The sequence below is a fragment of the Candidatus Neomarinimicrobiota bacterium genome (assembly GCA_021734025.1).
Lineage (GTDB): Bacteria > Fidelibacterota > JAANXI01 > JAANXI01 > JAANXI01 > JAANXI01.
The window spans coordinates 519,045-567,072 of the sequence record JAIPJS010000001.1 but is presented as its reverse complement, the minus strand read 5'-3'; the positions used below and the strand labels follow the sequence as shown (position 1 = coordinate 567,072).

Below are 48,028 nucleotides of genomic sequence, written 5' to 3'. Positions count from 1 at the left end.
TGAAGTGCCGGCGTGTGCTTGATATCTTCATTGGACAACCTCCTCACAAGAAATATCGCTCTTTTTGGGGTGTCCACCAAAACATAGCAACTCCACCCCTTTCCCTTGCAAAGGGAAAGGGGACAGGGGATAGAGTTGTGTCTCTTCTCCGTCATCCCCTCGTTCCAACACCGCCCGACGTTTCCGTCCTTTCATACCCCTGAGACCACACCGGCTGGCAAATTCCTGGAGAATCAATTCAATTTCCTGAGTAAAGTTAATAGCCATATTCCAGATTAATAGCGAGGATATTTCAAACGTTATAAAGTTCCAATAAATGTAACAACCGACCTGGGGGGAATTCCAACGATTTCTCCGGAGGAAATAGCGGCTCCCCGTTCTAAATCCGATTCGGCTGAGGTAACATATGGCGTTAGATGTATACTTGCGTTGTAGCCTGCAAAGTTCAATTGCACTTCTCTCGGTTCTTCACTGTTATTCACAATGACGACAATTGCTTCTCCTCCCCCTTCATTTAGATACGCAGACGCCAAAATTCCGCTGCGCATATATTCTTCAGGCTGTGCGTTGTCTGATCGCTCGACTCCGATACGAACGGCGCCGGGACGTATAAACCGGCTGTAGTTTCCGAGCGTCCACAGGAGTTTGGATTCGTACACTTTTCCATCACTGGTATCCTTATCAATGTATACAAGTCCATCTTTGTACTCGTATGGACTCACCGCGAGCCACCACTGCCAGGATGCGGCGTTGGCGATTGTCAGATCTGCGTGAATTACTCTGGCAATGTACAGCGCCGGGTCCATCCCTAAATCCCGGCCGTTCCCCCGGATTTCCTCGTTGTCTGCCAGGATACAGTACTCGGACATCCAGTATTCCAGGTCAGGATCAATCGCGGCTAAACTTTTCCTTACTTCTCTCCGGTGATGGATCAGCGAATCCGTCGGCCAGGTGGTAAAATAGCTGTGGGCGGCAACTTTTTTTGCCAGCGAAGGCAAATTCTTTACCCTGGAATTTTTTCCAAAGAAGTATTGAGCCTGGCTGTTTCGGCCATCCAGGTCACCGTTGTAGATAAAATCCAGTCTGGCGGTCTCAGGGATTTCTATTTTGACGTCCTGTCCGGATTCCACAATGGCGCTGTCCAGCACCTGCTGCATCTTTGCGAATTCAGGGTTCTGCCAGGGACATCCCTCCTGACCGTTCTCCAGCGACCAATTCCACTGCGGCTCGTTCACCGGGCTGAGATAGTCAAACGGAATTCCACTCTGAGCAAAGTGTTCGTTGAGTGTCACCAGATATTCGGCGAAGTCATCATACTTCTCTTTTGGGAGGTTTGATCCGCCGGAGCCATCGCCATAGGCCATGCCGTTTTTGGTCAGAGCAATCGGCGGACTATTCACAAAGCCGATAAATTGCTCTGCGCCGCGCTCTTTCGCGGCATGCATGAACCACTGTTGTCCGGCCTGCTTTGTCCAATCGTAAGTCCCATTATCGAGGAGAAAACTCTCTGCTCTCCGCCACGGATCACGAATGCCGCTATCCTCTCCCTGCCGGGCGCTGCCGGCTCCGATATTGAACCGCCAGACGGAGAGACCGATGCCCTGCGGATTCCCGTCGTCATCAAATTTTGTACTGAACAAAAGATCAGCGATACGTTCTCTTTTTTCCAGCGGCCAGTGTTTACCGACGAACTGGATACTCCAGGCATCGGAGGCGCCAAATCCATGGATGGTTTGGTAGGTAATTTCCGGCTGGATTGTCAGTATCAGCGGGAATTATCATTTTCAGAAAGTATTGGAGTAGTAATAAAGAATATTGATAAAAGTAAAAGTCCAGATTTCAGGTTTTTCATGAGCTAAATCCCGTAAACCTCTCTGGCTGTTTTGCAAAGTATTCGTCTTTGCTTGGTTTCGGATAGCGTTGAAATAAAATTATGTACGATCTGCAACCACTCCTCATATTCTGCGGCTACAAGACAGACCGGCCAGTCCGATCCAAACAGTAATCTATCAGCACCAAAGGATTTAAGTATTACATTAAAATACTGCTGTAACTGTTCTTTTTTCCAGGAAGTAAAGTCTGACTCTGTAACCATACCCGAAAGTTTGCAGCAAACATTTTCTCTCTCCGCCAATTCGGTAATATGAGTTCGCCAGGGTTCCAGTACATTATCTTTAATCCTCGGTTTTCCAACGTGGTCGAGAACGAAAATTTGTTCCGGATGCCTGTCTACAAATGCGATAGTCTGCGGTAAGTGCTTTTCGAAGACCAGGATATCGTACACTAAATCATAATTTTTGAGAAGACCTACCCCCTGGTTAAAATCGCCCCGGAGAATATACTGATCGTCCGGCTCGTCGTGAATCACGTGGCGCACGCCCTTGACACAATCGACCGCACCGTATTTCTCCAGATATTGCTCTACATTTTCCTCAGCGAGCGGCACCCAGCCGACGACGCCTTTGATAAATTTGTGCTGATCTGCAAGATCGATAAGCCAGTCGGTCTCCTCCGTTGTCTGCCTGGCCTGCACGGCGATAGTACCATCGATACGGTTTTTTTGGAGGATCGGCGTCAGATCACCGGGCAGGAAATCCTGACGGATACGAGTCATCTCGTTGGAAATCCAGTCGAATTCCTCAGGTGAATAGTGCCAGAAATGTTGGTGGGAGTCTAATATCATAATTGATATCCCGCATAATTTATGGTACTCCTGATGGTTAATAACAGGTCTGCATGGCGACGGCCGCATTTTGAAAATTGGTTCCCTACCGGCCTCAAGGCGTGATGAGGTGTCCTGGAGTCGTCTTAGGTAGAGACACTCCATGGCATGTTTCTACACCAATCTTTCACATAAATGCAACTATATGACTGACGAGCGTGTCTGTCTGTAGAGACGTTTCCCCGACATTTCGGGGCAGGCATGAAACGTCTCTGCAATTCATTAATAATACCAGTTAAGCCTCAAACATACTGATAATCCCGATCAATCAGCCCTTCATCCTTCATTGCCTCCCAAAATTCCGCTGGCAGTTCAATTTGAATCGCCCTGATATTTGCCCGTATTCGTTCCGGCTTCGACGTGTTGAGTGATATGCTGCTCACCTGTGAGGGTGACATACCAAATTGAATACATGCCACCGCCGGGCTCACGTTGAATTTACTACAAATAGCAAAGAATTTTTCTCGCCAATGAAATTTAGACCGATGTTCGATATGATCGGTGTAAATTTTTTTATAATCGAAAAAATTGCTTCCGACCAAAAATCCCGAATGGAAAACGGCAGAATTTATAATGTAAACGTCATCAGCAGCCAGCTCCTCCATGAATGCCAACAACTCTTTTGGGTGGCTCCAGACGGTAAAACTGTTGGCGAACATTACCCAGTCTAAATCGACATTAGTATGCAGTTCCCGGATAACCTTCCAATCCTTTGAACCCACTCCGACCGCAGAGGTCTCTCCGGCATCCTTCAATTCCTCCAATGCCTGATAGGCGCCGAGGATGTCATCTAATAATTTCGCCCGTTCGGATTTATTGGTGGCCTGCGCCAAATATACATCCGGGTCGTGTACCGAAACCAGCTCAGGTGAGTATTCCTCGCCGAGCAGTTCGGCACCCTGCTCCCAGGCCCGCAGGATTCCGTCATAGCTGATATCCTGCCTGGCGTCGTGCTTCAAGTCTTTCCACACTCCGGGCTCAAAGGTCGGCTCGTCACCCTGAAGCGGCGTTCTGAGCCACCCCAGCTTGTTGCTTATGAGGACATCATCACTGGTAACTTCCAGTTCCCGGAGTAATTTCCCGATGGTCTCCAGCGCCAGCCCTGCCCCATATTTCCCTGCGGTATCGAGTACAACCGGTGGTTCAACGGATTCTACCGTCTCCGAAACTATCGCCCGTTTTATTTCCCATGAAAGGGCTTCGTACAGGTTTCCGAGACTGCTGGTGCCGAAAATAATGGGTGGTATTTCCAGGCCAGCCTTTTTCAGGTAGAATTTTTGTGATAACGCAGGCATCCGTCATTCCAGTCAAAGGATATTCAAAATGTCGATGTTATGGATTTTTGTTGAATTTTTTTAAAAATGTAGGGATTACAGCCGGCAAAGAGAAAACCTAATTTTGGGAAACCTCTGCAATTTATGGTGAGAAACGGTTTGGACCATTACCCAAGCCCATATTTTGTGACTATGTTTTGCTCTTGTTTTTCGAAATATCCTTATCCGCAAACTCCTCAGTGTACTCCGGATAATGCTTTTCAATACACTCCGGGCAGATACCGTGGCTGAACATGGCTTCGCTGTGATCGGTGACGTACGATTCCACCTGTTGCCAATAGCCGTCGTCATCCCGTATTTTTTTACAGGAACTGCAAATTGGGAGAATTCCACGTAATGTTTTCAGCTCATTATACGCTTTTTCCAGTTTATCAGCGCGTTCCTGAGCGAGATCATACAATCTGGCATTTTCAATAACCAATGGATCAAGATCATTACTGAGAGTGGACTCCTTATCCACAATCTCGTATTGCGATTCGGCGGATTTGTTTTCCATATCAAACGATTTTCTATGCAACTTCATGGTTTTGTTATGTTTGTCTGCAATATGGTACAGGCATAAATTCAACGGACACGCCAGAAACGGATTATCCGTCACTTCATGGAGTTCGGCGTACGCTTCGATTCCGTACAGATTTTCCCAGATGAAATTCTGACCTTTCTCCGCCGGTTCGGTGGTTAGCTCGCCGGCGAAGCCGTTTTCAACGAACTTTTCCGTGAGATCGGCCAGGTCGCTGATCTCGCCCTTTTCCTCAAAATCGAAGCCGTGCTGGTTTAAATAGGCCAATATTTCTTTGCCAACATCTTCCAGAATTTTGCCTTGCGCAAAGATGTTGTACTTTGCCATGACTTTCCCGAAAGCCACCAATAATGCCTCGTACAGGACCATTTTGAAATTTTCCATGATTTTCTCCCCGGTTACTCAAAAAATTTACAGAGACCATGATATTAATATCGGCAATACCGCAGAAAAATTGAGTCGCTAAACCTGGAACACGATCAACTCATTATCAACTGCCATGGTAGAAAAGCGGGACGAAATTTTCGTCCCGCCTGTTTATTAGAAATCAATAAGAGAGTAACCAGTAGTCCAATTGCTACTTTATGAATACCACTTTCCGGCTTTGGGTAAATTTATTGGCATGCATATGGATGATGTACACACCGGTGGCGATCTGGGAACCGTAATTATCGGTACCATCCCAGGTAATATCGTAATAGCCTGGTATCTGCGGAGTGTCCACCAGTGTTTGGATTCGTCGACCGGACAAATCGTACACAGAGATGGTTACTCTGCTGTTTTCAGGGATCTGGTACGGAATGATCGTGGTTGGATTAAACGGGTTCGGATAATTGGAGTCGAGTGCGAAAGTCTTCGGTATACCTCCCCGGGAATCTATCCCAGTGGTCTGGAGGTCCAATACCTGGGAAACCGGTGACATATTTCCGTTATAATCCACAGCCGCCAGACGATAGTAATAGTGAATTCCCGGCTGCACCTCGGTATCGATGTAGACCGTATCGATTAATTCTGCCAGGTAATCGGTGGTCTGTGGGTCAAATTCCGGGTCCTGGGACTTCCAGAGAATGTAATACCCGAGATCAGGTGTATTGCTGGGATCCCAGGAGATCTTCAGTTCATCGGATGCCAGCCATTCCCCGGCAAGGCCATCCGGAATCCCAGGAGCCAGGTTATCTATGGAATAGCCCTGCACCACCGGACTGATAAATCGTCCACCGGGCAATGCCGAGATTATCCGGAAATCGTGGAGTCCGTCACCATGCACGGAAGAGTCTGAATAGGTATGGACCAGGATCTGGTAACTGTCCTGCCCGTATGCTGCAGTGGAATTTGCTGCAGTCCAGCGTTCTCCGTCCAGGATTTCAACGGTGTAAATACCCACCGAATCCTCTTCAGTTACTGCAGGCGGCCGGAGCGTGTCATAAAAGCTCCTGCTGAAGGTCACCGTAACCCAGCCACCCTGGTCTTCAGGCACATCGAGAACAGTGGAAACAATGGCGGATGCATTCAGACCGGTACTGATATAGTTTTCCTTCGTAATCGAATAATCGCCGGTGCTGTCAGTGGCCGTGAGCGTAACGGTAAAATCCCCAGGTATCGTATACACATGCACCGGATGTTGTTCATCCGAAACGCCTCCATCTCCGAAATCCCAATGGATCCCGGTAACGGGAGCCATGCCGGGAACGGTGAGATCCGTAAAATGGACTTCAAGCGGGATGGGCCCTTCTGTCATATCGGCGATAAATTCCGGAGTCATTGTAGTCCGGGATCGCCACAGATTCTGATAGTGACCAAAAGCCCAGGCAGTGCCGTCAAGGGCAATATCAACACCGTAGAAAACCAAATCATTGGAGATATTATCAGGCGCGTATTGCTCCCAGGATGCACCGTAATCCCGGGTTCTGTACAGAGCCTTATCGCCATACCATCCTGTGGCAAATCCCACACCGCTTTTTGCGTCAAGCCGAATATTGACAAGCTGATACGGCGTCTTATCGAATGTGGCATTATACCAGGTAATACCTCCGTTATCCGTCCTGCGAATGCGTGTGACGGTGGAATCACCCTGTGGTTCCCCATGTGCGATAATGATACTGTTTTCGCCCAGCATTTGGATTGTCCGGTCACTGAAACTCACAGTAGTGTTGTTTAGTACAGGCAGATTTCCCTGGACGGAAGTCCAGGTCTGACCGCCGTTTCTTGTGATAAAAGGCTCCATAGTCCAGGGTGCCACATTCAGGCGTGCCATCACTACACCGGTATTCTGGTTCAGCCAGTGACCGCTGTACACGTGCGGTCGGCTTGTCGATGTGGGTGTAATATTACTTAGGGAGTATGTCCCCGTGTTTGGGTCCCGGATTATCTTTTTGAACCAACGGGTGCTGGTTACGCCCAATCTTGCCGCACCGCTCACATACAGGGTAGTTTCGTTAACCTGTTGAAGATGTGCGACCATATCATCATTGACGTCAAAACGCTGGGACCAGGTCTGTCCTCCGTCCGTCGTGCACCAAACATACCCGAATACGATGTCGTAATTGTAATTATTGGAACCGTCATCCAGAGAAAATGCCACAGCGCCGATGCTTTCATTGATAAAACTCACCCGGGGCGATGCACCCAAACCGGAAAAGTCCGTCCCCTGCTCCGGGGAGATGTCATTCCAGGTTGTACCGCCGTCTGTGGTTTTATAGAGTTGGTTTTTATCCGTGACGATATAGACTATATCTTTGGAGATAAATGCCCCGTCCCGGTAGTGGTCACCCTCGGTTCCGGGGAGTGAAGTCAACTGCTCAAACGGTGAATCGACAGGATTCTGTTTAATCGGTTCAAGAACTGTGATATACGCATTGTTTTCCACTGTACGGATTTCCGTCCCATTAGACACTTCCAGAGAAACGGAGTAGGTTCCGGGCTCTGGGTAGGTGTGCGACGGGTGTTGGCTGGTCGACATGGATTCGTCACCGAAATTCCAGTTCCAGCTGATAGGATTCCCCGTACTCTGGTCCGTGAAATTTACAACCAGAGGCGCTCGCCCGACAGTCACGTCGGCATGGATTGTAGCGTACCAGTCTGCCGGTTCCTGATGAAAATAAAAAGCCCCCATATCCGGTCGGGTACCGTCCGGATCCGGCGGATAATCCGGATGACCGGAATCAATAGCTGGTGATCCTGAGGTGAGATGGTACGTGCTCCCGTCAAGGAGAGGGTCGCTTTCAATTTCACCAACATCCGGATTAACACCCGTGTATTGGGTTGTATTGTCCCACAGCAGGTTATAGCCGTGCTCCACTATCCCTTCATCCGGGATCGCATCCGATAATCCGGTCAGGTTGTACGCAATTATGTTGTTATATACGTGTGCATTGGTGAATCCGGTTTGGATTCCGAAGTCCCCGTTATGGACGATGGTATTATTAATGATCCATGGACTTCCCTCTTCAAACGACTGGATGCCGTCGAGTTCAGAATTTTTTATCAGGTTGTAACGGATAAGGGGTGACGTGGGACTTTGTCCTTCTACGGCGGACCAATCCCGGGATGTCATAATACCGTAGGTACTGCTGTCGATAATACAATGTTCGATGACCGGCGACGCATTCATCACGAAAAAGCCGTCATAAAAATTGAGAAGAGTGAAGCCTGAAACCACGGCATTTTGTCCGACCTGGTTTATGAGAAAGCCTTCGCCCGAATGCTTGCTGGCAGCCCTGATAATGCAATTTTCGGGGCCGTTTTCCGAAAGGATGACCAACGCTTTGCCGATCAATTCCTGTCCCTGAACGGGACTCACATACACCCCATCCTTCACTAAAATGGTATCCCCTTCCATTGCCATATCGATACCCTTCTGAATGCCTGCCCAGGGATTTGCTTCCGTGCCTTCTCCGGTCTCATCAGATCCCGTTGTAGCCACATGCCAGGTGTTGTGGGACGCGGCGGCAGAAACAGTCACCGCACCGGAAACTGTTAGCGTGTCTGAGGTGAAATCATTGGAAACAATCAGCGTGAGCGTATAATTGCCAGGCGTTTCGTAGATGTAAGCAGGATTGGTTTGGGTACTGCTTCCCCCATCGCCAAAATCCCAGAGATGATTACTGATTGTCCCGGTGGAGAGGTCCGTGAATTGCACGAAAAATGGAACGACGCCGGAATCGGGGGTAAAACTGAAATTCGCCTGAATCTCTGGCGGAAAAACTGTGACCATTTCATCAACGGTTCGTGTATCGGCAAGCTCTCCGTCGGAAACCGTGAGCGAAACCGAAAAACTACCCGGTGATTCATACGTGTGAGCCGGGGCTTGCAGCGTACTTCCTCCTCCGTCACCGAAATCCCAGTGCCACGACGTAATGGTTGTATTCTCGGCAATGGACATATCCGAGAACCGGACAGAAAGCGGTGCCGGTCCGTGAGGCGCCGTGAGGACTGTAAAATCGGCGACAATTGCAGGGACAGCACCAATAAATTCATGGATGCCCAAATCCGGCGCTGCACCATTCCAGCTGCCTGCAGGCATATCCACCATAAGGTCCTCCCCCATGGAATAAAGGGCTGCGCCCTGGTCAATACCAGGCGAACCGGCCGACAAAAGATAGTTTTCATCCAGGGAGGGATTATCGCCGGTGATATCTGCACCCAAAATATTATCATACCAGGTAAAGACACCATTATACATGGCTTTTTGAGCAGATGGTCCTCCCCGGATATTGGAATAGCCAACATGGACATTTGCCAGAGACCAGCTGCCTATTTCCGGAAGGCCGTTTGCATTATTACCCCACAAAATGCTATTGATGATTTTTACCACAGATGATGAGAAGGCAAATATGCCACCGGCATAAACGTTTGCTTCATTATTGACAATTGTACAATTAATAATTTTGGTAGAGTTGGACGCAAAAAAATACAGACCTCCCCCTGCGGATGTCGACCCGGTTTGTGTCTTGTTCTCCGCAATCAAAGTTCGCTCAATGATGGCACTGGTATAATTCGTATTAATTCCCGCCCCTGAATATGAGGTATTTCCAACGATGTTCACCTCGCGAATAGATAGTTCGGAACTGCTCGCCAGAATTCCACCATATCCATTATGCCTGATGTCAGAGTCTGACACTTCCAGGCTGGCATCTTTGATGCTAATCCCGGTTTTCCCGTTGTTTGAAAATTGTGAATTTGTGATAATTACGGTGCTTGCTTCCGCATATAGTCCGGTCCCATCGTTTCCGTATATCCGTACATGGTCAAGCAGCGCGGCAGAAGCCCTAACCCGCACGGCTACCCGATTGAGATCTGTAGCCCCATTCCCGGTAATCCGAAGGTTTTCCAGTGAAATATCAGCTCCGGTGGCTGCAAAGATAATCTCCGAAAGATCCAATCCGTTTGCATCCACGGTGAACCCGACGAGGCGTGATCGCTGGCTCATTGATCCTAAATATTTAAACACCGCTCCGGTAGCAGGCTTGATAACAGTTGATGCGATATACGACGTATCACCGGTGGTCAGGAACAAGGAACCAATAACCAGATCCTTATCCTGGATTGTCGTGGTTTCGGTATACATCCCCGGAAACACCAGGATTGTGTCCCCGGTAGCCGCTGTAGTTACAGCATCACCGATTGTTGCATGACCGTCCGGAACTTCAAGGACGGCAGCATTCAACAAAGTACCAAATAGTAATATGGATAGTACAAACACCGAAAAAAATGCCTTCATGGCTCTTTCCCTTTCGCCCGCCAGGTTTCATATTTCCATTCACCAGAACCATGAAGATATGAAGCCGAAGTTTTAAGTTATTATCAGTAAAATAGACCCCAAAATTTTTACAATAATACCTTTATAGGAAAACAAATCTGTGATGATAGTCACTTTCCGGTGAAAATGGACTACTTTTAATTACCCATAGGTGATTCCACGAAAAAATAATAATGGATGAATACTTAATACCTTAACTAAAGCTAACTGTATACAGTGTAACTCGGGATATAAAGTAAAGATTCCGATTTTGTACGATGATCATTGGAGGGTGTTGTATCATCCGCCTGGCGATCAATTGCTCAGCGGGAAGTAATTTTTCCTGCATACTGAATCCCGGCCAGGAGATGCAGCATGAACTTTTCTTCCTGATAGTTTTCCACGGTGTGTCCACCGGCGGTATACCACATTCTGCCCTGCTTCACGTCCCGGCACCAAGTAAATGGATGCGCATTTTCATGGGTACCTCCCTCATAGGTACTCTCATCCAAAACGCACAGAATCTCAAACTTATCCGGCAGTTCCGGGGCAAAATTGTACCATTCGTCGGTGCGCTCCCATCGGGACGGCAACATTGCGGTTGTGGGATGATCAGGCGCCACGACATCTATGGTAGCCTGCTGTATCTCAGGATGGTCTTTGAAATAGGTTCCGATGAATTCGCCGTACCATTCCCACTCGTATTCGGTGTCCGTAGCGGCATGGATGCCGACAAAGCCACCGCCTGACTCGACGAATTCCCGCATGACTTCCTGCTGAAATTCGTTCAAAATGTCACCTGTCGTATTCAGGAACACCAGTATATCGAACTTTTCCTGGAATTCCCGGTTAAACAGGCTGTCGTTATCGGATACAACGACATGAAATCCGTTAGTTTCCAGCAGAGTTTTCATTGCCTTAGAGCCCTTGGGAATCGACTCGTGTTCGAAACCTGCGGTTTTCGTGAAAATCAGGACGGAATCCATATCAGATGCCTGGCTCATTGATGTAAATCCTATACAGATGATACATGATAATGCCACCAAATATTTCATGCTTGACCTTAATTTAATCTCATCATTCTTTGAGAGATACCATCGATAGAATGCTATCCTCATTTTGATTTTATCTTATGGTAAAGTCGAAGTATAGTCATATAAAATAAGCGTACAATTCCGAACAAAACATACATAATACATGCGATGACGAATGTGACATCCAATGCGGTAATCAACTCGATCCAGTTGGTCTGATAATACGCGATTGATCCCGCATTCAACACGACAGCGATCAGGAAACACCCGATCAATATTAGGAATTCTCTCCGGATAACTGCGCCTGGAATACGTATATCTTTCATTGGATATCGCCAAATGTCCACGTGTGCGTCGAACGTTTTCCTATGGAATTATTAGCCAGGATAGAAGTTAGACTTGCCGAGAGAGCCTGATTCAGCAGCTCCTGATTATGTTCACCCATTCGTATGGACTGGATAAATGCTTCGAGCTCCAGTTGTGTCGCGGACGGTATGCTCACGTCCGGCACAATATATTCGGGGTCCGATTTATCCTGACCGCCGGCGACCCAACTGGCTCCGCCTATTGGAACGGTACGGAAAATTGTTTCTTCAATGTCTTCCAGCAACTGAACTATTCCCGGGCTCTTAGGCGGCGTCTCCGAATAATACTTTCCGGCCTCGAGTTCAATAGCGCCTTTCGGTCCGAGGAACTGTTCTATCACACCATTGTGTGAATTACTCAGCAGAGAAGAATACTCAAGAAATACCCCGTCAGGATAGCTGAATATCAGGTGGATATTATCGTAGATGTCTCTGCCGTCGTCCCAGTGATTAATGCTCCCGGTTCCATTCACTTCGGTGGGATACGTGTCCAGCATCCAGTTGACAATCTGGAGCTGATGGGCTCCCAGTTCGGCCATCAGTCCCCCGGAGAATTCGTCGTACAGACGCCAGTTCAGCTGTACCTCCAGTTTCGGGGCTCTCACCGGTCGTCGCCAGTTGTCATTACGGTGCCAGTTGGCTCTGACTGCTGTCACCGGACCGATTTCCCCGGCTGTTATCAATTCTTTTGCTTTGAGGTAGCGAATATCGAATAGCCGCTGGAATCCAATCTGCAGTATCCTGTCGGTTTCTTGTTGCTTCTCAGCCATCCGAAAACAGTCCTGCGGACTGAGCGCCATGACCTTTTCACAAAACACGTGGTTCCCGGCGTCAAGACTATCGATGGTAATTTGTGGATGCAGGTGTGGCGGAGTCGCAATCACGACCCCATCTATATCGTCCCGGTTGAGGAGTTCTTGGTAGGCCTCTGTCGAGTAGACCGAGGATTCCATCAATTGTAGTCCGTCATTCAGGTGCGGCAGATAATTATCGCAGAGAGCGACAATTTCTACTCCGGGAATGGTCTGGAGGTGTAGCAACAGTTTTGTCCCCCGTGAGCCGGTTCCGATAATGCCGATGCGCACCGTATCCGATGAAACGTTGTCTTTCACCTGCTCGTAATTGGCGAAGGTCGCCATCCAGGGTGCGGCAGTGGCCAGGATCGCCAGCGACCTGATAAATTCCCGTCTGGAGATTTCATTACCCACGCAGTTGCTCCCGGGATGTTTCCGCGATACTATTGTTTGAATGGCTGGTAAATATTTTAACGATCGTGCTATAGGGGAATCTATGAATCACCGAATCCCGCTCATCCTTGGAAAGTACAACCATTGCGGTAGAAAGCGCTTCTGCTTCGAGCCCAGTCGACGAAGTCACCGAGACCTGCCGCCTTTCCGACATCGGTTCCCCGCTCCGGGGATCCAGAATGTGCGGCTGGTGCATATCGGTTTGCCTATCCGATCGAATAGAAGCTGAGGTCGATAGAAACATTTCATCCAGAGATATTGCTACACTACTCTCTCCCGGAGTAAATTCAGGCGGAGGTATCTCGATTGTCCAGGGAGATCCGGCAGGGTGCTCTCCCCTGGTATAAATAGTACTTTCACCAAAATTGATGAAGGCGTTTTTTACTCCGGAACGATTTAAAATCGCCCTGATCCTGTCCAGAGCATAGCCCTTTCCGACTGCACCAAAGTCGAGTTTGACCCCTGAGCGGATAAACTTTATTGAATGGTCATTTTTGTACAACCGGATGACTTCGCTCCCGATGTGGTTCAACTTTTCGACCACTTCATCTTTGGAAAGAGAATTCCAATCCCCGGAAGAATTTTGCTTGTTTCTCCGGAGATCTTCCACCGGAGTCGTAGTGATATCGAACGCACCGTTTGTCCTACGTGTTAACTCGAGACACTTTGTCACCAGGGACCAAATTTCCTTATTGACAGGGACAGATTTCTCACTGGCATGGGTGTTCAGATGGCGAATAAAACTTGTGCTGGTAAAGATTGTCAGGCTGTTTTCGATCCTGTTTACTTCCTGTTTTATACTCGAAAACACGGATTGGAACTGCCGCTCGGATATACCCGGGAGCACAATCTCAAGCCGGGTGCCCATGGCGTACAAGGCGTTATAATGAGCGGTCATACTCTATTCCTCTGCGAATCTATTACTCTCAGACTTGTTGATTTCATCGGCTATTCGGGGAAACTATTCGATAAAAATCAAAATACTCCGGTGCTTGGACATCTCCACTCTCGGCCTGGGTGATGGTATACTGCTTTGGAGTGTAAATATTTTTGTCGGCCTTTTGCTTATCTGGGGCATTCGGGCCGTACCGATAGTTCCATACCAATTCGTAGCCGAAATCTACTCTGGTTGGCATGCTAAACATATCGGAAACAACTATCCAGTCAATGTTCTGATAATCGTCGAACATTGTCGGCGGCAACTTACTTTTGTACGGCTGATTATACGGATTATTTGCTTCCAGCAGACCGTACCAGTTTAAATCAGGCCTGTAAAAATAGGCCACCATGCCCTTCTGATTGGGAATGAACATCACACTCTCGTCCTGCCGGACATTCTCGTTCAGAAAGCGAATCATCGGCCCGTTATAGGATTGATCCCGGGCGAATTGCCGCTTCAGAATCGCCTCCGATGAGTTCAGCACCGGGCTCCAGTTATGATAGATCAGCAGGAGTGGCAGAACTATGAGCGCTGCACCTTTTCCGTAATTTTGGTAAATCCAATATACATAGATCCCGGTGAGCAGCAACATCATTGGAATAAGATGTAGTTGATACCTGAGGAAGGTGTTCGATTTATTTATTATAGAGGCGCCCACCACGGAAACTCCAATAAGTATCCAGAGAATCCATGTAAATTTGCTCTGAATCTTTGGTATTTCCGGATGCCGAAACTGGAAATATATCCCTGCTGGCAGCAGTAGATACAACGGAAAGAGGTAATTCGCCCGTCCCAGGGACATGACGAACCAGCCCCAGTAATCCTGCAGATATCCCCAGTTCGTAATCTCCGCCCTGCTGATAAACGGAGCGTGGAGTGTCAGAGCGATCGGTACTACCACCGCTGCAACAACCACACTACTGGCGAGGTATCCCAGGACAAACCGTTTGCCGCCTGTCAGCGGCGCAGCGAATGACAGTCCCACCCACAGCAGAATAAACGTAAAGTAGTTTGACAGGAAGAGCAGGATACCCAGCAGAGCCAGCCAGACAAACGGCCAGATGGATTCCGCGTATTCCTCATCCTGCATATATCTATAAATCTGGAGGAGTATCAGCACCGATATGAGTAAAACCAACGCATAGTAGCGCGCCTGCCGAACATAGTGCAGATACGGCAGGCTTAAGGTACACAGCACCCCGGCAATCAACGCAAGCCGCGTTTCTCCGAATATCCTTCGAAATATGAGGAACAGAATGCCGATCCCCGCCATTCCAAGGAATGCGAATAGAAGTCTCGCAGTGTACGTAGTGGTTCCAAAGATCTTAAAAGCTGTCGCAGCCACGTAAAACTGAAGCCATCCCTGCATACTCGGGAAGAAATCCGCGTTAAAATCGTGTCCGGCACTGCCCTGGACTATCAGCTGGTCACCGTTCCATACCTTTGGCAGGGAAGTCTCGTTTTGGACGACTTCCCTGCCCCAGTTTGCCGTTGTGGCCTCGTCGCGCCAGAGTAAGGCACCATCTAAGCGCCAAAAAAATGCGAGGTAGGCCATGACCGCGATGCCCAAGACCACAGCCGCCTGCTTCAGTGTGAATCTGTCAAATCCCATTTGAATCAGTACCTAACTTGGACGCACAGCCTGCGGCGCAAGATCCGTGAGGTCAGCAATTTTAACCGGCTGACCGCCCTGCTGAATGCTCTTATCAGCAGCAATTCCCACAAGGATTGACATGGCGCCGTCGCGGGTGCCGGCGGACTGTTTAAGCGGATCAGCCATATCGGGATCCTTGAAGATCTTGTCCTTAAGCCGGGTATCTCCGCCGCCGTGGCCACCACCGCCATGCGGAATTTTAATCAATTCCGTTTCGCCAAAATTATCAGTAACCCGGATTTCATCGTAGTTATTCCTGGGCCACGGCTGTCGTTCGTGAATCCACGCTTCAATTCTGCCCTTTGTGCCGTTAAAGGCAATCCGATATCCCTCATAGGGCGCGAAGTTAATCAGGGAATAACTGAGGAGCGTGTTATTGGCATATTTTACCGAGAGTGTCCGCTTGTCGTAGATGTCTATATCTTCCCGAAAAACGCAGCCGTCCCTGAGATATCCGTCATATTCTTCGTTCTCCACGTACATTTCCATATAGCGCTCGTTCTGGGTGATATCCCAGTAAAAGTCGCATTTCTCTTTATGGGGACATGGGCGGCAATTGGTATAGCGAAAATCATTGTTTTTCCCATAGAAGTCCAGATCGCCAAACGCCGTCACCTCCTGCGGATCGGTATCCAGCCACCAGTTCATGAGGTCAAAATGGTGGGTCGACTTATGAACCAACAGCGTGCCTGAATTTTCACGCAGCCGATGCCAGCGTCTGAAATATGCCGCCCCGTGATAGATATCCAGGTACCAGTTGAAATCCGCACTGAGGATCTTTCCCACACGTTCTTCCATTATCATTTCTTTAATTTTCCGTCGGTGCGGGGAATAGCGATAGTTAAAGGTGACAATAACATTCTGACCCGTCTCCCGCTCCGCATCGAGTATCGCCTGACACTTTTTTTCATCGGTAGTCATCGGCTTCTCTGTGATGATGTCACACCCCATCTGCATCCCCTTGATAATAAACTCGTGGTGGGTGGCGTCAATAGTGGTTACGATAAGCACGTCAGGATGAGTCTCATTAATCATTTTTTCAAAATCGGTGTAGGTCGGGCAGTTTACGCCCATATGTTGACGTGCCCACTCCACACGCCCCGAATTAATGTCACATAGTCCGACAAATTCCACATAATCTCCGTACTGATTAGCGACGGATTTTCCCCACATTCCTGTGCCCCGGTGTCCGGTCCCGACCATGGCGAGTTTCATTTTATTCACCGAGCTTGCCTGTGCAAACAAACCGGAAAGTGAAGGAGCCAACATCACACCGGCTGCCGCAGTACCCGATTTAGTAATAAATTCCCGTCGATCCATTTTAAAATCATTTTTCTCCATTGAACACTCCCCGGTTATGCGTTAGGTATGACATCTATTGATATCGCTGCTGTAAAAGCATCTTTCTTTGTCACTCAGCCAGGCACAATAACAATCCAATTATGAATCAATTTTATTGGACAAGGAATAATTCTATTCCATGAAAGTATCCCAAGAATCAATCAGAGTGCATTAGCAGTGAAATCTGAATCGTTTAGGGTAGGAAATATCTACTAAAATCCGGTGCAGTTTTCAAGGAATAAAAACAAATCCCTGCTGTCGGAAAAGTCATAGCATTCGTGCTGGTTTGTATTTGCCTTTGAATGTGATAGGTATGGCATAATAAAACCACTGGAAATCTCATCTTACTATTGCTAATATTAGGACGTATGCGGAGATGTAGCAGGTGAATTCGGAGCGTAGCGCAGCCCGGTTAGCGCACTACACTGGGGGTGTAGGGGTCGCTGGTTCAAATCCAGTCGCTCCGACTACTGGAAACCCTTGAAGCGAAATGCTTTGAGGGTTTTGTACTTTTACAGTAATGTGTTTATGTGTATATGTAAGAACTTTTTTGGGGTTACTTTTACTTCAAGAAGAGGCGATTTTCATGATATGTCTCTCTTCAGAGATGCAATACGACTATTCGTCCAGCAGCTCCAGAATTTCCTTCAGTTCGTGTTTCAGTTGCTCTACGTTCTTCTGGAGTTCGGCTGATTCAGATCCTGATCCATTCTCACTTGACTGCTCCGGCTCATCCGGGTTGTAATTTTCCAGCTGTTGGCGGGCGCCTTCAATGGTATATTTTTGCTCGTACAATAGATCTTTGATGTGAAAAATCAACTGAATATCCCGATCGCGGTAGACCCGGTTTCCCGCCCTGTTCTTGGATGGATTCAGTATCGGAAATTCGGTTTCCCAGTACCGAAGGACGTAAGGTTTCAACTCCGTCATCTCCGAGACTTCACCGATGGAGTAGTATAACTTTTTAATTGGTTTCTTATCCATTGATATATACAGGGTTTGATTGTGTTACTTCAATTGATTCTTCATATAATACGTCTGAGGGAGTTTCAATTCAAGGAAAATTTTTTTCTCTTTGCCTTAATCATTGTAATTTATTTTTTCTCTGACGTTATACATCTGTGCAAAATTTCTAAAACCTATTATGGAGCCCCCGCCGGGATTCCTGGTTTAACTGCGTCATTCGACGGCCTCTTGACGGAATCCCGCCCAAAAAACCATTTACCCAGTCCTGCCACAGCGGGATGGTTCTCTGGGTAGCGGGATAAAAACCTACTTTTGTCCAGCCACGCTTGTATGGAATCCTTGGACAATAGATTCCCACGGCTTCACAGCCATGGTTCTTACCGTTTCAAATTTCATTTGTCCTCTAGCTTTTGAATTTTTTCAAAACTCACAAGAATTGGCACTCGTCGACAACTTTACAGTTGTGGATTTCCCGCTGGATTAAAAGTAGGCAAAAAGGCCTGGAAACTCAGAACTCTCCCGCCCCATCGGGATCGATCATTGAGTTTCCACAAACAACAAAACAATAGCGGCTTGTCAATTTACTATTTCTACCATTGTTCTATTGATTTTTGATGCTCTACACTTTGTGACTACCTGGTTGATATTTTTTATAAAGTGACTGATTCAATACGAGGCAGAAGTCTGTATAAAATTAATTGGGAAGCTGATAATTTTATTTGTGTATTTGGTCTTTAGCCACTCTCCTTGTTTGAGGAGAGGGTTTGGGGTGAGGTGAGTTTTCAAAATTTTTCTAATAGTTAACCTCATTCAAACTTCATCTATTTTACCTCCTTTTGAGAGGCGCAAAAGGAGCAAAACGCCTTGGCTGTCAAGTCTATTTCTGCATTGCCATCGGCTTTCTCAGGCGGGAATCAGAACTCCCTTCGGTCAAACAGCTGATTCCCGCATTTCTTCGATGCGCCGGGCATTGAGACGAAATAGACTTGTAGGCCGATGAGAGCGATGAGAAATTGTCACTGATATCCTTTGTGTCTATTTATAGTAAACTCAGTGTCTGAGCACTCTAGCAAAAATTGATGAGTTTAAATTGGGCTATGGGGCGGGATATATAATACCATCCATCGATAAAAAGTGCGAGTTCTGAGTTTCATTGATTTTTTCTGCCCGTTTTTTATCAAGAAAAAACGGGCAACGAAACTTTAGCCTATCGCCTCATCCACCGGCACATACTCCAAATCAAACGCCTCGGCGACACCTTTGTGTGTCACCTTGCCCTTGTATACGTTCAAACCACCGCGTAATTCCGGATCGTTGCGGAGTATGTCATCGATGCCCCGGTTGGCGATTTCCAGTGCATACGGAGCGGTGGCGTTTGTCAGTGCAATGGTCGAAGTATTCGGCACGGCACCGGGCATATTCGCCACGCAATAATGGATAACACCGTCAACCTCAAAGATGGGATCTTCATGGGTGGTTGGTTTGACCGTTTCGATACAGCCGCCCTGATCAACAGCTACATCCACGATGACCGAACCGTTGTCCATCAGACCCAGCATATCTCTGGTGACCAGCCGCGGGGCTTTGGCGCCTGGAATTAACACTGCCCCCACGAGTAAATCCGTCGATTCCAGCATCTTGCGAATATTATGCTGGTTGGAATACATGGTAAAAACGTTCTTCGGCATCACGTCATCAAGATAACGCAGACGATCTAAGTCGACATCGAGGACGTACACCTTCGCACCAAGCCCTGAGGCAATTTTTGCTGCATTGGTCCCGACAACTCCCCCGCCGATGATGGTGACCACAGCCGGCTCCACACCAGGGACGCCGCCAAGCAGCACACCCTTACCGCCCATACGGCGTTCGAGGTACTTGGCTCCCTCCTGCACGGCCATTCGCCCTGCGACCTCACTCATCGGCACTAACAGCGGCAGTGAACCGTCCTGGAGAGTTACGGTTTCATATGCGATACCAATAGCGTCGGATCCGATAAAGCCTTTCGTTAATTCTTCCGATGCGGCAAAGTGAAAATAGGTAAAGACGATCTGATCCGGACGGATCATTTCGATTTCGACAGGCTGCGGCTCTTTCACCTTCACAATCATGTCCGCATTCTCAAATACTTCTTCGGCCGTATCCAGAATATCGGCCCCGTACGAGGCATACATCTCATTGGAAAAGCCGCTCTGTGCGCCGGCATTTCTTTCAATAAGTACGGTATGCCCATGCCGTTCTAACTGCTCCACGCCCATGGGCGTCACGCTGACACGGTTCTCATTATTTTTAATTTCTCTGGGCACGCCAATAATCATGGGGGGACTCCTTTGTTAAGAGTGGTTATTGGACGGTTTGAGTATGCTCGTAATAAATCTGTCCGGCCGGAACAGTTCGCCTGCTAATTTATGAAGATCTTCTACAGTGACTGCCTCAACTCGTTCCATGAATTCATCCATGGATTGAAACTCATTGTAATAGATATCCTGTTTGGCAATCCGGGTCATCCGGTTAAACATATTCTCCAGTGAGAGCACTATGCTGCCTTTTACCTGGGTTTTCACCTTCCCCAGTTCGGCATCGGAGACCTGCTCATTAACCAGAGACTCCAGCTCTTCCCTTACCTTTTCCTGCATGAATTCCAGCCGGGATTTCTCCGTTCCGACATAGACGCCGAAATATCCGTCGTCCAGATAAAAGTCCATGAAGGAGTAAATGGAATAGACAAATCCGTACTGCTCGCGGATATTCTGGAAGAGCCGGCCGCTCATCCCGCCGCTCAGGATGGTATTAAGCACCAGCAGCGCAAACCGGCGTTCATCATCGTACGCAAATGTGCGTACGCCGGTTACAAAATGGGATTGCTGCTGACCGTTCGTATGCGACCTGGCGCCTGTTTTTGATGCCGGAGGCGGCGTAAGCGTGCGCGGATTAGTAATATCCGAATCCATATTTCCCAGCGAATTTTCTACGAGTTTTACCAATGCGTCGTGGTTCACATGTCCGGCGACCGAGACCACCAGTCGCTCCGGCAGATAATAATGCGACGTAAATTCCCGAATTTTATCTGCAGAGAGGTTCTGTATGGATTCTCTGGTACCGAGGATGTTATATCCCAGTGGATGATTGGGAAAAACCTGATCCACAAAGAGTTCATGAATCAAATCGCTGGGGGTGTCTTCGATGTCGGAGAGTTCTTCCAATACTACACTCTTTTCCCGTTCGATATCGTTGGGCAGGAAAAGTGGATGCAGCGTGATATCGCTCAGGACATCTATGGCATCCGGGAGGTAGTCATCCAGAACACGCGCGTAAAAACAGGTGAGTTCTTTCCCGGTGAAAGCGTTAATTTGACCGCCGAAGTTTTCGATGGCGTTGGCGATTTCAAACGGGGATCGGTTTTCCGTCCCCTTGAACACCATATGCTCCATGAAATGCGCCACGCCATTGTTTTCCGGCGTTTCATCCCGGGAACCGGCCTCCACCCAGAGCCCCACGGCGGCCGATCGCACAAAATCCACGTGCTCGGACACCACCGTGATGCCGTTGTCCAGAACCGTTTTGTTGATGGAACCGTGAGGTTGCATCAGCCGGTTACTTTTCCTCGTCCGTTACATCTTTGCGACTGAGGTCATACCGGCCACGGTCATCGATTTTGAGGAGTTTCACCTTTACAGTATCGCCAACCGAGAGTATGTCAGTCACGTTTTCCGTCCGTTTGTCCTGGATGTTGCTGATATGCAGCAGTCCTTCTTTCCCGGGCAGAATTTCGACGAAGGCGCCGTAGTTTTCAATCCGCTTCACGAGGCCGTCGTAGACCTTGCCCTCTTCCGGCTTGGCCGTATAGCGCTGCGCCATCTGCATGGCAGTATCGCCAGCATCTCTGGACTCGGCGGAAATAAATACCGTACCGTCATCATCGATCTCGATGTTAGCGCCGGTTTCTTCCTGGATCTTCTTCACGTTCTTCCCGCCGGGGCCGATGAGCTGGCCAATCATATCCTGCGGAATCTTGTAGGAGACGATCTTCGGCGCATATTCGGAAGTCTGCGAGCGCGGCTCAGCAATCGCCTTATCCATAATATCGCGAATATGTCCCCGTCCGTCTTTTGCCTGCTCCAGGGCTTCACGCATCAGTTCAAAGGAAATCCCGGATATCTTGAGATCCATCTGAATCGCCGTAATACCGTCTGCCGTACCGGCCACTTTAAAGTCCATATCCCCGTAGTGGTCCTCTTCGCCGAGAATATCACTCAGCACGGTATAGCGATCGCCGTCCTTCACCAGTCCCATGGCAATACCGCTGACCTGTGCCTTAATCGGCACGCCGGCATCCATCATTGCCAGCGATCCCGCGCAAACCGTAGCCATCGAGGAGGAACCGTTGGACTCCAGAATATCGGAGACAACACGAACGGTGTATGCAAATTCTTCGGCGTTCGGAATAACCGATTTGAAAGACCGCTCGGCAAGATGCCCGTGACCGGTCTCGCGACGACTCACGCCTCGAATCGGTTTGACTTCGCCTACGCTGAACGGCGGAAAATTGTAGTGCAGCATGAAACTCTTCGAGTATTCCTGCGTCAGATCGTCGATCTGCTGCTCGTCCATCTTTGTCCCGAGGGTCACACCAGTCAAACTCTGCGTTTCGCCTCTGGTAAACAACGCGGAACCGTGAGAACGTGGGAGCAGGCCAACCTCACAGGAGACGTCGCGGATATCCGTCGGCTTCCGGCCGTCGATGCGCACCTTGGATTCCAGGATCCGTTCCCGGACATCGGTTTTCAGCATATTTCCAATGATATCTCCGACATCACCTATCTGATCCGGATACTCTTCCTCGAGCTGCGCCTTGACCGATTCCTTAAGCTCGGAGCGTAACTGCGTACGTTCCTGTTTATTCGTGTTGGAGTTGATTTCGACGATCTTCTCCTGCGGAACAGCGTCTTCGACTTTTGAGCGGAACTCATCATCGATTTTGACGACTTCGAACTCCCGTTTGGTAACGCCGAGTTCGGCTGCCAGGTCCTCTTGCAGCTGAATTAGCTGCTTAATTGCTTCGTGGCCGGCTTTCAGCGCGTCGATGAATTCGTCTTCAGAAATTTCGGCGGCATCGCCTTCCACCATCATGATGCTCTCTTTATTTCCGGCAACAATCAAATTAACATCGGATTCTTCGAGATCTTCCAACTGCGGATTAATCCTAAATTCGTCGTCAACGCGGCCGACTCTCACCGAAGCAATCGGGCCGTCGAACGGAATATCGGAGACGGTCAACGCCGCTGAGGCACCGACTGTCCCGAGGACGTCAGCCAAATTCTCCTGATCGGATGAAATAACCGCAATCATCACCTGCGTGTCGTACATGTACCCGTCAGGAAACAGCGGTCGAATCGGCCGGTCAGTGAGCCGGGCGCTCAGAATTTCATGATCGCTTGGACGCCCCTCTCGTTTAAAGAATCCGCCGGGTACTTTTCCTGCGGCGTATCCCTTTTCCCGGTAATCCACCATCAGTGGAAAATACGGGAAGTCGGTCGGTTCGTGCTCAGAGACGGCGGTGGCTAATATAACGGTGTCACCATAGGTGACAGTTACTGCCCCGTCTGCCTGACGAGCCATTTTGCCCGTTTCTATAGTGAGTGTGCGTCCTGCCAATTCAATCGATTTCTGTGATATACTCAATGTTCCTCCTTCAACTACTCTCCTGTTGATCTGGCCGGACTACTTCCGGAGACCGAGATTCGTAATTAGATTGCGATACCTGTCGATATCATGTTTAATGAGATAGTTCAGCAACCGGCGGCGTTTCCCAACCATCTGCATCAGACTGCGTCTGCTGGAGTGGTCCTGCGAGTTCGCCTGCAGGTGCTGCGTTAATTTTCCGATTCGTTTTGTCAGCAGAGCAACCTGTGCCTCGGAAGAACCAGTGTCGTTATCACTAATTCCGTATTCGGACAGGACTTCCTGCTTTTCTTCTTTAGTCAAAGCCATGTTATCTTTTCCTCCTGAAATTGTACCCATGGATTTTCATTGGTAATGATTGCCTGAGACCTTTGTTTGTCTTGTTCTATTTGATCAATCAGATCCTGAACCGATTCAAATTCCTGTTCCTGGCGAAGGCGATGGAAAAAGTGAATCGTCAGGGTCCGTCCATATAAAGAATCTGTCGGAGCATCCAACAGATGTACTTCCAAGGTATGCTGCTTTTCATCAAAAGTAGGCCGATATCCAATATTACACATCCCATAGGATGAAATATCGTTCCCGGTGACATAGACTAGATAAACGCCATCTTCCGGGAGTAGTTTATGTTCATTGGAGATTGCGATATTTGCCGTCGGAAACCCGATTTCCTGGCCGCGCTGTTCTCCGTGCTCTACGTTCCCCGTCACCTGATACGGTCTGGTCAAATGATGCGCAGCCTCCAGCGTTTTTCCGTCCCGCAGCAACGAACGAATACGTGAACTGCTGACGGTGACATCGTTGGAAAGCCGCACCTCTTCAACTACATGGGTCGTATATCCGTATTCCGATTCGTGTGCCCGGAGAAAACTAGCATCGCCCTCACGGTCTTTACCGAAGGAGTGGTCATAGCCGACAACCATTTCCGATGGCGAGAACGGTTGAATAATATAGTCCTCCAGGAATTCTAACGCGCGCACTTGGGAAAATTCAAGGGTAAACGGTAAAATTACTGTATGATCAATTGTGAATTCGTTATTCAGTATCTCTTTTTTCTCTTCCGTTGTGGTCAACAGCTCCACCGGGATTTCTTTATCCCGCAGCAGCACCTCTTTCGGATGCGGTTGGAATGTAATTAAAATAGAGGGGACGTGCAACGCTTTCGACCGCTCTTGTACCTGAAATATCAACTGCTTATGTCCATAATGCATTCCGTCGAAACTACCGATCGTTACCACACAATTTCCCAGAGATGGTAGTGTCGTTATGCTACTATGGAATTCCATCGTTCCCCGAGTTCATTCAATGGAAGAGCCGCCTCGACCGTATAGTCGCCAACGGCGGTGCACTCTAATTTTGTTACAGCCACGCCAGTACCCGTCAGCGCCCCCATATCTCTGGCCAGCGCCCGGATGTATGTGCCCTTTGAACATGCGATATCAAGGGTGACATCCCGACCGTCTACGGGACCAATTGTAATATCATGAATTGTCACTCTGGTCGGATCCCGCTTTACCGATTTGCCTTCTCTGGCATATTTATATAACGGTTTTCCATCAAATTTTTTCGCGGAATACATCGGCGGTACCTGCACAATTTCCCCAGTGAAGTCCCGAGCCAGGGACTGTACCTCTTTCGGAGAAACCCTGACCTCATTATCCTGCTCCACCGTTCCGTCGATATCGTGGGTGTCCGTCATCAGGCCAAAACGCAGGGTTGCCCGGTATTGCTTTCGGAGACGCATAAATTCTTTCATCCGTTTGGTTGCGCCGCGGCCCACCAACACCAGTAATACTCCTGTTGCAAATGGATCAAGGGTGCCGGCATGCCCCACTTTTTTTTCATCGGTAATTTTTCGGACGTGCCGAACTACTGAAAATGACGTAATACCTTTTGGCTTATTAATATTCAGGACTATTCCCGGGCTCATCCGTCCGATTCGGTCTCTTCTTCGGTCTCGTCTTGGTGTATCTGGTCAATCAGTTCTTCAATGCGTGCAACGCGCTCAGCGGTTTCGTCCAATTCAAAATGCAGCTCCGGAACGAACCGTAAATCTAATTCACGTCCGATAATGTAACGAATCTCTTTCTTTTTCCGGATGACGGAGTGGAAAATCTGGTTTTTTTCCTTATCCGAGGTAGCCAGGATGCTGAAATAAACCTTGGCATTCTTGAGATCCGGAGACATATCCACGCCGGTCACAGTCACTCTGGCAATCTGTGGTAACTGGACTTCGGTAATCAGTTTTTCCCCAATCACCCGTAATACGGCTTCTTCGACTCGTCGTACACGATGACTACTCATAGTATCTCCGTATGTCGTCGAATGATGCGCACTGCCGGAAAGGTTTCGATCTGCTTTTCCAGTGCGCTGAATAGCTTATGAATCATTTGGGTTTCTGCGCTTGCCGTAGTTATTGCGATATCAGCACGTCCCCAGACGTCCTGCAATCCGACTTCGGAAAAGGAGACATTGAACTTCTTTTGCACCTGAGTACGCAGATGGGAAATGACGGAACGCTTCTGCTTGAGACTGTTGGTATCGTTGAGATACAGTTCGACCTGCAATAATCCGATAACCATAATACACTATCAGGACGCCTCCGCGGACTGTTCAAGAGTACGTTTCACCGTCACAATTTCGTAGGCTTCAATTTCGTCATCGATTTCCACATCGTCGTACCCTTCAAGTGACACACCACATTCGTACCCTTCGGCAACTTCCTTTACGTCGTCCTTAAATCGCTTGAGAGTCGCGACTTCCCCGTCGAAGATCACTTCATTATTTCTGTGGACACGCGCCCTGGCATCTCTGGTAATCTTGCCTTCGCTCACGTAACACCCGGCAACCATTCCGGCGCGCGGTACCTTGAACAGGTCGCGGACTTCCAGCCGGCCAATGGTCTTTTCTCGCTCTTCCGGTTCCAGCATGCCTTCCAACGCCAGCCGGATATCGTTGACCGCGTCATAAATGACCTTGTAATTCCGGATTTCGATGTTCTCCTCTTTGGCCAGTGAGACTGCCTGCGGCGCCGTACTCACATGGAAACCGATAATCACGGCGTCGGAAGCCACGGCCAGAAGCACATCGGATTCACTGATCATACCAACGCCTCTGTGCACCACATTCACCGCAACTTCACCGGTTCCAAGATTTTGCAGCGAATCGCTGATCGCCTCAATTGAGCCGTCAGCGTCCCCCTTGATCACCACGGAGAGTTCTTTGACTTTTCCTTCTTTAATCTGTTGTGAAATTTCATCCAGCGTCGTCAGCTTATTGAGACGCAGCTCCTGTTCACGGCGCTGTTTCTGCCGTTCGGCGCTGATTTTCTTGGCTTCACGCTCCTCTTCAAGAACTACAAAGGTATCGCCCGCCTGGGGTACGTCGTCAAATCCGAGTACCCGTACCGGCTGAGACGGTCCCGCCTCCTCTACTTCGTTGCCACGTTCATCATGCATGGCCCGGACGCGCCCGGCATGAACACCACACACAAAATTATCACCGACTTTCAAAGTCCCTTTATCTACGAGTACCGTTGCGACAGCGCCGAGGCCTTTATCAAGGTTCGATTCAACGACCACGCCTCTGGCGTGCCTATCCGGATTAGCTTTCAGTTCCAGCAAGTCGGACTCCAGCACCAATGACTCGAGCAGTTCATCAACACCCTCACCAGTCTTAGCCGATAACTCAACAGCCTGGTATTTACCGCCCCAGTCCTCAACAAGAATTCCTTGTTCGGACAACTCACGTTTTACACGATCCACGTCGGCTTCCGGGCGGTCAATCTTGTTTATAGCGACGACAATGGGCACGCCTGCAGCCTTGGAATGGTTAATCGCCTCCACTGTCTGCGGCATTACGGCATCATCGGCTGCCACAATTAATATTACAATATCCGTAATTTGGGCGCCACGGGCACGCATGGCGGTAAACGCCTCGTGACCAGGTGTATCCAGAAAGGTAATCTGCTTACCGGAATCGAGTTCCACATTATAGGCACCGATATGCTGGGTAATACCACCAGATTCACCGGCGACTACGTTTGCGGAGCGGATATAATCCAGTAATGTCGTTTTCCCGTGATCAACGTGGCCCATTATGGTAATGACCGGCGGACGCGGCTCGGCGTGTTCGAGATCTTCTTCCGTCTCATCCTCGAGCAAAAGTTCTTCGCCGTATTCTTTCTCCTGCTCAACATCGAATCCGAATTCGTCAGCGACCATGATAATTGTATCCATGTCAAGCCGCTGATTAATGGTTACCATCATGCCGAGTTCCATGCATTTGGCTACTACATCAGATGGATCCACATCCATCTGACTGGCGAGGTCATCAACGGAAACATATTCAGCAACCTTGATGACATTTTCGTCTTCGACCTCCGTCTCTTCTTCGTCCTTTTTCTTCCGGTGTTTCTTGCCACCTGATTTTTCATCCAGAGAAGCGAGAGTCTTTTTAACTTTTTCTTCAACCTGCTGTTCTTTCTTGGATTTCTTCTTGGATTTTTTCTCTTCTTTTTTCTTTTTCTTCTTTTTCCGTCCGGAAATCCGTCCTTCCAGATCGGCTATTTCGACAGTGCGGGTCTTCTTTTTCTTCTCTTCGTCCTTTTGTTCCTCGTCCTCTCCGTCCTTTGCCTTTTCCTTTTCCCGCTTTTTCTTCTCTTCTGCCTCTTTCTTTTTCCGGCGCTCTTCCTCTTCTTTTTCCAATTGCTGACGAGCTTCTTCCTCTATCCGGCGCTTGCGCTCCGCCTCTTCATCCTTTTTCCGGGACTTTTTGATACGACGGCGGTTTTCCTCCTCAATCTCTTTTCGCTTCCGCTCTTCTTCCTCAATTTTTTGGCGAGCTTCTTCCAGGCGACGCTCTTCCTCTTCCTGCTTCTTCTGCTCCGCTTCTTCCTTTTCCTGTTGTCGCCGCTCTTCCTCAATTTGTTGCCGTTCTTTTTCCTTCCGATACCGGTCGACAATAACCTTCTCTTTTGCAAACTCATTGAGGATCTTTTCATAGACGCCCTCGTCAACACGACTCATATGGCTGTTAACGTTCACGTCCTGCGTCTCAAGGAACTGCAGGATTTCCTCGTGCGAGATGTTCAGTTCTTTGGCAATTTGGTAAATGCGTCGTTTTTTCGCCATTTAGTATTTATTCCTCTTGAGCTTCGAGTTTAGCAGTCTCTTCTTCGACCGTCTCGGGCTCTTCTGTTTCTACTGATTCTGATTCGTCCGTCGCCGCTTCGTCTGCTTCGTCTTCTTCTGCTTCGAGTAATTCACCAGTCTCCAGATCAACTTTCTGGCTCAGTTCTTCGGCGAAGCTTTCCAGGCTCTTCTTGCCCAATCCCTTCACCTCAAGTAGTTCTTCGTCATCGGTATTGATAAACTCCGATACAGTTTCGATGCCTGCCTCCATCAGTGATTTGACGCGTCCCTGATGCAGACCGTCAATCTCATCCAGATACAGCACCTGTTCGCCCAGCGATTCGTATTCGCTGTACTTCACCGCATCAATTTCATACCCCGTCACCTGTGAAGCCAGCCGGATGTTCTGTCCGTTCCGACCAATCGCGATGGCAATCTCATCATCGTCAAAAATTGCCTGGACGTGCCGGTTCTCCTCATCGATTTCGAGTAAGAGCGGCTTCGCCGGAGACAACGCTCGGGTCAGGAGAATCTCGATCTCGGAGCTATCATCTATCACGTCGATCTTTTCGTTGTTCAGTTCCCGGACAATCGCCTGAATCCGGCTACCGTTCATACCAACACATGCACCAACAGCATCCACACGTCTGTCGTGCGATTCAACGATCACCTTGGCGCGGTCGCCGGGTTCCCGGGCAATTTTATTAATTTCGACGATATCGTCATAAATCTCGGGGACTTCAAGTTCGAACAGCCGTCTCAGGAATGACGAATCAGCCCTGGAGATAATAATATCCGGCCCTTTTGGTGTGATAACCACATCCTTAATAATAGCCTTTACGGTCATCCCACGGCGATAGTTTTCCGAACGGATCTGTTCTGAGCGCGGCATCTTGAGTTCAGTTTTTTCGATGTTCACAAATACCGCATCCCGGCGTACCTGGTGAATATCCCCCATGATAATTTCACCAATACGATCCTTGTAATCGTTGTAGACGTGCATCTTTTCAATATCGCGGATCTGCTGGAATAAATTCTGCTTGGCGTTGGCAATCAACCGCCGTCCAAAGGAGGAAGGATCGAGAATATCAACAAAGAGCTCCCCGACTTCCAGATCCGGCTCCACCTTTTGCGCCTCTTCCAGAGAAATCTCTTTTCCGGGATCTTCAACTTCGTCAACCACGGTTTTCTCGTGGTAGATTTCCAGTTCTCCCTTATCCATATTGACGATCACATCAAATTCTGCGTCTTCGCCATATTTCTTAATCATCAAATTCTTGAAAATATCCTGGATAATGTCACCCAGCTGATTCCTATCGACGTTTTTCTCTTTGGCAATCTGAGTAAAAGCGTCAATAATGTCCTTATTAATCAAGGATGCCTCTCCTTCCTGGCTTGTTTACCATTTTAATACCAGTTTTGCATTGGTCATCTGGTCAAACGGTATTGCCAGTTGTCCCAAATCTTCGTGTTGTATTGTTACTGATTTTTCATCCACATCTGAAATTATCCCTTCGACCGGACTCGCTGGCTCCAGCATCGTATGATCAATGCGTACGTTGTGATCCAGCCTGCGCCGGAAATCCCGTTCAGTTTTTAAGGGTCTGTCCAGGCCCGGGGAGGTCAGTTCCAGCGTGTATTTTTCTTCCAGCAAATCCGTATTGTCCAACTCTTCTTCTACCTGTTTGCTAATCTCGGTCAGTTCATCCAGCGTAATACCTTTCTCAGTATCCGCGATAATTTCGATTTTCCGTGTCCCCCGCGCCCCCTTCAATTGGACGTCGAGCACGTACCCGCCGATTTCACTCAGGTATTTTTCACTAATTTCAAAAACCGTATCTTCTATCTGTTCCGCAGTCTGAAACATCATTTCTGCTCCTCTATAATGCAAAAAAAGTGGGTTTGTCAACCCACTTTCGTCCCAGAAGATACAGGCCCTACCCTGCTATTGCAAGCAGAAATAGAGCCCCGGTAATTAGTTAGTCTTCTGCGTTACTTCAATTGTTTCCAGCAGTGCTTCGGCTTCCGACTGCACCCCGCTATTCAGGTCATCTGTCGTTAACAAATTGGTAATTAATGTTTTCGCGGTCTCAGTGTTCCCGGCTTCAAAGGTATAGTGGGCTGCTTCCAGGCTATAACGGTGTATCAAGAATTTATAAGGCGCCCGGCGCATCGCTTCCCGGAACTCCTCTGCCGCTTCTTCCATGTCGCCGTTTTCTGCGGCAATCGACCCCAAACTGGCATGCGCAGATGCGCTCAAAGTCGGATCGGCATCATATTCATTCAAATAGCGGCTAAAATATTCTTCCGCCTGTTCATACTCACCCATCCGGTAATACGAACTTCCGATATAAAACGTGGCGACGCCTGCGCTGTTCGTACCGCTATAAGTCTCAACCATTGGCGTCAATTGATCTATTACTTCCTCGTAATTTCCCTGGTCAAATGACGCCTGCGCTGCCCCGAGTACCCCGGCGGCCTCCTGTTCTGCTTGTTGGCGGCTGTTATACATCAAAATGCCAACAAGTACAACTACGGCGATGCCCGCACCAATATAAGACAGAACTCTTGCATGTTTCCGGACGAATTGCTCGGCCTTATACAGGAACTCCAGGAATTCGTCCTGTTTTAGTTCCTTTTTGGTAATGCGACGCTTTGGTTTTAGCATAATTCGTATCCGTTTCCTTGGTCAATCAACAAAATCATTTCCAAAATCCTGAAAAGTTAATTGGAGCGAGGTATGATTGCAATATATAATCACCCATCACTACACGTCATTTACCATTTTAAAGATATTTCCGCTGGATAATCGTTTATAATTGAAATACGCATCAGATTGTGATGAATTAATTCCCTCATTCAGCCCCATTATTACAAGCAGTATTTCTTATGTGGATACTTTATGGTTTTCCCTGAACCCCGCTTCGGTGAATTCAATGAAATTCCGCGCCATCTCGTTACGGAAGCCCTGGATGAAAAGTATGATATAGCAGGAATTATTCTTAAATTTTTGTCTTCATATTTATAATGAATATACTAACATTTGATGCCCAGTGTAAACTGATGAAAATGGCAAGATTTAAAGGCAATCGATGAATTATATAGCAGATAAATTCAACCTGGACAAAAAAGTCGCAATCATTACCGGCGGCAGCGGAGTGTTAGGCACGGCAATGGCCGGGGGACTCCTGAATGCAGGTGCGCGTGTCGTAATTCTCGGGAGGGACGAAGAGAAACTGCAAAGGAAGGTTGTATCTCTCTCAGAAATCGGTGGCCGGGTTATCGGCCGGAAATGTGACGTACTGAAGAAAGACGAGATTCGACAGGTAAATTATGAGGTGCTGGATAAGTTCGGACAAATAGATATTCTTATTAACGCGGCAGGCGGCAATATGTCCGGCGCCACTATCGATGACGAGCATACGGTGTTCGATATGGACATCAGGGATTTTAACGAGGTTACGGATTTAAACTTAAACGGGACGGTCCTTCCTACACTCATTTTCGGGAAATCCATGGCAGATCGAAAAAGTGGATCTATTATCAACTTATCCTCCATGGCGTCCTTCCGTGCAATCACCCGGGTGGTTGGTTACTCGGCTGCCAAGGCCGGGGTAGATAACTTTACCCGCTGGATGGCCGTGGAAATGGCTCGAAAATTTGGTGAAGGAATCAGGGTAAACGCAATTGCGCCGGGGTTTTTGCTTACCGAGCAAAACCGCAATCTTTTAACCGATACCGATGGCTCGTTATCTGAGCGAGGCCAATCCATAATCGATGTGACTCCGTTCGGGCGATTCGGTGATCCCGAGGAGTTAATTGGCGCGATCCTGTGGCTCGCAGGCGACGCCTCCGGCTTCGTTACGGGAGCAGTAATTCCCATCGACGGCGGATTCAGTATCTTTAACGGAGTGTAACTATACGGATAATTCGGATAACTTGAGGAAAATGTATTTGTGTCAATAAACAACGACTCCCACACCCTGGAATATACCTGGCGATGGTTCGGTCCCGACGATCCGGTAACGTTAGAACAAATTAAACCGACCGGAGCCACAGGGATCGTCACTTCTTTGGGAAACATTCCACGGGGAGAAGTATGGCCGATTGATTCCATCATGGCGAGAAAACAGATCGTTGAGAAAGCCGGATTCTCCTGGTCGGTAGCGGAGAGTATACCGATACATGAGGATATAAAAAAACGGATTGGGGATTATCAGGATTATATTGATAACTTCAAGCAGACTATCCGGAATCTGGGCCAATGTGGGATCGATACGGTATGTTACAACTTCATGCCGGTTTCGGACTGGGCACGAACCGATTTGAACTTCGAATTACCGGACGGATCCGTGACGACCAGATTTGAGATTATTGCCTTCGCAGCATTCGACCTGTATATACTCCAGCGTTTAAATGCTGAAAAAAGTTACTCCAACAAGCTAATTGAACGCGCAGAAAATTATTATAATAACCTCACTGCACGAGAGATAGAACAGCTCACCCAAACCATGCTCCTGCCCTTCCCCGCAACCGGTGAATCACTGACACTGAAACAGTTCAGGGATGCCCTTGAAGAATACAGGGATATTGATGAGCAAACGTTTCGAAATAATTTATACTCCTTTCTTCAGGAAATTATACCTGCGGCAGAGGAAGCCGGAGTACGGATGGGAATTCATCCCGATGATCCGCCGCGTCCGCTGTTCGGACTACCCCGGGTTGTCAGTACTAAAAAAGATATTCAGCGAGTATTGGATGCGATTGATTCTCCGTCGAATGGGCTTACTCTTGGTGTCGGATCTCTGGCATCGTCAAGCAGGAACGATATAATCGACATCACAAAGTCATTCGCGCATAAGGTGCATTTCACTCATTTGCGGAACGTAAAAAAGGACACGGATGATGATTTTACGGAAGTCGGCCATATCGGTGGTGATGCAGATATGTACACCATTATAAAGATTTTGATACAGGAACAAGATCGACGGCTCAAGGTCGGCAGAGAAGACATCCGGATGCCAGTGCGACCAGATCACGGCCCACTGATGCTAGACGATATTCCAAAGAAGAATATTTACCCGGGATATTCCCTGTATGGCAGGTTACGCGGTCTTGCCGAGCTTCGCGGCCTGGAACTCGGCATCAGGCGATCGATGGATATGTAAAACCATACGTAAATAGTTTTCCAATTATTATTTGAGCAATACCATCTTTTTATGCTCTGTATTATCAGGCGTCTGCAATTTATATAAATACATCCCACCAGGTAATTCCGCCCCGGTGAAGCGAACAGTATGAGTGCCAGCGCTCATATGCCTTCCGCTAAGGAGCGTCTCCACTTTCCTGCCAGAGATGTCGTATACCTCCATTGTTACAACCTCATTAATGGAAAGAGTAAACTTGATCTGTGTCTCCGGATTGAAAGGGTTGGGAAAATTCTGTTCCAGTTGAAATTCGGAAATTGGCGGCCCTGGAGATGTCACAGATGTCTTAGTCTTGGCAGTATCAATGTAAGTCTCCAGCCAATCTAATGCCGGACGCGATCTTCCGCTCCAGTCAATTAGATATGCGTCCTCACGCCAGATGCGGCTTTCGATATATCCCCAAAACGTGATTCCTTCGACAGCATCGGACTGCCAAAAAATGGGGAATTGCTCCTGCATTTTCTCAAGTTGCCGGTCATTATCTGCTATATTTACGTCATACTCTGAGATATATATCGGAAGTCCTGTTTTGGCCAGGGAGTTGAGATTTCCGCTAATCGTGCTAGCCCGGGTCTCCTCGAGAAAATGTGCCTGCAGTCCGATCCCATCGATCAGGTTCCGTTCCTGGAGGAGGCTGATCAGACTTTTATATGACAGTGTACTTTGATTGCTTCGTAAAATGTTGTAGTCGTTTATCAGAAGTTTGGCGTCAGGATAATATTCTCTGGCTTTTTCAAATCCCCAGATGGCCCAGTCCCAGCCGGTCTCCCCGTCACCGCCAATCGCCTCTTTGTATGAAGGTGGTGCATGCAGCGGTTCATTCACCACATCAATCAAATCCGTCTCCGGATACCGTTCTGCGGTCATCTGAATCCATGTCTCCACAATTTCAGCCTGCGCGGCGGAATCGAGATCGTCTATCCACTCCGGTTGCTGTTGCCCCCACATTAATGCGTGGTTCTTAAATGGGAGCCCGTTCTCTTTCGCATAATTATACGCCATATCCAGATTGCCCCAGTTCCATTGACTGGTATCCTGACTCCCGGCGACACTACCCCATTTTCCGGCATTTTCTGGAGTGACCTGATTCCAATAATTATCAAAGTTATCGGGTACATCGTAGCTCAGAATATTACCAACGAACTTGGCGCTGTCCGGTGCAAGTTGTGCAGACACACTTGTACCCATTGCGAAAAAAATTATTATCGTGATGACGTGATATCCGGTAAATCGTAACATGCTGTTCAGAGCCATCCCTTTCCATCTTACTATTCAGATTTTTTAACGTTTTTCTTTGAGAATACTGGGTGCGTTCCTTCGTATTTAAACCAGTCGTATACTGCTGAGTTTTCGCTCGGCTGCCCCAGAGACGTGGTATAAAGAGCAAAAAAAGCGCCGACGAATCCGCCAGCGACTTTCGTGCTTAAAAATGATGCATCAAGTTCACCCCTGAGTAATATCCATTGCGCCGCTTCCGTAGCAAAATGAAATGAATATGTATTACCCTCTGCCGTGATTTTTAACCAGAGATCCCCGGTATCGTCGTCAAGGAAACGGGAATTCAGCAATTTCATTTCGCCGGTAGCGGTGTCTTCGGCAACCGACCGGAATAACTGAACAACCTGCCTACCATTTTCTGATGATTTGCACAGATAATAAAAGTGATCACCATTCTGGAAGATCAACAACCCGGCTTTTTCACCATCATACCGGGGTGAAAAACTCAACCGGGTACTGGCGGAACAGTACAGATTCTGTTGCCGGCGTCCCAGAAAAGATGGGTTTCCCTTCCCTGCGCAGGTTTCCGGCCTGACCTGAATTCTCAGAGTACCGTCCTCTGAATTAAGTGCGTACCATTCTTCGTGCACGGTTCTCAGGAACATCCAGTTAAGATCCAACTTCTCCGTTTCAAAATCATCCGTATATGAGATATCACCTCCGTACGGTGATTGAGGTGTCTCTTCTGCAGCGGAAACCGGATACGGATACTGGTATTGGACTTCTTCATGGTCCGGATTAATGATCGGCCAGCCTTCGATCCATTCGACAGGAGTGAGAAAGGTTTCTCTGCCAGTGTTGTAATAGTCTTTTTCGTACGGCTCATATGGACGACATCCCAAAAATGTTGCCCACCAGTCTCCATCAACAGTACGTACCATATCGGCATGACCGGTTGAGGTTATCGGATGTTCGCGGTCCGGTGGCAAATCTCTCTGGGTGAGTATCGGATTGTCCTCAAATGGGGTATACGGTCCAAAAACGTTTTTACTCCGAAATACGACCTCCGAATGTTCGTACCCGGTCCCACCTTCGGCTGCAATGAGATAGTAGTACCCGTCATTTCCGGTTGGGTCCTTCCCTGTTTCGGTCAAATGAAACAAGTGGGGCCCCTCGATCCAGATGGGCTCATTTGAGATATCAGTGCCGCCGTTTACCAGGATATATTCCTCATCTCTGGTTCCCAAATTATCGGTATTGAACTCCCGGATTCGGATAGTACGATGGCCCTGATATTTCGGAGAGTTATTCGGTGGAATGCTGTTATAAACTAAATACGCCTTTCCATCTGTGTCAAAGAATAGCGATGGATCGATTCCATTGACTTCGGGTAGCCAAACCGGTTTAGACCAAGGGCCGGCTGGATCTTGTGCTGTTATGACAAAATTCCCTCCGCCGTCAACCACTGTACTCGTGATGTAAAAAGTTCCCCGGTAGTGATTAATGGCAGGGGCAAAGATTCCTCTGGAAACCCCGAGGCTGTCCAGGTTTAGTTGTCCCGCCCGATCCATGGCATATCCCAGTAGTTCCCAGTGTACCAGGTCGCGGCTGTGAAATACCGGGATGCCCGGGTAATACGAAAACGTCGAATTCACCAGATAATAATTGCTGTCCACTCTGCAGACACTGGGATCGGGATAAAATCCTGACAGGATTGGATTGGTAAACATTTTTTGTCCGGCACCAAAGACGGTATTTTCCATGCTCCAACAGATTGACACAACCATTAACAGCACAGATAATTTCCTGCTTTGCAGCATCGAGGACTACCCTCCGTTGGGAATTTTAATCAATTTCTGAATCAACGAACGGTCTCCCGGCGGAAAAAGCTTTCCGGCGGTCCCAGATAGCTTTTCTTCAATCCCCCGGTATCGATAACGATTTTCTGCAGGACCACTCCCGGATCAATCATCCAGAACTTCAGCACGTGGTAACCGGATTTCCCGATATTCAGATTGGTTTCACGGATATTAATATTATTGGCCACCCAGACATTCCAGAGGCTGTCGTAGTTTAAATCTGCATAATACGGGTTCGGGTTCATGTTGATCACCTGGGGCTCTTCGTCATCAATTGAGACGGCGTATCGCAGCCCCTCATTATGGTATTTCAGGGTTGGCGAAGTGAATACTTTCACGCTAACCTCCCCTTCACTGAAGAAATAAATCCGATATGCAAGATGCGGGTTATCCCCTTCGGGAGACTGGGGAGAAGCTGTCACCGGAAAGGGAGTAACCGCCGACAGCGTTCTGCCCAGGTTTGGCACTACTGTCCACTGCACCGGTGCTTTCTCAACAGAATTCGTCCGGTGCGGAGCTTCGATTGAGACATACCCGTTTGTTTCCACAAATCCCTCGATCTTCTCGCGCTCAGGTTCTCTGGGGTTCACAATCTTTGTACCAACTTCAATAGTCTTTCCGGTACCTTCAATAGTTAGCGGTACCTCATGTAATCCGGCAGGTGCGATATCCCAGCTCACGTCAACGCGAACACGTTGTTGTTTTTTCACCGTGGCAGTTTTCGGGGAAACGCTGATCCACGGTTTTCCGGGTTTAATGGAAAATTCGAACGGGGATTTCCCCCGATTGAAGATCTCAACATACCGGGAATTCCGGTTGTACTTATCAATCGTCGGCAATGTTGCCTGTTTGTCGCTGCGTGGCCACCAGTTGTCCGAACCTTCGATGGCAACCCCCATATCAGCCGGTTTTGGCAGCGATATGGTTTCAATCTCCGGCATATTATTCTGTTCAGGCTGCTGCCAGTATGTATAGCCGATATGCGTTTGATCCATCATGTGGGACCATTTTCCGTCATTCAATTCCTTATTATAGTACTTTGTAATATCGGCGTCCTGGTTAAACAGCGCTTTCACACGATCCGCGAGGCTATCCGTCAGAGCCCTTCCCTGACTGGCATAGAGCCGGTTAAGTCCTGCCGTGATATACAGTTCATTTAAATTTGCACAAGCGATGACCGGATGCAGCACCAACTGGTAAAATGCCGCTTTGTATTCTTCCGGCATTTCATTATAGATTTCATTGGCTCGATTCGCCAACCGGTTGTAGTCGGCAACCACGGTTTCCGCTTCACGGTAATGAACTAAACTATAGGTCTCAGGTGACAATAGTTCCGGAGTTCTTCTCGAGTTATACTTTGTATATTTAGCCAAAATATCGGCAATATCGTCCGCGTACTTCGCTCCGAATTGATTCGTCGCCCAATTTCGGTAGTAAACCGGGAGATCCTTTGCATCGTATTTCTCCGGATTCCAGGCATAATCAAGGAAGAAACTAATTGGGAATTCCATAGGTTTAATATCGCCGACATTCACGATCCAAATCCGCTTTACACCATGCTCATATGTCAGGTGCATCTGTTCCCACACCCGTTCAATCTGGTTGGTATTGAGCCATTTATAATTCCGTGGCCCGCCAACATAGTCAAAATGGTAGTACATACCGTATCCGCCTTCGCGGGGTTCGGCATCCGCCTCCGGAAGTCTGCGCACATTGCCCCAGTTGTCGTCCGCGAACAGAAGCGTCACATCGTCAGGAACGCGCATTCCATCGTCGTAATACTTTTGAACCTCCTTGTACAGCGCCCAGACTTGTGGAATTTCGGTGATATCTTCCCCGGTGACCTCCCGGATGATTTCCCGCTGATCGCTGACAATCCGTTTCAATAAGGCGATATTGGCATCTTCGCTCATGGGTTCATCGCCATCTCCACGCATGCCAAGGGTAACGATACTTTCATAATCGTTCATCCGTTCTATCCCTTTGCGCCAATACTCCCGGAGGGTGCTGTCATTTTTCTGGTAATTCCACGGCCCTTCACCGAATCGGTCCCATTCCTTCCAGGCCCGCATCATCGGTTCATGGTGGGATGTACCCATTACAATGCCATATTCATCGGCAAGTTTTGGGTTCAGTGTGTCATCCACATTAAATGCGTTGCCCCACATTGCCGGCCAGAGATAATTTCCCCGTAACCGCAGTATCAGCTCAAATACCTTCTCATAAAATTGATGGTTGAAGCCGCCGAATTTTTCATGTGCCCAGCCGGATAGCGCCGGAGCCTCATCATTAATAAAAATGCCACGATATTTTACCTTCGGCGGGCCGATTTTATACGACCCGGGAAGTACATAGAGGGCGGCGTGTTTTTTTACCGGGACATCGGCCCAGTAATACCACGGTGAAACGCCGATATTTTTTGCAAGATCATAGATCCCATAGATAGTGCCACGCTTATCGCTCCCGGCAATAACCAACGCAGAGTTTACGCCGGGAAATGGCTTCTCGATGGTTTGAATAAGAAATGTTTCCCACTGGTTCCGGATATCAGTGACATTCAGTTTTCCCTCATCGATTAGTCGATCGATAAGTCCGCTTTTTCCTATTGTTCCAATGATGACTGCAGTTTGGGCGGATGGTGCATTTTCACGGGATAATTGCGGCCGGAATCCGGACACCTTTTCTATATCATTCTGAAGGTCCTCTCCGGCACGAACGACTCCGGCATATTCCGTGGAGCTCATTATGATTGAAGCTGATTTTCCCTCCGCTACCAGTGGAAACGCACCGTCGGCTTCTTGAAATACAACATAGGATTGGGCGGTCTCAGAGGTCCCGTTCATTTCCTGAGAATAGATCGTCCCTGACACCAATAAAATGCAAATTGCCAACAGGAGCATTTGGTATAACGCTGTTGTCAAATAAGTTGAAAGCGCCTGTCTGCTGAATTCTGTGTGGGAAAACATATAGGAACTCATAGCCACTCCGTCTATTTCAAAGTTGTTTATTCTTTGGAGCATCAGGGTGCTGTTCCATTTAATACTCCTCCTGCTAAATTTTGGTAGGTGAAATAATTGTCAGAGCAGGAAATTCTTTTGAAGGTGTTCTATTTATAAACTCGAAAATTTCCGCTTACCTGTAGCAGTCCAAGCATATAAAGCATGCCGTCGTAATACCGGTAATGTCCCTCAGGGACAGGGATTTCCCACAATTGCTTAACAAACTCCTTTCGATAGTCATGCGTCGAAGCCAGAGCCGCAACAGCGTTCATTGCCACTAAACCTGTGCTATGATCCTGATCCGTAGCACTCAGAGGTTCCCCATCCAGAGTAAATTGGTTTCCGTAGTTTTCTATGCCCTGATCATAGAAAAATTTCAACAATTTATTGCACTCCCGGATGTGCCATTCCCCGGGTGCAAACCAGACATGATCCATGGCAACGTTCATCGCGACCCGCCACGCATCGAACCGAAAATTTTCCGCACCATTATTCCATCCCTCGAACGGAGTACCGTCAAAATGGGAATAATCGGGGGATAAACCGGTTTTCGGGTGAGCGGCTTTCTTTAATAAACTCCGGCTCGCCTTGACACCATCAGCCCAGAACTGATTATTATCGTTATCAAGACGAGCCCAGAGTTCATAAAAGTGCGGCACCTGATACGAAGGATCAGTAAAATCATCTGCATGCCCTACCGGGACGAATACAATTAAATATTCCCTTTTATTAAACATATTGGTTACGACATGAGGACTGTCAGATGAGTCGGTCTTGGAGAGCATGGCATCCAGAATGTACTGTGCTTCAGCATTATAGTTTAAGATACCGCTTCCATCTCCCCACCGGCCCGAGGCAAGTAGCAGTGCAGTTACAAACCAAGCTTCACCGTCTGCAGCTGAATTCGAATCGATAACAGAGCCATCGGTATTACAATGCCAGGAAAAATATCCATCCCGCTGTCCCTCTGAATGCTGCATATATGTCTTTGTCCATTTCCATAACCGGTTGAACTCCTCCTTTTTATCCATCTGGACTGCAATCATCATCCCGTAAGACATGCCCTCAGTCCGGACATCATTATTATTGATATCCTTGATATAGGCCATGTCTTTGCCCACAGGATAATAGACCCGCTGACTTTCGTCATCTCCATAAAACAGCTGATCGAAGGCGGAGTTGATCTTTGCTTCGACCTCCGAGGGGGTCCTTCCCAGCAATTCAGTGAAAAGATTCGGATACGAGCCGGTATAAAATGCTGCCTTTTCAGGCGACATTTCCGGAGATGTCGTGTTCGTCTGTGAATACGCAAACGTATTGAAAAGTATGAGGACAATTGCTGCGGCAGAAGTGAATAGTTTTTTCATTGTAAGGAGCATTATTTTTCCGAGTACCAATGCACACCCAAGTTTACAGTTTCTACTTTATCACTTTGGAGAATTTCGGTTATTTATCCCGCAATATATTTCGAGATCATTTTAGACAACGGGATCCGCTGCCGCGTCATCACCCCGTCTTCCCTCCAAATCCTCCTCAATCTCGATCATCATGTCATTAGTGAGTGGATAGAAGAGCATCAATGAACCGCCGAGGATTCCGATAATGGCCGGATATGCGCTCATCAGTAACACGATTCCGTGTAAGGTATCCGGAGTTTGGGCTACATTTGGAACAAATCCGTAAAATCCCAGCACCCACCCGACTATTGAGCCACCCAGTGTGAGCCCGAGCTTTAATGCAAATAGCGACGCGGCCATAATCAGACCAGTTGCCCGTCGTCCCATTTTCCACTCGCCATAGTCTGCCGTATCCGTATACATAGCCCACTGCAGCACAGAAACCGAACCAAAAAAGAACGACACCAGTATGTTTAACAGGTAAATTAAAATCACGTTGTGCGGTTGCAGAAAATAGAAAAAGGCGGAGAAAACTGCGCTTGTAATAAGAAATCCTGAATAGGTATTCTTTTTATCCAGCCGCTTGGAAAACCACATAGTCAAAAGTGCACCGATCAAGGTGGAAACCGTGCCGATCGTGATAAATGACGATGTGAACATATTGACTGAGAGGTTAATATTATAGCCGAATATTCCCAGCTGCTGTTCCTGGACAAAATACCTGAAATAGTATGCAGTGGAGGACCCGCGCATCACTATATATGTCAGTTGAAACACCGTGGCGCCGGCAATGAGTAACCACGGTTTATTTTTAAACAAATCTTTTAAATCCTGCCTGATGTCGGACTGCTGGCCTTTCGGAGGTAGTACCCGCTCTTTTGTGGAAAAGAACGTAATAAAAAGTAAGATGGCCGCAATTACTCCGAAACATCCCATGGCCCAGGGCCACCCGACCTGGGGGTTTCCCTGACCAAAGAATTCCACAAGCGTCAGTGTCGCTGCTCCCACAATAAACTGGCCGACAAATGCGGCAACAAACCGATAGGTTGAAACTTCTGTCCGCTCCAGGGAGTTGGGAGAGATAACACCCATCAGCGCCGAATACGGTACATTGACAGCCGTGTAGAACATCAAGATTAAAGCGTAGGTCACGTAGGCATATATCAGCTTACCGGTTTCGCCAAAGTCCGGGGTTGAAAATGTTATTACTCCGACGATAGCCAATGGCACAGCAAATAATGCAATATAGGGGCGGAATTTTCCCCAGCGAGTCCGCGTTCTATCAGCAATCATTCCCATGAGCGGATCGTTGACAGCATCCCAGATCCGGGTGACGAGAAACATAGTCCCCATAGCCGCAGCCGGCAGTCCGAACACATCTGTGTAAAAGATTGGGAGAAAGACTATAAACGTCTGGAAATACAGGTTGGCAGCGGTATCCCCAAAACTGAATCCGATTTTTTCGCCTATTGATAACCTTCGCGGTGTGCCTTCCACGTTCTACCTCAGCTCTATTATCTTAATGGTTATAAATTGGAGAGAAAGAAAGGATTTCTCACTCTTCATCCTGCTATACAATGCCCGGTGAAATTCAGACCACATGCAATACGGTTTTCTGCAGGTCCTTATCTCTGGAAGATGCTCCAACCATTATCTCAAACTCGCCGGGTTCAACAGTATACGTTTTATTAATATCAGTAAAGGCAAGATGCTCCGGCCGGATTTCCAGGGCCACAGTCCGGGATTCCCCGGAATCCAGGTGAATTTTCCGAAATCCCCGGAGTTCTTTCACCGGCCTGGTTACGGAACTTACCAAATCCCTGATATACAATTGTATCACCTGTTTTCCGGCATATGGTCCGGTATTCTGTATATCGACGAAAACCTGAGTTGATTCAGTCGATTTTATAGTTTCACTTCCGAGGCGAACGTTGCTCAATTGAAACGTCGTATAACTTAACCCGTAGCCGAATGGATAGAGCGGGCTTATGTCATCGAAAAGATATCCGCGTCGGGCTGAAGGTTTGTGGTTATAGTACGCCGGGAGGTGTCCCACTGATCTTGGAATGCTAATCGGAAGTTTACCGGAGGGGTTGTAATCCCCAAATAGAACATCGGCAACAGCATGCCCTGTTTCTTGCCCCAGGTACCAGCATTCAAGGATTGCAGGAACGTTATTGTGAATATACTCAATGGAATTCGGTCTGCCGTTAATCAGGACCACGATAACGGGCTTCCCCGTTTGCTTCACGGCCCGGACAAGATCATTTTGTCTTCCAAATAACTCCAGTGTTGCCCGGTCGCCCAAATGATCTTTACTCCATGCTTCCCGGGATATCTGCTCGTTATCACCCAAGACAAGTACGACGACATCAGACTGCTCCGCCGTTTCCACCGCCTCCTTAATCAGCCTTTCGTCCTCTTCCGGATCGGGAAGTGTCACTTCGTCTTCGTCCCATGAACCGCCTACAGTAATTTTGCAGCCTTCACTGGAGACAACGTGAATGTTTTTGTCTCCTTTCGGATCCTTCCCCTGCAATTTATCCGTTATCCCCTGGAGCACTGTGGTGTAATATTTCGGTTCACCGCTGTATCCACCCAATAACTGTCGATCTGCATTAGGGCCAATCACCGCAAGGGTAGAGTCAGGTTCCATATCCAATGGTAAAAGATTTTCATCGTTCTTTAAGAGTGTAATCGTTTCTCTGGCGGCTTGCAGGGCTATTGGTCTGTCAGATTCAAGTTGTGCATCAATGTTCAAATTGTCCGGATCCGTGTATGGCTCATCAAACAGCCCGAGTTTAAATTTGTATTCCAGAAGCGGTGCAACCAGCTCATCAATAACGCTCTCATCCAAATCACCCGTTTCCACAAGTTCAGCAAGCTCCGGATAACAATCCGGTTCGGGAAATTCTAAGTTTACTCCTGCATTCGCTGCAAGGAGCGCCGCATTTTTCTTATCTCTGGCGACAAAGTGGGCGTTGGTATTCTCCTTTTCATTCAATTCTGTAATCGCGTAATAATCCGAAACGACAAATCCCTGAAATTCCCATTCATCGCGTAGCACCTGCTTTAAGAGCCACGGATTTGCGTGGGAAGGTACGCCATCAATTTCGTTATAGGAAGCCATCACAGATGCCGGCCCCGCCTCGCGTATAACCCGTTCAAACGGATATAGAAATACATCACGCAGCATTCGTTCGGATATATTTACCGGTCCACAATTGGCGCCGTTGTCGGGTTCCCCGTGTGCGGCAAAGTGCTTTAAGGTAGCTATAAGCCCGGGAAACCGTTGAAGTTCTCCATCATATGTTGAGCCATCAGATTTCTGCAGTCCCCGTACGGCGGCAATTCCCAACTGAGCGATGAGATAGGGATCCTCTCCAAACGTCTCCTCAACCCGGCCCCATCGGGGATCACGTGCTACATCCAGAACGGGTGTCAAGGCCTGGTGGGCTCCTCGTGATCTAACGCTATCCGAAATAGCGGAGAATATTTCACGTACCAACTCAGGATTAAAAGTCGCTGCTAACCCAATCGGTTGCGGATAACTGGTTGCCTCTTTTCCTGCGAGCCCATGGAGGCATTCTTCATGGAAAATTACCGGAATACCCAGGCGGGTTTGCTCGACAAAAAATTGCTGGATTTCATTTGATATCTCTACCATTCTTTGCGCACTCAACCCACCGCTACTGTCACTGAGGCGACCGATCTGCCCAATACCCCCAACGAACCGTTGTTTCAAATCAGTGAGATCAAAATTCCCATCTTCATCAAATATAAGAGTTTCTTTTTCCTGCCAAATACAGAGCATTTGATTGATCTTTTCTTCAAGAGTCATTTGACTCAAAAGGCTCTCTACCCGATCGCTAATGGATTGCTCCGGATTTTTATAGTCGGCAATCTGGTCGAATTTAATTGAATCACTGCTGTGTGCAATTTCTTCAGTCATTGTATTTCCGGTGTTTAAACTAGTTATTTCAGAACAATTTTCTCAGGTCCAAAAAACATGCAGATATCCTGTACTATTCGCCTCCTTTTCAGTTTATCATCCGTATAAGACGGCCTTTCGATAAGACTCTTTTACGTACCCGCAAATATTTCTAATTTCTTTCAACATAGAATCCTTCAACATTATTTTTCTTCTACAATTGATCAAAAAAGGCGAATATCATAACAGTTCAATCCAAATTGAACCGTTTTAATATACGAAACTTTCCATTCAATTGTCAATCTGAATAACAGCCAAATTTAGTAGTTATTTCAGGAGTTATTGGCTTTCTTCGCTTAATGTCGGATAAGCTCCCGGGGTTGGCGAAGCAGATTGATATTCCAACAGGCTTTTTACCGCATCCGGCAGTTCCGTACCGGAATATTCTCCGGGAAATCCCTGAAGTAGCTGGTAGTTCCCTAATTCGCTTCCTTTAAATAAGGGCCCGGCGTAATCGTCATACAGCTGATTATTAGTGCTGAACTCAGAATATATTTCCTGAAATTCTTCCAATGACTGGAACGCGGCCTGACACTCCTGATTATCAACCGGACTCCAAAGTATTACCGGGGCATCAATTTTACTGTCATCTTTGACATAGATATTGTGATTCATTTTATTTAATGGAGATTTCGAAAGCCTGTCACACATGAAGGAAGGCTGCCAGGTAAACAATAGCGGCCTATTGAAATCTTTGCCCGTCAGTAAATTATTCACAAATATGTGGCCGTCCCGCTCTTCGACCCCTGGCCCGGTGGCCGGATGCCATCCGAAATGATCCCCTTCCGCACTGCGGTTATCTCGACCGATACACACCATACTATTTACAAAAGTATTCTGATAGATTTTGGCATCAGAGCTGTTCAGGATCATTACCCCGTGGTCACAATCGACAAACACATTGCCCGCCACGGTCACACCCTTGGAAATCTCAAAAAAGAACCCGTTATCGCTGGGCCACAGTCGATCGGTAGCGACAGGCTTATTAGTATTCCCAACGCCCTGGACCCAGTTATTGATGAATACGCCGTCTACATTCCCGACGTCATACCAAATTCCATTAGAATACGGATGGTCGATCACGAGATTATCTCTGCACGTAACCCGATGTGACTGGTTGAATATTTTCACGGCAGCCGGGTAATATCCGGTAATGCGTTCAATATTATTGCGAGTGAAAATATTCTTCTCGAGTAGCACATCATTCGATGCCAGGATATAGATTCCTTCGGTGCTGGTATCGCTCACCTTGCAATGCCGGATAGTTAACGAATCTCCTCTGAAATATCCCGCGACCCGCGAACAATATGAAATGGTGAGATGCTCCAGAGTCGTTCCGACGACATCCTTTCCAAACTCCGACTCATCGGCAGGACCCTGGGGCTCGGTCCCTTCAATCTCAAAGGCCCGGTAAGCGTACTGGGAAAAAGTGATCCCACGGATAACCGGTCCACGATGGTCTGGTTTTTTTCCGTGCACCTTCTCCGTCGTTCTCCTGAGCGCTAGATTATATGCAGTTATTTCAATTTGATGCTCAGCAGGATCGACACCGATATATACTTCCTTGGTCTCATAATCAATGAAGTATGTATTTTCATCAACATTGCCGGCCCAGCCAACTGACTGTAAAAATTCCCCGTCCGCGAAGACCATATCGTTATTAAACCGGTGCAGCGGGGTTTTCCGCAATTCACGGTGTCGGCGCCACCAGCCTTGAGGGGCGGACGGAAACAGCCGGTCCCAGGATGTGACCCAGAGACCGTCACCGAGGTCTTCCCATTCTTCGGCCACATGGGTACCCTTGAATAAAGGCTGTTCATTTGCGTACGGCTGCATGGTAATGCCCTGGTTGAGCACCAAATCGCCAGTTCGGTAGATACCACCCCGCAAAACGATAGCATCGCCGGTTTTGACACGCTCGATGGCTGATTCTATCGTTGTCGGCTTCTCCAGGATTTTTCCATTTACTCCGGCATCTCCATCCGGTGCGACATAATAGATCGTGCCCTCAACATCAGGCTTATCATAAGTCTTTTGAATCGGACCGTAAGGCCCACCTGACGGAGCAGCCTCAAGAGATACCACACCTAAGACAACAATCAGTGCAAGAAAAATGGCGCCTGGTACTATATTGTATATCCGGGTGGTTTCTTTGAATTGCATTATCGCTCTCCTTCTTCTAATTACATTCGACTCTGACTATTCCCCGGTAAATTTCATTTCACTACTATACACTTTTTTGTCAATGTAATATTGTCCGATTTCAGCTGATATAAATATATTCCCGAGGCGAACTCGCCCGCATTCAATGTGACAAGATACTCCCCAGGATCTTTCACTCCGTCAACCAATTCTCTTACTACTTCACCACGCAGGTTATACACGGTCAGAGTTACACGGCTTTTCTTCGGTATCGAATAGGCTATTTCAGTTGTCGGATTAAACGGGTTCGGATAATTCTGGTCCATAGAAAATTGCCCGGGGATACCGTCATTTGCGGTAGGCTCCTCCACCGAGACAGGAATAACCCCAGACGTAAACTCAAAATTGTTCAACCAGAAAAGTTCCTCCTCTGCCGCCGAACCTCTGAATTTCAGATATAGGTCGTGTCTGCCGGAGACAGTATCGACTTCAGTCCTGAACGTATCCGAAACCTGAGGACCTTCGGGCTCCGGAATACCGC

General features: G+C 48.0%; 33 protein-coding genes and 1 tRNA gene (1 of these 34 running past the window's edge). 3 read left to right on the top strand and 31 right to left on the bottom strand.

Annotation, left to right across the window (positions count from 1 at the left end; all coding sequences use genetic code 11):
- Nucleotides 1-299: 299 nt before the first annotated feature.
- The 10 genes from K9N57_02220 to K9N57_02175 all read right to left on the bottom strand — a co-directional run bounded on the left by K9N57_02220 (nucleotide 300) and on the right by K9N57_02175 (nucleotide 16,894).
- On the bottom strand, nucleotides 300-1,769 hold the full coding sequence (locus tag K9N57_02220; GenBank protein ID MCF7802983.1) for a xylanase: 1,470 nt from the start codon (nucleotides 1,767-1,769) through the stop codon (nucleotides 300-302).
- Nucleotides 1,770-1,855: 86 nt separating this feature from the next.
- Nucleotides 1,856-2,683 (bottom strand): amidohydrolase family protein, encoded by an 828-nt coding sequence (locus K9N57_02215; GenBank protein MCF7802982.1) that lies wholly within the window; start codon nucleotides 2,681-2,683, stop codon nucleotides 1,856-1,858.
- A 281-nt stretch (nucleotides 2,684-2,964) separates the two neighbouring features.
- Nucleotides 2,965-4,017, bottom strand: coding sequence for an aldo/keto reductase (locus K9N57_02210; protein ID MCF7802981.1), 1,053 nt, complete (start codon nucleotides 4,015-4,017; stop codon nucleotides 2,965-2,967).
- Between the two features lie 169 nt (nucleotides 4,018-4,186).
- The gene (locus K9N57_02205) at nucleotides 4,187-4,960 is read right to left on the bottom strand and encodes a hypothetical protein (GenBank protein MCF7802980.1); all 774 of its coding nucleotides are present in this window, start codon (nucleotides 4,958-4,960) and stop codon (nucleotides 4,187-4,189) included.
- Nucleotides 4,961-5,153: 193 nt separating this feature from the next.
- Nucleotides 5,154-10,295, bottom strand: a complete 5,142-nt coding sequence (locus K9N57_02200; protein ID MCF7802979.1) for a PKD domain-containing protein — start codon at nucleotides 10,293-10,295, stop codon at nucleotides 5,154-5,156.
- 341 nt (nucleotides 10,296-10,636) lie between these two features.
- Nucleotides 10,637-11,317 (bottom strand): ThuA domain-containing protein, encoded by a 681-nt coding sequence (locus tag K9N57_02195; GenBank protein MCF7802978.1) that lies wholly within the window; start codon nucleotides 11,315-11,317, stop codon nucleotides 10,637-10,639.
- A gap of 352 nt (nucleotides 11,318-11,669) precedes the next feature.
- Nucleotides 11,670-12,920, bottom strand: coding sequence for a Gfo/Idh/MocA family oxidoreductase (locus K9N57_02190; GenBank protein ID MCF7802977.1), 1,251 nt, complete (start codon nucleotides 12,918-12,920; stop codon nucleotides 11,670-11,672).
- Nucleotides 12,913-13,857, bottom strand: coding sequence for an FAD:protein FMN transferase (locus K9N57_02185; protein ID MCF7802976.1), 945 nt, complete (start codon nucleotides 13,855-13,857; stop codon nucleotides 12,913-12,915). Before K9N57_02185 ends, K9N57_02190 begins: the two co-directional genes overlap by 8 nt.
- 43 nt (nucleotides 13,858-13,900) lie before the next feature.
- Nucleotides 13,901-15,511: a glycosyltransferase family 39 protein gene (locus K9N57_02180; GenBank protein MCF7802975.1), complete on the bottom strand. Its 1,611-nt coding sequence runs from the start codon at nucleotides 15,509-15,511 to the stop codon at nucleotides 13,901-13,903.
- A gap of 12 nt (nucleotides 15,512-15,523) precedes the next feature.
- Complete coding sequence (locus K9N57_02175; GenBank protein ID MCF7802974.1) at nucleotides 15,524-16,894, bottom strand: Gfo/Idh/MocA family oxidoreductase; 1,371 nt, start codon at nucleotides 16,892-16,894, stop codon at nucleotides 15,524-15,526.
- A gap of 392 nt (nucleotides 16,895-17,286) precedes the next feature.
- Here K9N57_02175 and K9N57_02170 point away from each other — a divergent pair.
- Nucleotides 17,287-17,361: transfer RNA gene (locus K9N57_02170), tRNA-Pro, on the top strand.
- Between the two features lie 151 nt (nucleotides 17,362-17,512).
- On the opposite strand, the gene K9N57_02165 is transcribed toward K9N57_02170, so the two are convergent.
- The 13 genes from K9N57_02165 to K9N57_02105 form a co-directional block, all read right to left on the bottom strand.
- Entirely contained in the window at nucleotides 17,513-17,878 is a 366-nt protein-coding gene (locus K9N57_02165; GenBank protein MCF7802973.1) for a MerR family transcriptional regulator, read from the bottom strand.
- Nucleotides 17,879-19,062: 1,184 nt separating this feature from the next.
- Nucleotides 19,063-20,178, bottom strand: a complete 1,116-nt coding sequence (gene ald, locus K9N57_02160; protein ID MCF7802972.1) for an alanine dehydrogenase — start codon at nucleotides 20,176-20,178, stop codon at nucleotides 19,063-19,065.
- 15 nt (nucleotides 20,179-20,193) lie between these two features.
- Nucleotides 20,194-21,447: an insulinase family protein gene (locus K9N57_02155; protein ID MCF7802971.1), complete on the bottom strand. Its 1,254-nt coding sequence runs from the start codon at nucleotides 21,445-21,447 to the stop codon at nucleotides 20,194-20,196.
- 7 nt (nucleotides 21,448-21,454) lie between these two features.
- The gene (gene pnp, locus K9N57_02150) at nucleotides 21,455-23,542 is read right to left on the bottom strand and encodes a polyribonucleotide nucleotidyltransferase (GenBank protein MCF7802970.1); all 2,088 of its coding nucleotides are present in this window, start codon (nucleotides 23,540-23,542) and stop codon (nucleotides 21,455-21,457) included.
- Between the two features lie 39 nt (nucleotides 23,543-23,581).
- Nucleotides 23,582-23,851, bottom strand: a complete 270-nt coding sequence (gene rpsO / locus K9N57_02145; protein MCF7802969.1) for a 30S ribosomal protein S15 — start codon at nucleotides 23,849-23,851, stop codon at nucleotides 23,582-23,584.
- Nucleotides 23,842-24,780 carry a bifunctional riboflavin kinase/FAD synthetase gene (locus tag K9N57_02140; GenBank protein MCF7802968.1) on the bottom strand — a complete coding sequence of 313 codons (939 nt, stop codon included), beginning with the start codon at nucleotides 24,778-24,780 and terminating at the stop codon, nucleotides 23,842-23,844. The genes rpsO and K9N57_02140 overlap by 10 nt, the downstream gene beginning before the upstream one ends.
- A gap of 26 nt (nucleotides 24,781-24,806) precedes the next feature.
- Nucleotides 24,807-25,472, bottom strand: coding sequence for a tRNA pseudouridine(55) synthase TruB (truB, locus tag K9N57_02135; protein MCF7802967.1), 666 nt, complete (start codon nucleotides 25,470-25,472; stop codon nucleotides 24,807-24,809).
- Nucleotides 25,469-25,846 (bottom strand): 30S ribosome-binding factor RbfA, encoded by a 378-nt coding sequence (rbfA, locus tag K9N57_02130; GenBank protein ID MCF7802966.1) that lies wholly within the window; start codon nucleotides 25,844-25,846, stop codon nucleotides 25,469-25,471. Before rbfA ends, truB begins: the two co-directional genes overlap by 4 nt.
- Nucleotides 25,843-26,124, bottom strand: coding sequence for a DUF503 domain-containing protein (locus K9N57_02125; protein MCF7802965.1), 282 nt, complete (start codon nucleotides 26,122-26,124; stop codon nucleotides 25,843-25,845). The genes rbfA and K9N57_02125 overlap by 4 nt, the downstream gene beginning before the upstream one ends.
- Nucleotides 26,125-26,133: 9 nt before the next feature.
- Entirely contained in the window at nucleotides 26,134-28,674 is a 2,541-nt protein-coding gene (gene infB, locus K9N57_02120) for a translation initiation factor IF-2 (GenBank protein MCF7802964.1), read from the bottom strand.
- A gap of 7 nt (nucleotides 28,675-28,681) precedes the next feature.
- The gene (gene nusA / locus K9N57_02115; protein ID MCF7802963.1) at nucleotides 28,682-30,049 is read right to left on the bottom strand and encodes a transcription termination factor NusA; all 1,368 of its coding nucleotides are present in this window, start codon (nucleotides 30,047-30,049) and stop codon (nucleotides 28,682-28,684) included.
- Between the two features lie 24 nt (nucleotides 30,050-30,073).
- Complete coding sequence (locus tag K9N57_02110) at nucleotides 30,074-30,544, bottom strand: hypothetical protein (GenBank protein MCF7802962.1); 471 nt, start codon at nucleotides 30,542-30,544, stop codon at nucleotides 30,074-30,076.
- Nucleotides 30,545-30,649: 105 nt separating this feature from the next.
- On the bottom strand, nucleotides 30,650-31,342 hold the full coding sequence (locus K9N57_02105) for a tetratricopeptide repeat protein (protein MCF7802961.1): 693 nt from the start codon (nucleotides 31,340-31,342) through the stop codon (nucleotides 30,650-30,652).
- Nucleotides 31,343-31,766: 424 nt separating this feature from the next.
- Between K9N57_02105 and K9N57_02100 the strand changes: the two genes are divergently transcribed.
- Nucleotides 31,767-32,591, top strand: coding sequence for an SDR family oxidoreductase (locus K9N57_02100; GenBank protein MCF7802960.1), 825 nt, complete (start codon nucleotides 31,767-31,769; stop codon nucleotides 32,589-32,591).
- Nucleotides 32,592-32,657: 66 nt separating this feature from the next.
- A complete protein-coding gene (uxuA, locus tag K9N57_02095) occupies nucleotides 32,658-33,842 on the top strand; it encodes a mannonate dehydratase (GenBank protein MCF7802959.1) in 1,185 nt (394 codons plus the stop codon).
- A gap of 27 nt (nucleotides 33,843-33,869) precedes the next feature.
- On the opposite strand, the gene K9N57_02090 is transcribed toward uxuA, so the two are convergent.
- The 8 genes from K9N57_02090 to K9N57_02055 all read right to left on the bottom strand — a co-directional run.
- Nucleotides 33,870-35,120: an endo-1,4-beta-xylanase gene (locus K9N57_02090; protein ID MCF7802958.1), complete on the bottom strand. Its 1,251-nt coding sequence runs from the start codon at nucleotides 35,118-35,120 to the stop codon at nucleotides 33,870-33,872.
- A gap of 29 nt (nucleotides 35,121-35,149) precedes the next feature.
- Entirely contained in the window at nucleotides 35,150-36,862 is a 1,713-nt protein-coding gene (locus K9N57_02085) for a glycoside hydrolase family 43 protein (protein ID MCF7802957.1), read from the bottom strand.
- Nucleotides 36,863-36,960: 98 nt separating this feature from the next.
- The gene (locus K9N57_02080; GenBank protein MCF7802956.1) at nucleotides 36,961-39,858 is read right to left on the bottom strand and encodes a glycosyl hydrolase 115 family protein; all 2,898 of its coding nucleotides are present in this window, start codon (nucleotides 39,856-39,858) and stop codon (nucleotides 36,961-36,963) included.
- A 206-nt stretch (nucleotides 39,859-40,064) separates the two neighbouring features.
- Nucleotides 40,065-41,234: a glycoside hydrolase gene (locus K9N57_02075; GenBank protein MCF7802955.1), complete on the bottom strand. Its 1,170-nt coding sequence runs from the start codon at nucleotides 41,232-41,234 to the stop codon at nucleotides 40,065-40,067.
- Between the two features lie 201 nt (nucleotides 41,235-41,435).
- Nucleotides 41,436-42,851, bottom strand: coding sequence for an MFS transporter (locus K9N57_02070; GenBank protein ID MCF7802954.1), 1,416 nt, complete (start codon nucleotides 42,849-42,851; stop codon nucleotides 41,436-41,438).
- 94 nt (nucleotides 42,852-42,945) lie between these two features.
- Entirely contained in the window at nucleotides 42,946-45,306 is a 2,361-nt protein-coding gene (locus tag K9N57_02065) for a glycoside hydrolase family 3 C-terminal domain-containing protein (protein MCF7802953.1), read from the bottom strand.
- A gap of 318 nt (nucleotides 45,307-45,624) precedes the next feature.
- Nucleotides 45,625-47,508 carry a right-handed parallel beta-helix repeat-containing protein gene (locus tag K9N57_02060; GenBank protein MCF7802952.1) on the bottom strand — a complete coding sequence of 628 codons (1,884 nt, stop codon included), beginning with the start codon at nucleotides 47,506-47,508 and terminating at the stop codon, nucleotides 45,625-45,627.
- 53 nt (nucleotides 47,509-47,561) lie between these two features.
- On the bottom strand, nucleotides 47,562-48,028 hold the end of the coding sequence (locus K9N57_02055) for a family 43 glycosylhydrolase (GenBank protein ID MCF7802951.1). It continues 1,822 nt past the right edge of the window; the window shows 467 of its 2,289 coding nt (coding positions 1,823-2,289); its start codon lies beyond the right edge, outside the window — the gene reads right to left on this strand; it ends in the stop codon at nucleotides 47,562-47,564.

Coding starts and splice junctions, on each gene's coding strand:
- K9N57_02215 (MCF7802982.1), bottom strand. CDS start 2,683: ATGATATTAGACTCCCACCAACATTTCTGGCACTATTCACCTGAGGAA.
- K9N57_02210 (MCF7802981.1), bottom strand. CDS start 4,017: ATGCCTGCGTTATCACAAAAATTCTACCTGAAAAAGGCTGGCCTGGAA.
- K9N57_02205 (MCF7802980.1), bottom strand. CDS start 4,960: ATGGAAAATTTCAAAATGGTCCTGTACGAGGCATTATTGGTGGCTTTC.
- K9N57_02200 (MCF7802979.1), bottom strand. CDS start 10,295: ATGAAGGCATTTTTTTCGGTGTTTGTACTATCCATATTACTATTTGGT.
- K9N57_02195 (MCF7802978.1), bottom strand. CDS start 11,317: ATGAGCCAGGCATCTGATATGGATTCCGTCCTGATTTTCACGAAAACC.
- K9N57_02185 (MCF7802976.1), bottom strand. CDS start 13,857: ATGACCGCTCATTATAACGCCTTGTACGCCATGGGCACCCGGCTTGAG.
- K9N57_02180 (MCF7802975.1), bottom strand. CDS start 15,511: ATGGGATTTGACAGATTCACACTGAAGCAGGCGGCTGTGGTCTTGGGC.
- K9N57_02175 (MCF7802974.1), bottom strand. CDS start 16,894: ATGGAGAAAAATGATTTTAAAATGGATCGACGGGAATTTATTACTAAA.
- K9N57_02165 (MCF7802973.1), bottom strand. CDS start 17,878: ATGGATAAGAAACCAATTAAAAAGTTATACTACTCCATCGGTGAAGTC.
- ald (MCF7802972.1), bottom strand. CDS start 20,178: ATGATTATTGGCGTGCCCAGAGAAATTAAAAATAATGAGAACCGTGTC.
- K9N57_02155 (MCF7802971.1), bottom strand. CDS start 21,447: ATGCAACCTCACGGTTCCATCAACAAAACGGTTCTGGACAACGGCATC.
- rpsO (MCF7802969.1), bottom strand. CDS start 23,851: ATGGCTTTGACTAAAGAAGAAAAGCAGGAAGTCCTGTCCGAATACGGA.
- truB (MCF7802967.1), bottom strand. CDS start 25,472: ATGAGCCCGGGAATAGTCCTGAATATTAATAAGCCAAAAGGTATTACG.
- rbfA (MCF7802966.1), bottom strand. CDS start 25,846: ATGAGTAGTCATCGTGTACGACGAGTCGAAGAAGCCGTATTACGGGTG.
- K9N57_02125 (MCF7802965.1), bottom strand. CDS start 26,124: ATGGTTATCGGATTATTGCAGGTCGAACTGTATCTCAACGATACCAAC.
- infB (MCF7802964.1), bottom strand. CDS start 28,674: ATGGCGAAAAAACGACGCATTTACCAAATTGCCAAAGAACTGAACATC.
- K9N57_02110 (MCF7802962.1), bottom strand. CDS start 30,544: ATGATGTTTCAGACTGCGGAACAGATAGAAGATACGGTTTTTGAAATT.
- K9N57_02105 (MCF7802961.1), bottom strand. CDS start 31,342: ATGCTAAAACCAAAGCGTCGCATTACCAAAAAGGAACTAAAACAGGAC.
- K9N57_02100 (MCF7802960.1), top strand. CDS start 31,767: ATGAATTATATAGCAGATAAATTCAACCTGGACAAAAAAGTCGCAATC.
- K9N57_02090 (MCF7802958.1), bottom strand. CDS start 35,120: ATGTTACGATTTACCGGATATCACGTCATCACGATAATAATTTTTTTC.
- K9N57_02085 (MCF7802957.1), bottom strand. CDS start 36,862: ATGGAAAATACCGTCTTTGGTGCCGGACAAAAAATGTTTACCAATCCA.
- K9N57_02080 (MCF7802956.1), bottom strand. CDS start 39,858: ATGCTCCTGTTGGCAATTTGCATTTTATTGGTGTCAGGGACGATCTAT.
- K9N57_02075 (MCF7802955.1), bottom strand. CDS start 41,234: ATGTCGCCTGAAAAGGCAGCATTTTATACCGGCTCGTATCCGAATCTT.
- K9N57_02065 (MCF7802953.1), bottom strand. CDS start 45,306: ATGACTGAAGAAATTGCACACAGCAGTGATTCAATTAAATTCGACCAG.
- K9N57_02060 (MCF7802952.1), bottom strand. CDS start 47,508: ATGCAATTCAAAGAAACCACCCGGATATACAATATAGTACCAGGCGCC.